Source organism: Vicinamibacterales bacterium, assembly GCA_036504215.1.
In the GTDB taxonomy this organism is placed as follows: domain Bacteria; phylum Acidobacteriota; class Vicinamibacteria; order Vicinamibacterales; family Fen-181; genus FEN-299.
Window position 1 is genome coordinate 1 of record DASXVO010000060.1, and the last position, 42,878, is coordinate 42,878.

A 42,878-nucleotide genomic window follows, 5' to 3' on the forward strand; every position below is an offset into this window, starting at 1 on the left:
CGCCTGTCGCGAGGACGGGCGAGACGCCCGTCCCACTCGGCATGAGCGTGCCACTCGGCATGAGCGTGCCACTCGGCATGCCCGTGCCCCTCGGCATGCCCGTGCCCCTCGGCATGCCCGTGCCCCTCGGCATGAGCGTGCCACTCGGCATGCCCGTGCCCCTCGGGACGCCCGGCGTCTGTGATATTCTTCGCCCGCCCCTCTCGCCCCTCGTGTATGCCAGGTTCCGCCTGACTGCGTGCGTCTCGCCTTTCTTCCAGGAGGCTTGGTCATGATTCGCTCGCTCCGCCCGTCGCTGCTGTTGTTTCTCGTCGCGTGCCTGATGGCCTTGATGGCGATGCCGCTCGTCGCGCAGCCGGCCAAGTCACCGAAGGCGCAGGCGCCCGTGCTCCTGACCTCGTGCGGACAGAGCCCGGGGCCGGTGAAGGTCAAGGCGTTCCTGCAGCGCCTGCAGATCGACTACGACATGAAGGACACGGCCACGGTGGCCGACCTGGGCGCCAAGCCTTACAAGACCCTCATCATCGTGACCGGCAGCAGCCTGAAGGGGATGGGCGGCGCCGGCGTGTCCATCGACGATGAGCTGAAGCGGACGACGGCGCTGATTGCCGAAGCGAAGAAGCGCGGTCTGACGATCATCGGGGCGCACGTCGAGGGGATGGAGCGGCGCGCGAAGAATGCGGCGCCCGGTGACAATTCCGACGAGATGTCGATCGACGCGGTGTGTCCGAAGTCGGCGTTCCTGATCGTCCGCAAGGACGGTGACGAGGACGGCCGCTTCACGGCGCTGTCGAAGAAGACCAACGTGCCGGTGATCTTCTTCGAGAAGAACCTCGAGCTCAGTGACGTCCTGAAGAACGTCTTCGGCAAGTAGGGAGCGTCGCCGTGAGCATGTTCACGCAGGCCGGCATCGTCCTGGCCACCATGGTGGCCGTCTATGTCGTCGTGCGCGCCTTCCGCGTGTCCACGGAACTGGCGATGTTCGGCGCCGCCCTCGGCGGCGCCACGGTCGCCGGCTTCGGGTTTCCCGCCCGTCACGTGGCCGAAGGCGCCGCCACCTATCTCGACATCAACCTGATCTTCGTGACGGCCACGCTCTTCATGAACCTCCTGAAGGAGTCCGGAGGCGTGGCGTTCGTCGTCAGGGCGATCCTGAAGGGGTTCCACCGCAGCCGCGCGCTGCTGCTTGTGTTGCTGACGATCCTGCTGCTGGTGCCCGGTGCGCTGACCGGCGCGGGCAGCGTCACGGTCCTGGTCGCCGGATCGCTCGTCGCCGTCGTGCTGCACTACATGGGAATTCCGAAGCACAAGGCGGCGGCGATCATCTTTCTCAACGCGGGTCTGAGCGCGGCGGCGCCGCCGGTCAGCCTCTGGGCGATGATGACGGCCGCCGGCGTCAACATGCCCTACGTCGGCTTCTTCTGGCCGTTGATGCTGCCGTGTCTGATCGCGGCCCTGCTCACGAGCTTCATTCTCGGCTGGAGGAGCGAGGGGGCGACGGACGTCACCAAGGCGCTCGAGGAATTGCCAGAGCCGCCCCCCGGCATGGCGTGGTGGCGGGTGCTGTTGCCCTTTGTCGTCTTCGCAGGGCTCGTCTGGATGGCGCGGCAGTGGCCGTTCTCCACGCCGATTCTCGGCCTGCCGCTGATGTTCGCGGCAGCCGCGCTGACGTCGTACCTGCTGTCGCCGGTGCGCCTCCAGTTCTTCAAGATCTCGCGGGACACCGTGGAGCAACTGCTCCCGCTGCTCGGCACGCTGACGTGCGCCGGGATCCTCGTCGAGGTCATGACGCTCACCGGGGCCCGCGGACTGCTCGCCGTCACGGCAGTCACGCTGCCGATCTGGGTGGTCTACGCCACGCTCTTCCTGGTGCTGCCGGTCTCGGAATCGGTGCTGATGTGGGGCGCCGCGCCGGTCATCGGCGTGCCGCTGGTGTTGCTGTTCAACAACCGCGGCCTCGATCCGATCGTCGCGCTGGCTGGCATGAGCATCATCTGGCCGCTCGGCGATGCGCTGCCGCCGACGGCCATCATCGGGCGCCTGACGGTTGACGTGGTGGGTCACAAAGGCTCGTACGGCCAGTTCCTGCGCGCCTGCCTCGTACCGGCGCTGATCATCATCGTCATGGGAACGCTGATGGTGATCTATTCGAAGAAGCTGTCGTTCCTGACGGGGTTGTAGCGCAGGGGACAGGCGGATAGGGCGGATAGACGGGAAGGCTGCAGGCTGCAAGCGATAGGGTGTTCTCCATGCCCATTGTCACCATCTTCTACTACGTGCTCGTCGCCTTCATCTCGGCGATTCTGGTCGTCAACCTGCTGAAGTCACGGAAGTGGGAGCGCGACGTGCTCTACGTGCTCGTGCTGATTCCCTTCCTGCTCCGGCTGCTCCGCCTGAAGTGAGGTGACATCATGACCGGTCGCCTCCTGGCGCAGAAGACCATCATCCTCGGCCTTGGCATCGTGCTGCTCGCCACGTCGGGCGCCAGCTTCTACAAGAGCCGCCGGCTTCCGGAGCCGGTGGTTCTCGGTCCGGGCATCACGGACGTCAAGCGCCTCGCCGATTACTTCGAACCCCTGCGATCCACGGAGAACGACTGCAACATCTACGTGCTCGACAGTCATCAACCCGGTGCGACGATGATGATCTTCGGCGGGTCGCATCCGGAGGAGCCGGCGGGCCGGCTTGCGGCGTGGCTGCTGGCCGAGAACGCCGTGGTCCAGAAGGGCCGCCTGATCGTCGTGCTCAGCACGAATCGCAGCGCGACGACGTCGACGCGGCTCGGTGGCGCCTATCCGCCCGATTTCTCGATCAAGACCAGCTGGGGCGAGCGGACGTTCCGCATGGGGGACCGCTGGACCAATCCGCTGGACCAGTGGCCGGACCCCGAGGTGTTCTTCCACTACCCGAGCGGGCAGCAGCTTGCCTACGTCGATGTTCGGAACGTCAACCGCACGTGGCCCGGCCGGCCCGACGGCACGCTCACCGAGCAGACGTCGTACGCCTTCATGCAGGTGATCGCACGCGAGAAGGTGGACATCGCGATCGACCTCCACGAAGCCGAGCTGCAGTATCCCGTGATCAGCACGATCGTCACGCACCAGCGCGGACAGGACATGGCGACGATGGTGGCGATGACGCTCACCGACATGGAAGGCTTCAAGATCGGCACCGAGTTCTCGCCGAAGAACCTCCACGGGCTCTCGCACCGCGAAATCGGCGATTTTTCGCCGGCCGTGTCGCTGCTCTTCGAAGCGCCCGAGCCGTTCCTCGACGCGACGCGCGGCATCACCAGCCGCGAGCAGTTGCTGACGGGGAAGGATGAATTCGTCGTGAAGGCGGGGCAGCACGGCCTGTTGTTCGAGAAGATCGACGAGAAGGGCTGGCCGATCGGCGTCCGGGTCGGCCGCCACACCTCGTCGATTGCACAGGTCGCGGAGACGTGGACCGAGGATCACCGCGACAGGCCCCTCGTGCTGAGCGGCGTCCCGCGCTACAAGGACCTCATCGACCATGGCGTCGGGTTCTACCTGCACGATCCAAGGAAGGCCACGAAGGTCGTGTACGAATAGGTGAAGAGAGCTATGAGACCGAGAACAATCCTGATTCCGACATTCGTGCTGTTGTGTTCGACACTCGTGATGACCGCGGGACGGCAGGCGCCGCCACAGTCGAAGGCGATGGGCAGTTCACTGGCGAAGATCTGCCTGCGGCCCGAGTTGCTGCCGGCGGACGCCGATGTCGCCGATCTCTGCGATCACTGCACGTCCGTGCCCGTCGGCAAGGACGCGTCGGCGGACGGCGGCACGCTGACGACGCACTCGTGCGACGGCCACTACGAATTCCAGATCCACATCGTCGCCGGCAAGAAGTCCCCGAAAGGGACGATGCGCCCGGTGATGAAGGGAGGCGGCTACGGGCAGGATCGCCCGCAGGCCGTCAAAGTCGGTGAGATTCCAGAGGTCGAGCAGACCTTCACCCGCTACGACGCCTCGTACTCGTTCATGAACGAGAAGCAGGTCGGCATCGGCGAGACGACGATCGGCGGGCGCCGCGAGCTCTTCAACGACGAGGGGTGGTTCGACATCATGGAACTCGAGCGCGTCGCGCTCGAGCGTGCGTCCACCGCGCGCGAAGCGATCACGATCATGGGCGAGCTCGCCGAGAAGTACGGCTACGGCGACGGCGGCGAGTGCCTTACGGTGATCGATCCGAAGGAAGCGTGGCAGTTCGAGATTTTCGGCGCGGGTGCCGTCGAGAAGGGCGCCGTGTGGGCCGCGAAGCGGATCCCGGACGGCGAGGTCGGCGTCAGCGCGAATCACTCGCGCATCTCGACGCTCGACCTGAAGGATCCGAACTACAACCTGGCTTCGGCGAGCGTCCTCAAGGTGGCCGAGGATCTCGGCTTCTGGAAGAAGGGCGAGCCCTTCTCCTACCGCAAGGCCTACGGCGGCACGCCGACGCTCGGCAGCACGCGGCGCGAGTGGCGGGTGTTCAACATCCTGGCGCCGTCGGTGAAGCTCGACCCGTGGGACCTGGACCTGCCGTTCTCGGTGAAGCCCGACAAGAAGGTGACGCCCCAGGACCTGATGCGGATTCACCGCGACTCGTATGAAGGCACCGAGTTCGACATGACCAAGGGGCCGGCCGCTGGACCGTTCGGCAACCCCAACCGCTTCGGCACCGGCGCTCGGCCGCCCGAGGGCTACATGGGCTGGGAGCGGTCGATCTCGATCTTCCGCTGCTCGTACGCCACGGTGATCCAGTCGCGCGGCCACCTGCCGGCGTGGATTGGCGGTCTCGTGTGGTTCGCCGAGGACGATCCGAAGACCTCGGTCTACATGCCCCTCTACGCGGGCGCGACGAAGCTGCCCGAGTCGGTGCAGATCGGCACGCGCGCGGCGATCGATCGCAAGGCGGCGTGGTGGGCGTTCGACTTCGTGAGCAACTGGGCGAACCTTCGCTGGAACGCGATGCACAAGGACATCCGCGCCAGGGGCGACGCCATCGAGAAGGGGTTCTTCGACCAGCAGGCAGACGTCGAGAAGAAGGCGCTCGAGCTGTATCAACAGGACCCGGCCAGGGCTCGCGAGTATCTCACCGACTACACCAACACGATGGTGCAGAAGACCGTCGAGGAATGGTGGAAGTTCTCGGACTTCATGATCGCGAAGTACAACGACGGCTACATCAACGAGAACGGCCACGAGAACTCGGTCGGGTACCCGAAGGACTGGCTCGACATGGTCGGGTTCGGAAAGACCAGGATTCTGAAGGCGGGCGAGAAGCAGCAATAGCCAGAGGTCAAGTTCCCGGCCGCTCCGGCCGATATCACGTAGTGACATCTCAGGCCTGAGGTGTCCATGCGCGGCGGAGGCGAGAGTGGTCGGGAACAGGCAGAAGGCGGTAGGTTGGAACGCGAGAGGCCGGGCCGCCCGGACGCGGCGACGGGGCCTGTTCGCGATGGGCGTCTGGCTCGTCCTCACCGCCACCGTCCGCCCCGCCGCCGCGCTCGACCCGCGGATCGGCCTCACGCAGTTTCATACCCTCACCTGGCAGATCGAGAACGGACTCCCACAGAACAGCGTCCAGGCGGTGCTGCAGAGCCGCAGCGGCTACCTCTGGCTCGGCACGCAGGCAGGCCTGGCCCGGTTCGACGGCGTCCGCTTCGTCGTCTTCGACCGATCGAACACGCCCGCGTTCCAGCGCGAGAACGTGCGCGCGCTCGCCGAGGACCGCGACGGTGCGATCTGGATCGGGACCGACTCGGGTGTCCTTCGCTACCGGAATGAACGGTTCACTCGACTCGGCACGGCCGACGGGCTGCCGAACGAGCAGGTGCGCTCGCTGCTCGTCGACCATCGGGGCGTGCTCTGGGCCGGGACGCTGTCGGGTGTGTGCCAGATCCGCAACGGGAAGGTCGACGTCAGTGCGGCGGCGTCCGGATCGCCCAACCAGGCGACGCTCCGCATCGACGAATCGCGCGACGGCACGGTCTGGTTCGCGACGGCAAACGGTCTCTATCTCTACCGCCAGGATCACTTCGAACGGCTCGGCCTGGCCGACGGGCTGCCGGACCTCGTGGTGTTCGACGTGCACCAGGACCGCGACGGCGTGGTGTGGATCGGCACCAGCCGCGGCCTCGCGCGGATGGCCGGCGACCGACGTATTGCCCTCTCGCCGTTGCCGGTGGACGACTCGGTCCACACAATCTGGGAAGACCGCGAAGGCACGCTCTGGCTCGGCCTCGAACGCCGGGGCATTGCGCGCGTGCAGAAGGGGCGATTCGAAATTTGCGGCAAGGCACAGGGGCTGGCCGGGAACTACGCCGTGGACTTCCTGGAAGACCGCCACGGCAACATGTGGGTCGGCCTGTTCGACGCCGGTCTCGTCTGCCTGCGCCAGACGCCGTTCTCGGGTTTCGGCGTCCGCGAGGGACTGCCGAGCGACGATGTGCAGACCATCCTGCAATCGAGCGACGGGACGGTGTGGATTGGCAGCAACGGCGGGGGCTTGTCGGCCACTGCCAACGGGCAGGTCCGGACGTTCACCGCGAAGCAGGGCCTGGCCGACGACATCATCATGGCGCTCGGCGAGGACCGCGACGGCACGCTGTGGGTCGGGACGCCGCTCGGGCTGAGCCGCATCCGGCGCGGCCGGATCGAGACCCTACCCGACCCTGACCACGTCCTGCAGGGCGGCGTCCGAGCCGTGGCGATCTCCGCTGAGGGCGCGCTCTGGATCGGGACGAACGCCGGTGGGCTCTGTGCATTGAGCGGAGGGCGGCTCCAGGCCGTGCGGTTGGCCGGCGATCCGGTCTCGCCGGGTATCCAGGCTCTGCTGCTCGCCCGAAACGGCGTCCTGTGGGTCGGCGGGTCGCGTGGCCTGACACGGATCCAGGACGGAAGGGCGAAGACGTTCACGACGGCTGACGGCCTCGGCGACAATTTCGTCCTGTCGCTCTTCGAAGACGAGAAGGGCGCAATCTGGGCTGGCACCTTCGGTGGCGGCTTGAACCGGGTGAAGGACGGCATCAGAACCATCGCCGTTCGTGAGGGACTGTACGACGCCGCGGTCTTCACCATCCTCGACGACGGAGCCGGCAACTTCTGGATGTCGTGCAACAAGGGCATCTACAAAGTCGCGAAGGCCGACCTCGACGCGGTGGCAGATGGCCGCCGTGGACACCTCGACTCCATCGGGTACGGTGTGGCCGACGGGCTTCGTGGGGCCGAGGGCAACGGCGGGTCACAGCCGTGCGCGTGGCGGATGCGCGACGGCCACCTGTGGTTCGCCGGGATTCGCGGTGCGGTCATCGTGGACCCGAAACCGATGGTGGTCGCGCCGCCGCCGCCGCTGCTGGAGCAGGTGTCCTACGATCGACGGGTGGTGGATCCGACCAACGGCATGGTGTTGCCGCCGGGATCCGGGCAGTTGGAATTCCAGTACACGGCGCTCGATTTCAGGGCGCCTCAAGGCGTGCAGTTCCGCTACCGGCTGGAGGGATTCGACTCCGAGTGGGTGGATGCCGGCACCCGGCGCACGGCGTTCTACACGAACGTGCCGCCCGGCTCGTACGCCTTCCACGTGTCGGCGCGGAACAAGGACGGGAGCTGGAATCCCCGCGCGGCAACCCTGGCCTTCCGGTTGCGCCCGCACTACTACCAGGCCGCCTGGTTCTACGTGCTCTGCATCATCGTCGCGCTGCTGGGCGCGACGGGGATCTACGGCCTGCGGGTGCGGGGCATGAAGGCGCGCCAGCGGCGGCTCGCACACCTGGTGGACAAGCGCACCCACGCACTGCGCGTCGAGATCGAAGGGCGGCGCCAGACGCAGATCCGCCTCGAGGAAGAGATCGCCGAGCGGAGGCAGGTCCAGGAGGAATTGGCCAGGGCCATGGCGCGCGCGGAGGCGGCCAACCAGGCCAAAGGCACGTTCCTCGCCAACATGAGCCACGAGATCAGGACACCGATGAACGGCATTCTCGGCATGACCGAACTGCTGCTCGACACGCCGATGTCGGCCGACCAGCGCGACCAGCTCGACATGGTCCGTGGATCCGCGCAGTCGCTCCTGACGGTCATCAACGACGTCCTGGACTTCTCGAAGATCGACGCGGGCCGACTCGAGCTCGAGTCGCTCGCCTTCGGCCTGCGCGACCTGATCGACGACACGATGAGGTCGTTCGACGTGCTCGCCTCCGACCGAGGGCTGGATCTGACGTGGGCGGTGGACGAATCGGTGCCTGACACGGTGATCGGCGATCCCGGACGCATCCGCCAGGTGTTGAACAACCTGCTGGGAAACGCCATCAAGTTCACGGAGATCGGCAGCGTCGCGCTGCGCGTGTCGGACCTCGCCCGGCATCCACACGAGGTGACCCTCCGCCTGTCGGTCCGTGACACCGGTATCGGCATTCCCGCCGACAAGCTGACGGAGGTCTTCGAGCCGTTCACCCAGGCCGACGAATCGACCACTCGTCGGTACGGCGGGACCGGCCTGGGACTGACGATCACCGCGAGACTCGTGCGGTTGATGGGTGGTGAGATCTTCGTGGAAAGCCTGGCGGGCAAGGGCAGCACCTTCTCCTTCACGGTCCGGCTGGGCCTCGTGCTGGCGCCGTCGGCGCAGGAGGTGGCGCCGATCGCCGTGCCGCCGCCCCCCAGTACCGTCGTCGCGCCGGAACCGCTGCGCGTGCTGGTGGCCGAGGACAACCTGGTCAATCAGCGTCTCATCGGGCGCCTGTTGCAGAAGTGGGGCCACGAGGTCACGATCGTCTCGACGGGAGAGCTGGCGGTCGAGGCGGTGGGGCGCCAACAGTACGACCTCGTGCTGATGGACGTGCAGATGCCGGGGATGGACGGGTTCGAGGCGACCCGGATCATCCGGTCGCAGGAAACGCCCTCGGGAAGACACCTGCCCATCGTCGCCATCACGGCCCACGCCATGAAGGGCGACCGGGAACGCTGTCTGGCCGCCGGCATGGATGGCTACCTGTCGAAACCCATTGAATCAACCCAGTTGCGCCGCGTACTCGACCAGTCGATTCACGGCCGGCCGAGCACAATCGCCTGAACAACTCCCGGAGGCCCATCGTGATCCATCGCTGGTCCCGTGCTCTGCTCGCCCTCTGTCTCGCCGCCGCCGCCACGCCCGGCACCGCTCAGCAGAACCCGCCGTCGTTCCACGCGCGGATCGACCGCGCGTCGAGCGACGTGATGACGAAGGTCATCGCGTGGCGTCGCGATTTCCATCAGCATCCCGAACTCGGAAACCGGGAGGTGCGGACGGGAAAGGTGGTTGCCGACCATCTCAGGAGCCTGGGGCTCGACGTCCGCGCCAACATCGCCCGCACCGGTGTCGTTGGCGTGTTGCGGGGCGGCAAGCCAGGTCCCGTCGTGGCGCTTCGCTCCGACATGGACGCACTGCCGGTCACCGAGGAGTGTGAGCTGCCGTTCAAGTCCAAGGTCCGCACCGAGTACAACGGGCGCGAGGTGGGCGTGATGCACGCCTGCGGCCACGACGCGCACATGGCGATGCTGATGGGAGCCGCCGAGGTGTTGGCGGCGATGAAGGCCGACCTCCCCGGCACGGTCGTCTTCGTCTTTCAGCCCGCCGAGGAGGGCGCGCCGAGCGGCGAGGACGGCGGGGCGACGGTGATGATCAAGGAGGGCGCGCTCGACCAGCCGAAAGTCGATGCGATCTTCGCCCTGCACGTCTTTCCCTACCCGACCGGATCGATCGTCTTCCGGCCTCGCGGCCTGATGGCGTCCAGCGACACGGTGCGCATCGAGGTGCGCGGACGCCAGACGCACGGCGCGCTGCCATGGGCCGGTGCCGACCCGATCGTCGCCGCTTCGCAGATCGTCCTGGGGCTTCAGACCATCATCAGCCGCCAGACCAACCTGACGACCGCGCCCGCGGTCATCACGATCGGCATCATGCAGGCCGGCAATCGCGCCAACATCATCCCGGACGAGGCGAGGCTCGAGGGCACGGTGCGCACGTTCGACCCGGCCATGCGGACCAAGATCCTCGATGACATCCGGCGAACCGCCACCGGCATCGCGCAGGCGGCCGGAACCACGGCGGAGGTTCAGTTCGTCGACGGGAACCCGTCCGTTTACAACGACCCCGCGTTGACCGAGCGGATGACTCCGTCGCTCAAGCGGGTCGTCACCGGTGAGTTCGACCCGAACAGTGCCGTGACGACGACGTCCGAGGACTTCGCGGAGTACCTGCAGAAGGTGCCGGGCATGATGTTCTTCCTGGGCGTCTCGCCGAACGGAACCGACCCGTCGAAAGTCGAGCCGAACCACTCGCCGCGATTCTTCGTGGACGAGGGCGCTCTCGTCACCGGCGTCCGGGCGCTGGCGAGCGTTGCGGTCGACTACCTGAGCGGACGGTCTCGTTCCGGTGTCACTCCTGTCGAAGGGCGGTCAGCGGATCGACGCTGAGCGCCCGGCGCGCGGGGACGTAGCAGGCCACGGCTGCCACCACCACGAGCAGCGCCGGGACGCCGAGGAAGACGACCGGGTCGGTGGGCGAGATGCCGAACAGCATGAAGGCAATGAGCCGGCCCGCGACCACCGACACGGCGAGGCCGAGCCCGACGCCGATGCCCGACAGCACGAATCCCTGTCGCATGACGAGTCGCAAGATGTCCTGCGGTGATGCGCCAATGGCGACGCGGATTCCGACTTCCTGCGTCCGGCGGCTCACCGAGTACGCCATCACGCCATAGAGACCGAGCGCGGCGATGATGCCGGCCAGGAGTCCAGCCGGGCCCGCCACCGTCGCTGACAGCCGGGGACCCAACATCGACCGTTCCATGAACTGGTCCATGGTCTTCGTGTCGAAGATCGGCATGTTCGGATCGATCGATTGCACCTCGCGCCGCACCGCGGCCAGCGTCGTGTGCAGGTCACCGCGATAGTGGACGACCATGGACACGCGCGGGCGCGGCCGCTGGTCGTACGGCACGAACAGATAGGGCGTCGGCCTTTCGGCGAGTTGGCGGTACTTCCCGTCGGCCGCCACACCGACCACCTGCATGAACGGGCCGTTCGGGATGTCGTACTGCACCCGCTTGCCAATCGGGTTCTGGCCCGGCCAGAACTGCCGGGCGAACTGTTCGTTGACGATGGCCACCGGGAGCGACGACGCCGTGTCGTGCTCGGTGAATGCCCGGCCCTGCCGAAGCGGCGTTCCCATCGTCCTGAAGTACTCGCTATCGACGGTGGACGCCAACGTCTGCTCCTTGCTGTTGCCCTTGCGGCCCGTACGGCCTTCGACGATGACGTCGCCTCCGGAACTGCTGAAGTCGAGCGGCACCCATCGCGCGATCGTCGCCGCCTGGATGCTGGGCAGATGGCGCACCCGGGCCAGCAGCACCCTGTAGAACTGCCTCGCGCGTTCATCGTCGTACCCGAGGAGGCTCGGGCTGAAGGACATGATCACGCGGTTGTCCGTGCGGAAGCCGGGGTCGATGGTCCTGGCACCGCCGATGCTGCGGGCGCACAGTCCCGCCACGATGAGGAGCACGAGCGACGCGGCCACCTGCCCGACTACGAGTACGTTGGCCAGCGTGAAGCGCCGGTGGGACGGGTCGTGCGCCGCGCTCGACTTGAGCGCAGGGACGAGGTCGCCGCGCGAGACGCGCAACGCCGGCAGCAGGCCGAATGCGATGCCCGCCAGCAGTGAGATGCCGAGCGTGAACAGCACGACCCGGGCGTCCGTCTGGAAGTCGAAGACAATCGGGATGTCGGTCGGCACCTGGATCGAGCCGACGTACTGCGCTGCCATCGATCCGGCGAGCAGGCCGACGCCGCCGGCCAGCAGCGCAAGCAGCACCGATTCGACGAGCAACTGACGCACGATCTGCCCGCGGCTGGCTCCAAGCGCGGCCCGCATCGCGATCTCCTTGCGTCGCGTCGACGACCGTGCGAGCAGCAGGTTCGCGACGTTCGCGCAGGCGATGAGCAGCACCAGGGCGGTCAGGCTCATGAAGATCCACGCCAGGCGGTTGGAGTCGCCGGCGATCTCCACCTCGGGGCGCGTGTCCAGCTCGCGGAAGACATGCGCCGTGACATCGCGATTGCTCTGCGGGTATGCAGTCGCGAGTCTGCCGGCAATCGTTCGGACTGCGGCCTGGGCCTGTTCGACCGTGCCGCCGGGGCGCAACCGGCCGATCATCCGGAACTCGCGGTTGTCGCGCGAAGCCAGCGCCACGTCGTAGCCGGTGGCCAGCCTCGGCATCATCGAGATCGGCACCCACAGGTCCGACCCGAAGTAGACGGAGTACACGCCGTGAAACTCGGGTGCCGCCACCCCGACCACCGTGAACGGCTGGCCGCTCAGCACGACCGACCGGCCCACGATGCCGGGGTCGGCCTGGTAACGTCGCTGCCAGATCCGATGGCTCAGCACGACGACCGGATCGCGCCCCATCGACGCGGCCTCTTCGGGCCGGATGCCTCGGCCGAGCGCGAGACGCGGCCGCACGACCTGGAAGAAGTTGCCGCTCACTGCCTCCCCGTAGATGCGGCTCGCGTCCTGGCCGATCTGGCCCACGGCGCATTCGACCAGTCCGTAGGACGCCAGGCCGTCGAACGTCTTCTCCGCCGCGTAGTCCTGGTACTCGACGTACGGGAATGCGTCGTAGTAGGGACCGTTGCTGGTTCTGCTGTAGATCGACACCAGCCGATCCGGCGCCTCGACCGGGAGTGGTCGCCAGAGCAGGCTGTTGAACATCGAGAAGAGCGCGCTGTTTGCGCCGATGCCGAGGCCGAGCGACAGCGCAGCCACGACCGTGAACAGCGGGTTCCTCGCGAGAAGACGAATTCCCTGGCGGATGTCCCGGTAGATAGCGCCCACAGTGCACCTCGGCTTTGAGGAGGTTGATCACTCCGGAAGAGATCTACGCGAAAGCCGTGCCCGACTTCGATGTTCAGCTAACATACTTACCAGAAAACACTTGCGGCCGTGCGTGGACCGCTGGCCGGGTGGCCAACTGTTCGGCCGCGCTCGGATCAGTTCGGAAACGGACAGTCGGGCAGCCTCGCCGCAACGAACGCTCGATCGATTTCGTCTAACTCGAACATGCGAGACCTGTCGTTTGCCGTCCGGTCCCTCTGGAAAGACAAGGCGTTCAGCGTCGCGACGTTCCTGACGCTGGCGCTCTGCATCGGGGCCAACACGGCCCTGTTCGGCATCGTCCACTCGGTGCTGTTGAAACCGCTGCCGGTGCCGCAGCCGGACCGGCTCGTCTTCCTCCACAACAGCTACCCCAGGGCTGGCGCCGAACGCGGGAGCAGCGGGGTCCCTGACTATTTCGACCGCGTCGTCAAGATGACCACGCTCGACTCCCTCGCGCTCTACAACACACGCAACCGCGCGACCGGCGAGAGCGGCCGGCCCGAACGGGTGCTGGTCATGGGCGTGACTCCGTCGTACTTCCGTGTCGCCCGCGTCCAGGCCGAGCGCGGCCGCACGTTCACCGAGCAAGAAGGGGAACTCGGCCACGAAGACCGCGTGATCCTCAGCCACGCCTATTGGCAGGAGCGCTACGCCGGCGACCCGGGCGTCGTCGGGCGGCAATTGCGCCTCGACGGCCGACCCTACACCATCGTCGGCGTGATGGGGAAGGAGTTCCTGTTCATGGAGCCCGACGCGCGGCTCTGGATACCCCTCGCCTTCACGGCGGAGCAGAAGTCCGACGACAATCGCCACAACAACAGCTGGGACAGCGTCGGCCGGTTGCGTGACGGGGCGACGATTGCGCAAGCGCAGGCGCAGGTTGACCTGATCAACGCCGGTGACATGGACCGCTTTCCGGCGATGAAGGAACTGCTGGTGAACGCGGGCTTCCGCACGATCGTGCTGCCGCTGCAGGACGACCTCGTCCGCAACGTCAAGAGCCGGCTGTACCTGTTATGGGGCGGCACGCTGCTGGTCCTGCTGATCGGGTGCGTGAACGTCGTCAACCTGGCGTTGGTGCGGTCTCACGCGCGGCTGCGCGACCTGGTCACGCGGCTCGCGCTCGGCGCCGGCCGCTTCGCGATCGTCAGGCACTTGCTGACAGAGAGCATCCTGCTCACGTTCGTGAGCGGACTGGCCGGCCTGATGCTCGGGTGGGGCAGCCTCCGCCTGCTCGGTCGTCTCGACCTGGAGCGGATTCCCCGCGGCGCCGAGATTGGCCTCGACCTCGTGACGGTGACTGTCACGATGGGACTGGCCGTGCTGCTCGGCGCGGTGATTGGCGCCTTCCCCATCGCGAACACCTTCGGCGTCAATCTCAGCTCGGTGTTTCACGAAGGGGGCCGGACGGGCACCGCTGGACGCGGACCGCGGCTGCTTCGGCGGGCGCTCGTCGTCACGCAGGTGGCAGTGGCGTTCGTGCTGCTGATCGGCACCGGCCTGCTGGCCGCCAGCTTCCGCCAGATCCTGGCGATTGACCCGGGCTTCGATCCCAGACAGGTGCTGACGGCAAGCGTGAGGCTCCCGGTCGAGCGGTACAAAGGCGATCCGGAACTCCGCGCGTTTGCCGATGAAGCCGTGCGGCGCGTGCGCGCCATCCCTGGCGTGACCCACGCCGGCATCACGAGTTCGATCCCGCTCGGCGACAATCACAGCGACAGCGTGATCCTGGCCGAGGGATACCAGATGAAACCGGGCGAGTCGATCCTCTCGCCGACTCGCGTCGAGGCGAGCGCCGGTTACTTCGAGGCGATGCGCATCCCGCTCCAGCACGGACGCTATTTCGACGGTCGCGACGGGGCCGGGTCACAGCACGTGATCATCGTGGATACGCGGCTGGCGCGGCGGTTCTGGCCGAACCAGAATCCCGTCGGCCGTCGGATGTATCGGCCAAGCGTCGCTGAAGATCTGCTCGCCGCCACCGCGAAGACAGACTGGCTGACCGTGGTTGGCGTCGTCGGCGAGGTGAAACAGGACGCGCTCGTCGCGGCGAAGGCGCCGGTTGGTGCGTACTACCTTCCGGCCACGCAGGAGACGATCCGGGCGGTGACCTTCGCCGTCCGCGGCGCCGGCGATGTCAAGGCGTTGTCATCCCCGCTCAGGAAGACCATCGCGGGGCTCGACCCCGAACTCCCGGTCTTCTCGATCAGGACGATGGAGCAGGTGACCGACGACTCGCTGGTGACGCGCCGCTGGCCGGTGTTCCTGTCGATGGGGTTCGGCGTCGTGGCGCTGCTGCTCTCGGCAGTCGGCATCTACGGCGTACTCGCGTACCTCGTCACCCAGCGCACGAAGGAGATCGGGATCCGGATGGCGCTCGGCGGCACGCCGCGAACCGTCGTCGACCTCGTGTTGAGGGAAGGGGTGGCCCTGTTGCTGGTCGGATTTGCGACCGGCGCGATCGGGCTGGTGGCGCTGCGGCGGGCGCTCGAGACGCAGCTGTACGGCATACAGGCCAGCGATCCTGGCGTGCTGGCGATCGCCACGCTCGTGCTTGGCTCGGTGGCGATGCTGGCGTGTGCGATCCCCGCGCGCCGCGCCACGCGCATCAACCCGGTGCTCGCGCTGAACAGGGACTGACCTGCCTCCCTCTCACCTTCCCCGGTACGGGACGCCGTTCGTGATCCAGTCGGCGGCCGGCTCGCCCTTCAGGTAGTGGTCGAAGTACTGCTTCATCTTGATCGAGTAGTCGAGCTTGTTCGGGTACTTCTTCAGGTGATGCGGCTCTCCCCGATACTGCAGGAAGATGCAGTCCTTGCCGAGGCGGCGAAGCGCCAGGTAGAGCTCGATCCCCTGGTACCACGGCACCGCACCGTCTTCGTCGCCGTGCTCGATGAGCAGCGGTGTCTTGACGCGATCCGCATAGAACAGCGCCGAGTTCTCGAGGAACAGGTCTCGCTTCTCCCAGAGCGTGCCGCCGATCCGGCTCTGGGTCTTCTCGTACTGGAACAATCGTGCCTGCCCGGACTCCCAGCGGATCCCGCCGTACGCGCTCGTCATGTTCGCGACGGGGGCGCCTGTGACTGCAGCCGCGAACATGTCCGTCTGCGTCACGACGTAGGCCGTGCCGTAGCCGCCCCACGAGTGGCCGTGCAGGCCGAGCGCCTTGGGGTCCGCGACGCCCATGTCGACCAGCCTCTGCACGGCCGGCACCAGACACCTGAGCATCGATTGTCCCGGGTGACCCACGGTGAAGACGATGTCGGGCAGGAAGACCGCGTAGCCGGCGCCCGCGTAGACCGAGAAGGACGGACGGTGATTCACGACCGGTTCGTTGAACTCGTAGAGCCGCTGTGACTGCCGCTCGTAGAAGTACGTGATGACCGGGTAGCGCGTGCCAGGTTTGTAGTTGGCCGGCTTGATCAGCACACCCTGGAGCGCAACGCCGTCCAGGCTCTTGTAGTCGACGAGTTCTGCCGTGCCCCACGCAAAGTCGGCGAGTTGCGGGTTGGCAGCGGACACCTTGCGCGGCTGCTTGAACGTCGAGTCCGTCGCCCACACGTCCGGGAACTCACCGAAGTCCTCGCGCGTGTAGAGCAGCACGTCGGCATTCCTGGCCTTCGCAACGAACTTGAACGACTTCTTTTCGTCGAGGCGAACATCCACGCCCGGCTTGGCGATCGAGGCGGCGTAGAAGCCCCAGTTCTTCTCCTTGTTGTGATAGGCCGTCAGGAGGAGGGGTTCGCGGCTCGAGAACGACTTCGACTCGGCGTCGAGCGTCACCACTCGGAACGTGACCTCGCGAGCCCGGCCCTGCCTGCCCGTGATGTTGACGGTTGGCCCGCCGGCCGTCGGGATTTGCCAGATGTCGTATCGGTCGTACACCAGGAAGCTCGCTCCCTGATCCACCCAGCCGCCGAATCCGTACGATGGCGGCGCGTCGGGGGTGTCGTGCTCCTCGTCCACGAGCGTGACGCCGAGGTCGATCGCCACGTCCTTCGACGTGCCGGCTGGCGTGGTGCAATCGACGAGGTGCCACTGCCTGTCGCCGAAGTACGCGAACCACTTTCCATCGGGTGACATCGAGGCCTGATCGCGCAGCGCCTTCACCGCCAGTCGCCGTGCGCCGGTGTCCAGATCGACGATGAAGAGATCGCGACGGCGCTCGTCCCAGGTCGTCTGCTTGAGATAGGGGACGTCGGAGGTGCCGAGCGCGACGCGCGGGTTGTCCGGGATCGCCACGTCCGGCATCTCGATGTTGGCGAGCGGCACGATCTTGCCCGTGTCCACGTGCAGAACGGCGCGGTAGGTGCGGTCCTTCTCGCGCTCCCACATCAGCTTCTGCTGCGGGATGATGCGGGGGTCGTTCCAGTGCCACACGTCGCCCTCGACCTTGGCGAGAAGGGCGTCGGTGTCGTACGGGTCGGGCGTGCCGTCCGGCTTGTCGGTCTTCGTCGACTGGTTCGCGGCCGGGTCCTGAGGCTTGAAGCCGAAGAATAGGTGCGCGCGGTCCTTGCTCCACGCCAGGTCGTTCTTCAACGGCAGTATCCAGCCGGCGGGTGCCTGTTCGCTCGACGCCACCTGGCGGCTCTGGCGCGTCGTCGCGTCGAACACCATCAGTGTGGCCGACGCCGCAGGCTTCTCGACGCCGGTAAGGAATGCGAGTAGCGCGCCGTCCTTCGACCACGTGAGCATGTCGTACCGGCCGTTGTCGGCCTGGACGATCGCCGCCGGGGCGGCCGTCGCGTCCGTCAGCGGCCGCACGAACACGCCGTTGCCCTTGCCTTCGTCGGCCGAGACGACGTAGGCGAGGAACTTCGACGCGGGATCGAACGCGAACGAGGCGACCTTCGGGATCTCCATCTCGGCACCGGTCGCCAGGTCACGCAGTTTCAGCGTGCCACCGGGCTTTCGGGCATCGTCCTTCCGGGCGTTTGTCGGCGGCGCGGGTTTCGCGGCCTCGCCGCCAGCGGGCTTCGCCGGTTCGGAGGGCGACAGCAGGTACGCCAGCCACTTCGAGTCGTCCGAGAGGGCGAACTTGTCCACGCTCTCGACGGTCGTGACGACTGACGCTGCCGACACGTCCACGAGCGCCATACCGGGCTTCGGCTTGTCCTTGCCGGCCTTCTCGCTGGCCGCGAACGATGGCTTCACGACCAGCGCGACCCATCGGCCGTTCTTCGAGATGACGGGCGATCCGCCGAGCGGCACCTTCACCACCTTGCCGCCCGCGAGCGCCTGCACGATCGCCTCCCCATCGCCGCGATCGGGCTGCAGCCCATAGGCCAGCACCTTGCCATCGTCGGAGATGACGGGTTTCTCGATCGCCCTGAACTTCATCAGATCTTGAAACGTGATGGTCTTCGTGCCCGGCGCCGCCGCCGCCAGCGCGGCGACCAGCACGAGCCAGAGCCCACCGAGCGGGATGACGCCCTTTCGTGCACGAGTTCGAATCGACGGCATATGGATGTCCTTCTGAACGAGGAATGTAGCCGGTGGGGCGGGGACCGTGGTCGGCGGGAATGATACCAGAGGACCGGGCCCCGCAGCGATCTCCGTGGCGACGCGGCGCCGGCCGGCCGGACGCCCTTCCCGGCTGCCGAATTGGCAGCCGGGGAGGGCTCAGGGGACTGAAGCTTCCGTGGCCTCCTGCCTAGATCCCGAGTTTCTTGACCTGCTCCTGGATTCCCGCCAGTTCCTTCTTCAGTTCATCGAGGTAGTCGAACGTGCTCCGCCCAACCTTCTGATCGGCGCTGCCGGCCATCCTCGCGATGCTGGAGAGTTGATCGATGAGCATCGGCTGCGGATACGGGCCGGACGCCGTGACGAGCCTCGCGCGGAGGGCCTCGAGCGCGTCCGATTGGCCGGCCTTTGGCGCCCGCTCGATCGCGCGATTCAGCCGCTCAGCCGTCGCCCGCGCATCCACGACCGCCGCCTGCACTCGGCGCAGCAGATCGAGCTGTTCCTGCAGATCCGCCAGTGTCACGCCGTCGGCCGCCACACGCGGATCGAGCTTCACCACGAGCGGCTTGGTCTCGACGAGATCGCCGATCGTCAGTCGCACCTGGTAGGCGCCGGGCACGACGATCGGTGCGCCGCCGCCGCGGCCCCCGCCGGCCACGCCGTCGTAGCGCAGATCCCACACGAAACGGTGAAGCCCAGCCGTCTTCATGAGACGGACGGCCACCGCGCCGCCGCGCCGCGGCGTGTCCTCGTCCGCGGGCGCCTCACCGCGGGCGTTGGAGGGCCCGGCACGCAGGGGCGCGTCACTGGTGAACGTCCGCACGACCCTTCCGTCGGCCTCGAGGACGTCGATCTTCACCGGGCCCGCCGGTTCGGTGGCGAGGAAGTAGTCGACGATCGCGCCGGGCGGCGGATACTGCGGCTGATCCGGCCGACTGCCCATCGGGCTGTAGCGCGTTCGCCACGCGGGGCGAAGATCGATGAGGCCGCTCTTCCACGCCGACGCCGCGAGCTTCGCCTGCGCGGCCGCGGCCGCCTGGTGGATCGGTGTGACGTTGTCCAGGATCCAGAACGATCGCCCCATCGTGGACAGCACGAGATCCTGCTGGTGCACCCGAATGTCGGTGACCGGCGTGATGGGCAGGTTCTGCTGGAACGTCTGCCAGTGCGCGCCGTTGTCGAACGAGATGAACAGGCCGAACTCGGTGCCCGCGTAGAGCAGGCCCTCACGGCCCGGATCCTCGCGGACGACGCGCGTCGGGTAGTCTCCGGGAATCCCGTTCCTGCCGTCGGTCAGGCGGGTCCAGGTGGCGCCATAGTCATCGGTCCGGTAGAGATACGGCTGCCAGTCGTTCAGCAGGTATCGGTAGACCGCGACGTACGCCGAACCTTTCCGATGCGGTGAGACCTCGATGTTCTGCACGCGCCCGCCCGGTGCGAGCCCCTTGGGCGTCACGTTCGTCCAGGTCTTGCCGTTGTCGCGCGTCACGTGCACCGGGCCGTCGTTCGATCCGGCCCAGATGACGCCCTTCTCGATCGTGGACTCGCGAATCGCGTAGAGCGTGGAATACATCTCCTCGCCCGTGATGTCCCGTGTGATCGGCTCGCCCGACACGCCCTGCTTGTCGGCTTCGTGCGCCGTCAGATCCGGGCTGATGACTTCCCACGTCGCGCCCTCGTCGCGCGTCCGATGAACGAACTGCGATCCGTAGTAGATCACCTTCGGGTCGAAGGGCGACAGCTCCATCGGCGACACGCGCTGGAACCGGAACTTCAGATCGCGCGCGGGATGGCCGTACCGGTTCTGCGGGTGGACCCACCGCTGCTGTTCCTGGCCGACCGTCATGTTCATCCGCGAGAACTCGCCCTTGCACGAGCCGTAGACGATTGTCGGGTCATCGATCTTCGGCATGATCGGGCCCGTTTCGCAGCCCGGTCCCTGGGTCCACGTCTGGACCGCCTGGTCGACCCCGAGGCCCGTCGCCGGCAGGCTCGGCACGATGACCGTGGTGTTGTCCTGCTGGGCGCCGTAGAGCCGATACGGGTACTGGTTGTCGAGCGCCACCTGGTAGATTTCGGCCGTCGCCTGGTTGTACTGCGTTGACCAGGTTCGACCGCCATCGAGCGTGACATTCGCGCCGCCGTCGTTCGACTGGATGAACACCTCGGGGCGATCAGGGTTGATCCACATCCCGTGGTTGTCGCCGTGCGGCGTCGGCAGGGCGCGCCACGTCTGCCCGCCGTCGCTCGACTTCCAGAAGGACAGGTTGTTCACGTAGACCACGTTCTCGTCCTTCGGATCGACGTCGATGTACGTGTAGTAGAACGGTCGCGCCACCAGGCCCGCCTGCGTGCCGACCCGCCGCCACGTCGCCCCCGCATCGTCCGACCGGTACACGCCGGCCTCGGGTTCGGGCGCCTCGAGAATCGCGTAGACGCGCGAGGGGTTCGACGGCGCGAGGTCGATGCCGACCTTGCCAATCAGCTTCTGCGGGAGACCGTTGGCCAGGTGCGTCCACGTGGTGCCGCCGTCTGTCGTCTTGTAGATGCCCCCCTCGCTGGCCGATCCGCCGCTGACAATCGTCCACGGCCGACGTTCACCGCGCCACGCGCCCGCGTAGATCTCGTCGGGATTCGACGGGTTCATCGCCAGCGAGACGACCCCGGTGCGATCGTTGATGAACAGCGCCTTCTTCCAGGTCTTGCCTCCGTCGCCCGTGCGGAAGACCCCGCGCTCGGGGTTCGGCCCGAACGCCTGGCCGAGGGCCGCGACATACGCGATGTTCGGGTCCTTCGGATGCACTTTGATCGCGCCAATCTGCCCGACCTCCTTCAGGCCCGCGAACACCCAGGTCTTGCCCGCGTCCGGCGACCGGTACACGCCCTTGCCGAGGATTACGTTGCTGCGGATCGCGGCACTACCCGTGCCGACGTACACGACGTTCGGGTCGGACGGGGCGACGTCGATGGCGCCGATCGAGCCGGTGGAGAAGAAGCCGTCCGACACGTTGATCCACGTCTGGCCGCGATCGGTCGTCTTCCACACGCCGCCGCCCGTCGCGCCCATGTAGAACGTCGACGGCTGCTGGCGCACGCCAGCCACTGCCGTCACCCGGCCACCGCGGTGCGGACCAACCGAGCGGTAGCGCAGTTCCTTGAAGAGCGCAGGGTCGATGAGGACGTTGGGATCGGACTGAGCCTGCACCGGAGGCCGCAGGGCGCTACTGACCAGCAAGGCGAGGCCGGCGAGTGCAAGGCCGCCGACGATCCATCGAAAGCGGCGAGAGGAACGGGCGCGCATCATCATGACAGTGACCTCGGGGGGACTGGATCGCGTGGAGTATAGCTGGGGTGCCCGGTCTCGGCGTAATAGCGGGTCTCGACCCGCGATCGGCCAGGGACGCATAATGGGGAGGTGACTCATTCCTGCCGCCTGGTTGTCGCGTCTGCCCTTGCCTTGGTCCTGGCCAGTGGAGTGGCCGGGGCCCGCGTCGTTGCGCAGGACGCTTCCGCCGCCCAGCCGTTTGGCGAGTGGCTCGCCGACCTGCGCAAGGAGGCGCTGGCCAAGGGGATCAGCGTGGCGACGGTTGACCAGGCGCTGACCGGGATCGAGCCGCAGCCGGCTGTCGTGCAGCGGGACCGGACCCAGGCCGAGCGGACGTTGTCCATCGACGACTATTTGAAGCGCCGCATCGACAGGAAGACGGTGAAGACCGCGCGCGAGATGGCGAAGCGCCACGCTGGCGTCCTGTCGAAGGTCTCCGCAACCTACGGCGTGTCGCCGGGCATCATCGTCGCCATCTGGGGACTCGAGTCGAACTTCGGACGGTTCAGCGGCGTGCGTCCGACGATCGCGTCGCTCGCGACGCTCGCGTACGACAACCGCCGGGCCACGATGTTTCGAAACGAGCTGATCGATGCGCTCCGCATTCTCGATCGCGGCGATATCGACGCGGCGCGGATGAAGGGCTCGTGGGCCGGCGCCATGGGCCAGCCGCAGTTCATGCCGTCGAGTTATCTCAAGTACGCGGAGGATTTCGACCGCGACGGCAAGCGCGACATCTGGTCGTCGGAGGCGGACGTCTTCGCGTCGATTGGCAACTACCTGAAGCAGAGCGGCTGGAACGCGAAAGCGGCGTGGGGTCGCGCCGTCAGGTTGCCGAAGGACGCCTCTGCCAGGCTCGGGGCGGCCGCGCCGCTGCGGCAGCAGGGCTGCGAAGCGGCCCGGCAGATGAGCGAAGCGCTGCCGCTGTCCCGCTGGCGCGCGCTCGGCGTCAGGCCGATCGGCCGGGGCGCGCTGCCGAGGGCGGAGATGCTGGCATCGCTCGTCCGCGCCGGGTCGCGCAGTTACCTGGTGTTCGACAACTACGGCGCGCTGCTGCAGTACAACTGCGCTCACGCCTATGCCCTGGCCGTGGCCCTGCTCTCGGAGAAGATCGGCCCCATCCCGGCCACCGGCCACAAGTAGCGCCCACGACTGTCGGCAGAGCGTCCTCTGCGGCTCTCTCGCGGAATCGACCCCCGGCCTCGCGGTCCGCCGCCTTGCCGCCTGCCCGCCGTTCCGCCTTCGTCACCCGACGCCGTAGAACGTCTCGATCGGGACATCCACCCGCTCGCGGACGATTGCCGCGAGCGCGTCCAGTTCCTCGTCGGTCAATGGTCGCACCCACCGTTCAGCAGGTGTGCGGGCAATGGTGTAGATCTGCAGCCCTTTCAATTGCGCACCGGCCCTTCGGAGTTCGATCACGCGGTTGCAATAGGCGACCACCTCCTGGACGGACGGCACTGCGTCATGGACGCGCATCCAGAGCGATTGGATGACCACGGGCCGAATGCGCGCGGCATCGAGGATGCCCTCGAGCACCTGCTGCAACGTCACGTTCGGGCGATCGATCAGCGTGAAGTGCTCCTCGGTACCCGCATCGAGCTTCGCCCAGATCTCACCGTTGTTGGCGTCGAGCACGACCAGCGCGTCGCGGACGGCCGGGCGTGCGAGATAGGCGGCGTCGGTGATGAGCACGATCTTCGTGCCGTCGAGGTCGAACCTCCGCCTCGCGGCTGCCGCAATCTCGACCGCCGCCTTGAGGTGCGGACACGTCGTCGGTTCGCCGTCTCCCGAGAACGCGATGTCGCGCACGACGCGTGAATCCGGCGCGATCGCGGTGAACGGCGGCGCGTCGTAGAGGGATCCGTCCGCCGCAGCCGCCAGCACGGTGTGCAGTTCGGTCGCCAGGCGATCGAGATCCACCTTCCTGACACGCGGCGGGACGTGCCGGTCGACCTGGCAGTAGACGCAATCGAAATTGCACTCCTTGCCAGGGTTGAGATTGATGCCCACCGACACGCCGTGGCTCCGGCGCGAGACGACCGCGTAAACGAAGAGGTTGTCGGCCCAGCGTCGCTCGTGGCGCTGATAGGCCGCGCGTAGCGCAGGCGAGATCTCGGACATGAGAAGATCATAAAGGAAAAGATCGTCCCGGCTACTTGACGATCGTCGCTTTCACCTCGACCGTCTGCTTCCGTTCGACGTTGTCCACGAAGTCACTCGACTGCGCGACGATCATCGGCTTTCCCGACTCGAGATTGAGGTAGAGTCGCTGAGAGAACGTCGGGAACGAGGGGACCTTCATGGCCTCGGAGGTCTTTTCGTCGACGGCGCTGAATTCCACGCTCAGCGATTCCAGGCTGATGTGGCCGCCTACGATCCGCGCGCGGTTCACGTCCACGTTGAGACCAACCGACCGGTAGTTGTAGGAGGTCATCGGTCCAACCGATGGGGCGGGAGGCGCCACGTTCTCCCCCCTGACGGTCTCGGCCCTCGGCGTCGGCGAGAACGTCGTCGTCGGCACGGCGAGGTTGACGCCGGCCCGCAGGCTGCTGCCATTGCCCGCGGCGACCATCAACAGCGCGCTACGCTTGACCGGTTGGGCGTTGCCCACCTGGTAGCTGATCGTGACCTCGACACGGACGTTGTCCGCCGAGTCCGCCAAGGGCATCGCGACGCGTTCCTGGATCGCTTCGGGCGGCCGCGGGGTGGGCGCCGCCGCGGGTGGCGTCGCCGGTTTGGCCTGCGCTCTCGGGACGACTTGCGGCTCTGGTCCCTGAGCCCACGCCGGGCCAGCGGTTGCCAGAACTCCAAGCCACAGGACGACGAGACCGAACGTGGTGAGTTTTCGCGCGTTCATCGACGATTTCCTCCACTCTGGTTGGGACCCGACGGGTCCCGTGTTGGTTCACCGGCTGGCACTGCGCTGACCGGCATGGCAAGGTCCGAAACGGGCGGCGCCGGCACGACCGGCACGAACGTAATCGGGCGCGGTGGTGGCATGGGCAGTATCGGGTCGCCGAGATCGCCGGCTGGCGCGCCCGGAAGGCACGGCCCCGCCGGTTCGTTGCCGAACAGGGACACGAAGTCATCCACCAGGATGCCGCCAGCCAAAGAAGCCGCCAGGACAGGCCGCTCAGGTCCTTCGGGGAACGCGCGCTGACGCCCGCGTCGTGCCGCCAGGCCCGCCGCTGGGGCGCCAGCGTCTGTCGGAGCGGTCTTCTTCGCGACGGTCGGCTCCACCGCTCTGGCGGCCATATCGCCGGGCAGGGGCTTCCCGACCTCGCGGGCCATTCGGCCTGCCGGTCTCGATTGCAGTGCCTCGATGTGCCGGTTTGCGTGCTGCCAGCTGGCCACGATGCCAAAGAGGATGACGAGGGTGCCGACGAGGGCCATCGCGGCCGGGCGGAGCAGGACCGCGAACGGCTGTCCCCACGGGCCGGCGGATCCGCGATCGCCGCCATCGAGCCGCGCGAGCACCGACAAGCGCAGATCAACCGGCGGCGTGTCGCCCATCGTCCGCAGGGCGGCGTCAATCACGCCATCGAGCGGGTCCGGTGACGCCTGCCCCGGTGACGCCTGGTCCGGCTGTCGATCCTCGCTCATGACCTCATCCCCAGGCTGACCAGCTTCTGCTTCAACAGCCGTCTGCCTTCCATCGCCCGCCACTTCGCGGTTCCCGTCGGCACACCGAGGATGTGCGCGATCTCGTCGAAGGTGTGCTCGCCCCCGGCCGACAGGAGCAACGGGTCGCGGTACCTGGCCGGAAGCGTCCGCACGAGGCGCCGGACCGTGCGTCGCGACTCCTCGGCGATGAGCGACTCCTCGTGCGTCGGATGGTGTGACGCGGGTTCCGGTCGGTTCCCGTCGTCGCTGCTGACGAAGCGCCGCAGCCACTCGCCGACCGTGCGCCGCCGATCCATGGCGCGGTTCCAGGTGATCGTCAGCAGCCAGGTCTTGAAGCTGGCCTCACCGCGGAAGCTGTCGAGCTTTCGGAAGGCCAGCACCAGGGCATCCTGCGCGACTTCCTCCGCATCTTCCCGGCATCGAAGCGCGGCCAGCGCGGCACGGAATACGGCCTGCTGATAGCGCTCGACCAGTTCGCCGAACGCCGCACGGTCGCCGCCCCGAGCCAGCTCGATGAGCTCAGCATCGCTCACACTCGACATAGACCCGGAGGAGGAGTCCACGGTTGGAGATTATAGGCGCGGGCCCGCCTGGCGGGGCGACTGGAGGCTGAGTGGCACGGGCGTCTCGCCCGTGCGCCTGGCGGGGGGACTGAAGGCTGAGTGGTACGGGCGTCTCGCCCGTGCGGCTGGCGGGGGGACTGAAGGCTGAGTGGTACGGGCGTCTCGCCCGTGCGCTTGGCGGCGCTGGACGCCGCACAGCCGCGCACGGTACACTGAACGGGTCACCGAGCGGGGGTGGGTCGCACCGCGGCCCGGATCCTGTGCAATGCCAGCCTGTGAACCGCGTCAGGGCCGGAAGGCAGCAGCGCTAAGCAGTGTCTTGCATGTGCCGCAGGGCCATCCGGGTCGCGGTGGGATCCGCCGCCGCTCGCGTCGTCTGGATCTCTAATCCCGAGCCCAGCCCGCCCTCGCGCGTCGCGCTTCGGCGGGTCCGCCGTAGCGCGCCATGAGTGGGGCGGCGGGCGAAGGCGGAAGCCCTTTCATTCCATGTCCTACCAGGTCCTGGCCCGCAAATGGCGCCCGCAGCGGTTCGACGACGTCGTCGGACAGGGGGGCGTGACGCGCACGCTGCAGAATGCGATCGGTAGCGGGCGCATCGCGCAGGCCTTCGTCTTCGCGGGTCCGCGGGGCGTCGGCAAGACGACGACCGCCCGCATCCTGGCGCGAGCGCTGAACTGCCAGGCCGGGCCGACTGCCCAGCCGTGTGGGACGTGCGACGCGTGCGTGGAGATTGCCGCCGGGCGCGACATGGACGTCCTCGAGATCGACGCCGCCACGCACACGCAGGTGGACAAGGTCCGCGAGGTCATCATCTCCGGCCTGTCGATCCCGCCGGTGCGCGACCGCTACAAGATCTTCATCATCGACGAGGTCCACCAGCTTTCCGGTCATTCGTTCAACGCGCTCCTGAAGTCGATCGAGGAACCGCCGCCGCACGTCGTCTTCATGATGGCGACGACCGAGCTGCAGAAGATCCCCGAGACGATCACGTCGCGGTCGCAGGTGCACGAATTCCGGACGATCTCCGAGCGGGCGATTGTCGCGCAGTTGCAGAAGATCGCGGCCGCCGAGAAGCTGGACGTGGCGCCCGACGCGATGGCGCTGGTGGCGCGCGCCGCCGACGGCAGCATGCGCGACGCGCTCACGGCGTTCGACCAGGTGCTGGCGTTCGCGGGCGAGACGGTCACGGCACTCGACGTGTCGACCGTGCTCGGCCTGGTCGGCCGGGACCTGCTGCTGGACATCGTGACGGCGGTGGCGGACGAGCAGGCACCCGCCGCCTTCGAGTTGGCCGGGCGCGCGATCGAGAATGGCTTCGACCTTCGCCTGCTCTGCCGTGAGCTGTCGCGGCTCGTGCGCGACCTGATGCTCGTCTCGGTCGATCAGAAGCGGCTCGACGATGTGGAGGTGGTGCCGGCAGGTGAGCGCGAGCGGATTGCGGCGCTGGTGAAGCGGTTCTCGCGCGAAGACCTGCTCCGCTCGTTCGACCTGGTGGCGCGGGCGGAAGCCGACCTGCGCGCGGCCGCCGAACCGCGCTATCACCTGGAGATGGCGCTGCTGAAGTGGATCCACCTGCGCAAGCTCGCGCCGCTGGCGGATCTGATCGAGCAACTGCAGCAGGGCGGCGGGCTGCCTGGTGGCGGCGGGCGATCGAGCGCGTCCGGAGGCGGCGCGCGGACGGCAGGACCGCAGGCGCCCGTTCGACGGATCGCTCCGGCCCCGTCCCCCGCGCCGGCCGCAGCGCCTCCTCGTCCGGCCGTCGTTCCGCCTGCCGCTCAGCCTCCGGCGGCTCAGGCCCCGAGACCGGCGCCGGCCGCGCGGCCGGCGGCGAAGCGGCCCGAACCGCCGCCGATCGACACCTTCGACGAGGAGTCGGACGAGGAATCGTCCGTGCCCGACGAGCCCGCTGCGGCCGCGGGCGCCGACGTGAAAGATGCGTTCCTCGCCGAGGTGAAGCGCACGAAGGTCGGGTTCTTTCGCATGACCGTCGCGCAGGCGCATCGCATCGAGGTCGAGGGCGACCGTCTCGTCTTCTCGTTCTCGCCGGCGCACCGGCTGCTGAAGGACCAGCTCGAGCAGAACCGCACGTGGCTCGAGCCGCTGGCGGCGCGCGTGGCGGGCCGCCGCATGCACGTGGTCGGCGTGATGACCGAGGCGCCTTCGCCGCAGGCGTCGGGTGACCGGTCGTCCGGCAGGGCCGGCGCCGCCGGCGCGCCACCGGGGCCGAGCGAGGCGCTCAAGGCCGAAGTCGCCGCGGATCCGGACATGAAGACGTTGCTCGAGTTGATCCCGCTCGAGATCAAGGACATCGAGAAGATCTAGGGCTTATGAACATCCAGAACATGATGAAGCAGGCCCAGCAGATGCAGGATCGCCTGCAGAAGCAGATGGCCGAACTGCGCGTGGAAGCGACCGCCGGCGGGGGCATGGTGACGGTGGAGATGAGCGGCAACAAGCAACTGCTGTCGCTCAAGATCGACCCCGAGGTCGTGTCGAAAGAGGACGTCGAGATGCTGCAGGACCTGATCGTCGCGGCGATCAACGACGCGCAGCGCAAGGTCGAGGACGCCCTGCAGCAGCAACTCGGCGGCATGATGGGCGGGATGAAGATTCCCGGGATGTTCTGACGCCGATGCCCCAGCCTGAACCCGTGACCCGTCTGATCGAGGAACTCCAGCGCCTGCCCGGCATCGGCCGCAAGAGCGCGCAGCGTCTCGCGTTTCACGTCCTTCGCACGCCGCGCGAGGATGCCGAGCGGCTGTGCGAGGCCGTCCGTGACGTCAAGGACCGCGTGACGTACTGCTCGATCTGCAACAACATCACCGACGTCGATCCGTGCGCGTACTGCAGCGACGAGGGGCGCGACCGGCGGCTCATCTGCGTGGTCGAGGAGCCGCAGAACGTCATGGCAATCGAGAAGACGCGCGACTTCAAGGGCGGCTACCACGTCCTGATGGGCGCGATCTCCCCGCTCCAGGGGATCGGCCCCGACGAGTTGAAGATCAAAGGCCTGCTCGCACGCGTCGAAGGCGGGCACGTGGAGGAGGTCATCCTGGCCACGAACCCGAACGTCGAGGGGGAGGCGACCGCGATCTATCTCGCGCGGCTCCTCAAGCCGCTCGGGGTTCGCGTGACGCGCATCGCGATGGGCGTTCCCGTCGGCAGCGACCTCGAATACGCGGACGAAGTCACGATGCACAAGGCCATGGAAGGACGCCGGGAGGTCTGACAGGCGTATGCTGCCTCACGCGTATCAACTGCCCGCCGGTCTCCTGCTGATCCTGGCGGGGCTCCTGGCCTGCGTGGCGGGCTACCGTCTCTTCCGCGCGGTCCTCACCATCTACGGCCTCGTCATCGGTGCGTTGTTCGCGAGCACGCTCGTCGCGCCGGGCAACGTCACGGGCATGCTCATCGCGCTCGCCGTGGGCGGCGTCGTGGGCGCGCTGATCCTCTACGCCGGCTACTTCGCGGGCGTGGTGCTCGTCGGCGCGGGCTTCGGCGCGATGGCGGCGCACGCCGTCTGGACGCAGTGGGGTCGCGACCCCGGGGTCATCGTCATTCTCTTCTTCGCGGTTGCCGGGGGCGTCATGGCGTTTGCGTGGCAGCGCTACGCCGTGATATTCGCCACCGCATTTGTCGGGGCGCAGACTGCCGTTGCCGGTTTCGTCGCGCTCGTCGCGCACCGCGCGAATCGGCCGACCGGGATGGACGAGGTCTGGACCGGGCACCTGGGGACGCCGTTGATTGCACGTCAGTGGACTTTTCTCGCCTGGATCGCCCTCGGCATCGTGGGCGCGCTCGTCCAGCTCAGGTCCGGCTCGCCGCGGAGATCCGGCGGGCGACGGTAGCGCGGGCCACCCGGTCACCGCGTGGCGACGGGCCACCGCGCCCAGGTCGCGACCGAGCGGCGACGGGCGACTCGCCATCGCCGAGTGGCCTCGGCGAGACAAGCCGTGCCTGACATGGGTGGCAGTGGGCGCACGTCGGATTTGTGAGAGGACATCAGGCGGCCTCAGCCGCTTGCGCGTGGCGGCCGGCCGGCGCTACAATAACTTCTTCCCGGGCCAGCGCGCCCGCGCACCTGCCAGTGTTCCTCAGTAGCTCAATGGTAGAGCACCCGGCTGTTAACCGGGGGGTTGTAGGTTCGAGTCCTACCTGAGGAGCCAATCCTTTCCGACACTCCGTCTCTCCGAATGTAGAATGGCGACGAAATCCCGCCGTAGCTCCGTCTGCGGAGCGAAGGCGGATGAGGAGCCGATCTTCCTCTACTGCCTTGCGACCTCAATCACCATGCGTCGACCTCAGCAGGATTCGGAGTGCACGTCCCAGGGGGTTGCCCGCCTTCGCTCGCCGAGTTGATCGCGCGGCGAGCTTTGGCGAGGCCTCGCCGTAGCGCCGCATGTCGTGGGTGCGCGGCGCGGAGGCGGGTAGGTTCGAGTCCTACCTGAGGAGCCACCTTCCATCCCGTAATATTCCTAGCGTTTCGCTCGATTCCAGCGTCCCGGCCTTGCCGCAATTACCCACAACCGGAGGGTCGGAACTTGCCGTTTGGGTTCTTCTTGGGTCTTTCCGGGACCAGAACCGAGGAACCGGGACGTACTATGCGCCGCCGGAACGGGAGTAGCGGAACGCCCAACGTCGGGGCCGAGCCTGCCCCTGCTGTTTGACGCCCCGAGATGGACGCCAGGGCCGATTCGACCGGTGCGGATACGCCTTCAAGCTGCAGCACTCCATTGATGGGTTAGAATGCCTCGCGTTTGATTGCTTCCCGACAAACCTCATCGGTTCGGACGGAAAATGACGATCTCGGAGACCGACGCCGCTTCCAGATCGCGCACGCTTGAAGCGCAGCTGCTGCCCGTTCACGCGGAGCTGGAGCCGATGCTGACCGGGACGCGAGCCGCCTTGGAAGGCGGACGGCTTGTGGTCATCGTCGGGTCCTGGCAAACAACACGCGCTGGGGTACTTCTCCCTTTTCACATCTACTTGGGTTGTGCCGGTCTACACCACCTATTGCCCCTTCATCCTCAGGTGGGCGTTGTCTGCTTTCGCCCCACCGACCTTAGGATTCTAGATCTTCCGCTCTACAACACGACCGCCACGCTCGATGTGCGGCGATCGGAGCGAGTTCGACGGGCAAGCCTCGCGCCGCGGAGTGCAGAGGTGCTGACGCCATCCGATTGGGAACAAGGGCTGAACAGGCGCCCCGGACGTTTTCGCGATCTCGCACTACCGGCTTCATCATTTGTGCAGGTTTCTTCGTGGACCGGCGCTTCATTCGGCCGGCGGCGCCGTCCGGTCTTCGGCAGGATAGCGCGGAGTGGACCTGAACCGTCCTGTCTGGTCCACGCTAGAGGCGAGATTACCCGGGAGGAGGAGGTAGAACTTTCAACAGTGGATTTCCTTCTGGTCGATATTCAGGGCTTGCGTGGTTCATCTCGGTTCGAAGCGGTTGCTCGCTTGTTAAACCGGCGTTCAACGGAGCGCCCGACGGTTTTGATGGCATCTGGACCGTGTGACTTGGTTTCCCTTGCCGAGGGCGGCACTTTGGACCAGGCACTATTCTGCCAAGTCGGACGTCCGCTGTCACCGATAGCCACGGAAATCCGCTTGGTGGGCAGAGACAGGCTTGAAGCAGAGCGCAAGTTCGAATTCGCGTTCGGCGGTCTCAAAGACGGCGATCCGACAGATGTCAAATTGCTTTCCCTGGCGAAATCAGCATGGTGGGCGTGCCGCCAGAGGTTTGCGGGAGCGGAACAGGAGAACGAACTGCGGAAGTTCGACGCTGCGTTCGTCGGACTCGAATCGGAGAATCCCACGAAGGCGAACATGCTGCGGTTGGGCAAAGAACTACTCGACCGTCATGCCAGAGACGAACAGCTCGAGACAGAGCGCAGAGGCCAGGTCATCGAGGCGACTGTCTCTGCCCACGGTGCGAGTGGAGTTCTGGTCCTTACTCGAAACTGGCAGCAGCCGACATCTTTCGCGCCGAACTGGAGAAGATCGGATGGAGCGCCGAGGACCTTCAGACTCTGGGCGTAAGCATCCGTCCTCCGACATCGAGCCGCGAGGAAGGCATCGACAGTGTCGTGACGACGGGCTTCTTCGGACCAGCAACGCTAGACAACGCCCTTGGTACGAGGGCCCGGAATCTCTGCTTCATTGTCGATCCTCTCGAAGCGAGGGCGATCTGGTTTGGACTTCGAAGACTCATCTCAATTCTCGACCGTATTGGAGCATCCGATAGCCAGCCAGTTCTCCGAACGGTGCAGGAAGCAATAGAACGCTACGTTCCCGCATTCGCGACCGACGTTACGATCGACTGGCGATTCGAATCAGCCGCTGCCGCTTCAGGATTCGTCAACCACCTGACGGACGCCGTCGAGAGCGGTTTCGTCGCCATCCTTCTGAGCGATGGGACACGACTAGACGTCCACGAGAACGCTCGCTTTGAGGTCCTCAATGCATCGGCGCGGAGGCTGAAGACCGTCTCAGCAAGAGAACTGAATCGCGGGGACGAGATAATCATCCTCGCTGATTCGCACGCGCTCTTTTCGGACCGCCTCCTGAACGTCCTCGACACGGGGCAGCTTGCCGCTGCTGCCGAAGCCCGTCGAACTTGGCTCGAAGTCGTCAGGGCTGTGTTCGACGCGCGGCGCCGGCGCGTCGCCGACATCGCGCGCACTATGCAGGAAGACGGTTTCGAGGTGAAAGCCTTCAACGTCCGCTCGTGGCTGAGGCGCGATCCCCAGAACACCCTAGTTCCTGACAGACTCGACAAGTTCCTCTCGTTCGCGAGAGCACTCGGCGTTTCGTTGCCGGAAGAGGTTCTCCCCCAACTTTACGCGGAGATTTTGCGCCTCCGTCACGCTCACCGACGGTGTGGGCGCTATCTGGCTAGGGCTATCCGCGGGGCGTACTCCGGGCGCTTGGATGCTCCCACTTTGGCGAGGATTGAGCGGGACTGGGGAATGTCATGCCGCCAATTGATGGAAGCTGCCGAACAAGTAACGGTAGAGGACGTTTTGAAGTCAGGACCTGCTGATGTCACTCACTGACTCGGACTACAACACCTTCGCGAGCACGCTTGCAAATCGCATCTCCAACCGACTTCGAGGGCTCGACACCAGCGCTGCGAGGATCGTCAGCAACCGTCCTCAGGACCACGTCCTATCTGGATTCCTCACCCCTACTGGGCGCCCTCCCGCGACGGGGGAGACGCCTGAAGAGGTTCTGGCGGACGACCTACCTCGCGACAGCCCATACCAGCAAACGAACATCGGAGCGGAGTGGCTTGCTCCTGACAACGAGGCGTCAGGAGAACTCCTTGTCAGCGTGGCGGGTACCGTGTACGTCCGCCGTGTGCCGACATTTGAGGAGCAGAACGAGAGGGGTGTCTGGCGAACGGTTGTTGATCCAGTGCTTGGCCCCCGGCGTCTGACGGAGCTCGTGCCGGTCTGGACACGAGAATCGATTGGTCCTATAGAGAAGACAGTGCCGCTTCGGGAACTGGTGACGAAGGGACGCGCGCAGCTCGACCTGTCACCGGACCTTCAGCCGTTCCTCGACCTCATTGCGTTGTCGGGGCTCTTTTCTGGACGCCGACCGATTCGACTGCAACCGGAGCAAGTAGCAAGCGCGGACGCTTACACGCAGTTTCTTGCTCCTCAGAATGCGGACCGGATCGCACTCGCGTGGCGGCTGATGCTTGACGTTCGGCGGCTCCCATACCCCGCCCAGTCCGGGCTCGTACGTATCGCCGCGCGCATAGTGAATCAAACCGATGCGGTTCCAGGCGCCTCGTTGGACTATGTGGATCCAAATGTCTACGCGATCGCCTTTAGCGTGCGCATCCCACGTGCGGCTCATCGACCGACGTTGTTCCAGGAGCTTCCCGCAAGCTTCCGTTTCAATCGGGAAATGCCGGGGGTAGGCATTAACGGTCAAATCGACGCGAATGCCGCCGCGGATACGCTCACGTTGTCCGTGGAGACCGTTCCCATCAAGAGTGTGCCTCGACTCGAACCAAGAGAGATAGAGGGTGCCGAGCCGACGTTCAATTCCCTTGCCGAAGACGCTCCCGCGGTGCTCAGACAAATCCGAGACGAGATGTTGCGTTACGACCGACAGTCCTGGGCGACGAAGATTGCTCTACTGACAGGGCAAGAGCAAAGAGAGGCGGGCGAAGCGCGAGACCAATTCGCAAGGGAAGTCGAGAGGTTCAGTGCGGGGATAGCGCTCCTGGAAGACACCTCCTATCCACTGGTGCGGCGGGCATTTGAGTTAATGAACCTGGCAATGGATGCAGCCTCCAGGAAATTCACAGCCTGGCGGTTGTTTCAGATCGTGTTCATCGTCTCACAACTGTCCGAGCTCGCAGCCCGCGAGTACCCGGAACTCGCTACGACCGATGACGGCAGCGTGGAGGTGCTCTGGTTTGCTGCAGGCGGCGGGAAAACGGAAGCCTTCCTTGGTCTCATTTTGTGGCAAGCGTTCTTCGACCGCCTCCGCGGGAAACGCCTCGGTGTGACGGCATTCGTCAGATTCCCTCTGCGCCTCCTGACATTCCAGCAACTTCAACGCCTAAGCCGGTCACTGGCGAGTGCGGAGATCATCCGCGCCCGGGAAGGACTGGCTGGTGAGCGGTTCTCGATCGGTTACTTTGTCGGCAACAGCGTCACGCCAAATTCAATTTCTGACGACGATCATCGGCGCTTTCAATCGCAGGGGATAGATGCGAGGTTGCAACGCCTCTTTGCTTGCCCCTTTTGCTCAGCGAAGGTCAAAGTCCGGTATGAACCCTCCTTGCGGTTGATAGAGCATCGCTGTACGTCCCCGGATTGTCCGGGTGGCGCGGAGCGCCTCCCCGTCTACGTCGTCGACGCCGATCTCTACAGCCAGTTGCCGACGGTCATTGTGTCCACCGTGGATAAGCTCGCACAATTCGGGCAAAACCAGCGGTTCGCGAACCTGTTCGGGCGGATTGACGCGGTGTGCGGTTCGCACGGGGCAACATTTCGCGGCACCAATCGCCTGTGTGAAGCCGCCCGGCAGATCGCAGCGGGAGCCCGTCCGGAGAATTGCGGGCAATCGGAAGTGGACTATGGTCCATTCCACGATCCGGCACCCGCACTCCTTGTGCAGGACGAACTACACCTCCTGAGTGAAGAACTTGGGACATTTGACGCGCACTACGAGACTGCAGTCATGCGGCTTTCGCAGAGTCTGGGGGCAAAGCCGTGGAAGATCATCACGGCAACCGCGACGATCGAAGAATACAGGCAGCATGCGTGGCATCTCTATCTGAAGAAGGCGCGGCAGTTTCCAGGTCCCGGCCCCGAGGCGTACGATTCCTTCTACTACAGACAGAACCAGTCACGACTGGGGCGGATCTTCATCGGCGTCCTCGGCGTAGGACGCAAGCACACGCCGGCTGTCACGAAGGCTCTTACAACTGTTTACCTCGAGCTCCAGGCTGCGCGCGACCTGGCAGCGGTTGATCTGGCTCGGGCTACGACGACCTATACCGGACGGGAGATGTCGGAACAAGAATTCCGGACATTGGTCTTCCTCTACGAGATGGCACTGACATACGTCCTGACGAGAAAAGGTTCCGACCAGGTGGCAGAAGCCATCGAGTCCAGGGTGAAGAAGGAGATACAGGAAACTGCCCCTCGCCACGGCGAGCTGAAGACGGACATGTTCAACGGCGGTGTGGACGTGGCTGAGATGATTGCCGTGATGGAAGCAATTGCCAATGGAACTGGCGAGAACGATCCAGCAGAGCGCGTACGGGGACTCGTCACCACAAACATCATTGGGCATGGTGTTGACGTCGATCGATTCAACGTCATACTCTTTGCTGGCTTCACGCGCTTGGTGGCCGAGTACATCCAGGCTTCTGCCCGTGTCGGGCGTACGTATCCCGGCTTGTCTCTCCTGGTCGTCACTCCTCAGAGTGAACGGGACAGGAGCATCTTTGACCGATTTAGCAAGTTCCACGAATACCTCGATCGTCTGGTAGATCCCTCACCCGTAAACCGGTGGCCAGAACCGGCACTCTTTCGGACCGTTCCTGGCGTTCTCTGTGGCTATTTGATGGGCGTCGCGGCGGCGATGGTTGGGGCACAGATGCCCACGGTAGAGAGCGTTCAAGATCGTATAGGGCAAAGGGGAGCCGAGGCACTGAACGAGGACGCGGTCGTAGAGTGGATGCTTCGAGCCTATGGTGCGGACTTAGCACCGACCCGTCAGTACGGAGATCGCGTTTCCATTCGTTCGAAGAACGCGTTTAGCGCGGTGGTCAACACGCCGCGAACCGCGGGGCGACCGCAACCTCTCAATACGTACCTCAAGGCGATGCGCAGTCTGCGTGACGTTGACGATCCTGCCTCTGTTAACGTGAGCGATGACGAGGACGTTAGGATTCTGCGGGTGCTCATGAATGGCTAGACCAAGAAACACCGCAACCTCGGGAAATCGCGGCGAGGAGAGTCGGCAGCCCTCGATTCCTCCCATGCAACGGGGCGTCTCGCAACTGCTGTTCAATTATCTTCCCGGAAGGACCGTCGACTGGGAGGACGGGCTAGCAATTGTGCAACTAGGAGAGGTCCGGCTTTCAACCGGATGGGAACCAGACAGAATGGGCGCGGTTCTCTCCGAAGTATCGACCCTTCTCGACCGATGGCGATCGCGAGGCGGAACGGTCGATCGGCGGTTTCCGCCTCCCGGAGAAGCGGCGCGCTTCACAATCGGTGCTCCTGAGGCGATAGACGCCCACGTTCTTCGAACCGTACTTCTGTGCGGTGCGTGCTCGCGCTTGGTCTTCGTCAAACCTAGTTCGTTTAGAGGTGAGAACGGGCGTCGCTGTCCGTCGTGCAACGCATTGCGACTTAGGCAATTACCCCAGGTATTTGTCCACGGCTGCGGGGAACTAGTCCCCGTAGACGAATGGCTGCCCGCGACGAAGAAGAACCCAGACGGGTCCATCGAGGCGGTAAAGCGTCCTCTTCGGTGCCCTCGCTGCGGCACGGACGGGCAGCTATTCCTTCCGTCGCGGTCGGAACGTGTAAAGGACATGACCGTCGTCTGCCGGCGATGCAATACGGTCGTTGTTGAACGATTCACGGCACGGTGTCACCGATGTCTGAAGAACATCCTTAGGACAGGTCGTGACGTCGGAAGCGAGCCCGAAGCAGCAGGAGCAGGCGAGAAGGCAGACACACTGGTGACACGGATCGCCATGCGCATGACCCGGTACAGCGCCAGCGACTCGTATTATGCCCAATCGCTCACGGTGCTCCGCCTGGACCGACCCGCGGTCACAACCGAGCGCGATCAAGAGGTCGAGACGCTCGCTCAGATACTGCCGCCCAACCGGCGTCCCTCGGCTGCGGTAGGAGGGAGCGAGGGTCTGATGTCCCTCGTCAGGCGACTTCGAGACGCAGAAGTGGCTGGCGATACAGAGCGCACCGCACAGATCAGAAGGCTCATTGCGGAGGCGGCGCTAGGGAATCAGACCCCAACGCGACCTGTCGCGAGCGCTTCGGCTTCATGGACCGTCGCTGACCCGGACATTGAACGAGGCATTTCAGAAAGCCTTGCCTTTCGTCAAAACGTGACCTCGCGCCTGGCAAGGACCGTTGCGTCTGAGGCGGGCGGCGCCGGTGCCGCGCTGCTCGCGGACACTGACGAGCTGTGCCGACGACTGGGGATAGCAGAGGTTCGGTTGGTTGAGGACTTACCGGTCATTACAGCGACGTTCGGGTACACCAGGCGGTCATTCGAACCAACGTACGAGGAGCTGGGCTCAAAAGAACTGCCCACCGAGCTTAGACCGTTCCCATCGCTTGATGAGCGAGCGGCGCGGCGAATTCTACTGCCAGAGGCGACTGGAACGGTGCCGATTCTGGCACGAGAGTCAGAACACGAAGGCGTGTTCTTGTCTCTCGATCATGACCGCGTCATCAAATGGCTGGCCGCGAACGGCGTGAACCTCGGTGCCGAGGAAGGGACACCGCCGATCGCAAGAGTCCTTCGGGCTTTGGAACCCGTCGATCGCTACTCCGACCGGATTTGGGACTGCCCGACTCGTCGATTTGTCTTCGGCGTGGTCCATACGCTGTCTCACGTGGCAATGCGGGCGGCGAGCCGGTTTGCGGGAGTTGAGCGGACGTCGATTAGCGAGTACATCTTCCTACCCTTGATGGGCACGGTCATCTTCGACAACTCCAGCACCTTCCGGCTAGGCGGAATGGAGAGCATGGTAAAGTACCAGCTCCCCGCCTTCCTCTCCTGTCTTTCAAGAGAGGCTCTCGACTGCCTCTACGATCCCGACTGTCTTGATCACAGAGGCGCCTGTCACGGCTGCATTCACTCCCCGGAAATCTCCTGTCGCGTCTTCAACCACGGCTTGTCGAGGTCGTTCCTGTTCGGAGGTCACGCGCCCTGGGCAGACGTCGCGTCCGACCAACGGATTGTTGGCTACTGGCAGGTATGAGCATGGAGAGATCCGCCTACGTCGCAGCCGCGCGAGTGGTCCCTTGGTTGGTGGCAGACATCGAGGCGTCACTGGGGCGCTGCAGTGACGGCGATCTGATCGACGAGCGGTTTTTGCAGGATTCCGCCTCGACCAGACTGCCGTCTGACGAACAAGTCGCTCTAGTGACACGAGGGCTGAAGGCGGTCGGCGTATTGCGTGAGTCAACACGGGGCGTCGAGTTCCAGAAGACCGGAATGCAGGACACCGCCGGGTATCGCCAGGGAGTTCGTGACACCGTAGCGGCTGGCGAGCGTGAACGGTCTTGCCGCGACGACATCTCACTGTGTGCCGCCGTTCCCAATCGGGCGCCCGACAACATTAGGGAATGCGCGACGATCGAGGCGTCAGACCTTAGATCCGGCATCGTGGGCTTGATCTCTGCTACTAACAGGCGGCTGGTCTTGGCGTCGCCGTTCTGGGACGCAGACACAGCGGCGGACATTGCGGACATCGTAAGACGACGAATTGAGTGCGGTGTAACGGTTGATGTGCTTTCCCGGGGAGACAGCAGTAACGGTGTCTATAGACTCCGGAAAGCAATTGGCAACACATCCGCGCTCCGCATCTTCAGGTGGTACGAGAATCAGGGCGCCGGACAAGGTGTAACGACCTTCCATTTCAAGGCAGTTGTCGCCGACGACGGACACCGCGCGTACTTGGGTAGCGCCAATCTGACTCGCGGTGGCTTGCGCGCCACGATGGAGTTAGGACTCATCGTCAAGGGTGACATCGGACGCAGAGTTGCACGAATTGTCGATAGCGTGCTCGCTGCGTCCGAGCGCTATGAGCCAAACGAGTGATGATGCTTCCGGTTCAACGAAAGGAAAGGGACGCGCCTCCGTCCTGCAAGGTGTACACGCCGCGTCCACTCGCTGACGCGATTGTGCGTGCGCTGGGCGACACACCGAGCGACGAATGGCTCGAGCCCAGCGTCGGCGGATGCGTATTCCTGCAGTCGCTAGCGGCATTCGGCGTTCCGCGCGCCAGAATTCGCGCGTTGGATCTTGATCCGCTCCGTCACGGTTTCGATCGCTTGGCGCGCACTCTGCGTGGGCGCGACTTTCTCGAGTGGAGCTGTTCGACGGTAGAGCGCTTCTCGAAGGTGCTCGCAAATCCGCCGTACATTGCGCTCAATCGGGTAGACGCGGATGTGCGAAAGGCAGCACTGAAGATTCAGTTACCGTCTGGAAGCAAGGTTCCGCTGCGGGCGAATTGTTGGCTAGCCTTTCTGAGTGCCAGCACAAATCTCCTTCGTCCGTCCGGCAGCCTGGGCTTCGTACTGCCAGCCGCTTGGTTGTATGCGGACTACGCCGCCTCCTTGCGACAGGAGATCGCCACTTTGTTTGCGGACGTCGAGGTGCACCACAGCCGCAGACCCCTGTTTTCGTCCGTGCAAGAAGGGTCCGTGGTGCTTCTGGCGAGAGGTCTGCGGGCGAATGCATCTCCTGTCGCTGGGCACTTCCGCCAGTGCCACTACGAGACGAGTGAGGAACTGATCCGTGGACTCGAACGCAGTGGCGAACGCACGGTGCGACCATCGGGAGCGGAAGCGGAGGCTATGGCACCTGCCGAGAACGCACGTGCGAAGCAGGAACTGCGAGTTCTAGGTCTGACTAAGGTAGTGGACGACCGGGCAGAGCGGGTCCGGGACGTGATGACGATCCGGCTCGGGGCAGTGACGGGTGATGCTTCGTACTTCTTGTTGACCGAGAACGAGCGAGAGGCAAGGGAGATTCCCAAGGGAGCTCTTGTGCCTGTCGTCTGCCGAGCGCACCACCTAACGAGCGGCAAGGTGAGCGAAGAGGACTGGAACCTGTTGCGGGACGCCGGCGAAAAGGCCTGGTTGTTTCGTCCGACGACGAGCGATAGTCACCTACCGGCGGTTAAGGCGTATCTGGGTTTGCGCCGGAACAACGGCGGATGCAACAGGAGTGCGTACAAGGTCCGATCTAGAGAACCTTGGTACCAGACGCCCATGCCAGATGTGGTAGACGCGTTCATTAGCGGGATGTCCAGCTGGGGACCGTGGCTGGTGTTTCGTGAGATGCCGGGGCTCTCCGCCACGAATACTCTGTACGTCGTGCGCTTCGCTGGGGCATTCTCAATGGACGAAAGAGCGGCGTGGGCAATGTGGCTTTTGACGACCGATGCACGCAGGCTGCTGGCCGAGCGTGGCAGGCGCTACGCAGACGGTTTGGTGAAGTTCGAACCGGGCGATGTCGCTAACATGCCGATCCGCAGGCCGTCTCAGACTCATGGCGCCTACGCGGCCTACCAGCGCGCCGTTCGACTCCTGACGGCCGGAGAGGGACTCCGTTCGCAGGCGATAGCCGACGAGTGGTTTTGCTGAGCGTTACATAAGGTAGTGACTTCAACAGATCCGCTTGCTGTCATAAGGCCACACTGGCGCTGACCCGCTGTAGTCGGCGGGTGAGCAGCTCCGTCAACCCGTTTGTCTCGGATTGACATGACCAGCAAAGACCCGCTTCTGACGCGCTTTGCCGCCGAGCATTCAATCGATGTGCGCAGTCTGCCGGACGCCGAACGGGACGAATTACATTGGGTGCGGCGATGTGCCGAAGCAGTCGATAGAGGCTACGCCGCTCTCTCCGAACAGACTATTGTCTCGGACCCGGCGGTAGGGGTGCTGTGGCATCTTCTCGCTCGGTGCCAAGAAATGGCGGAAGGCGCTATTGTGACTTTCGCGGCGGCGTCGGGTGCGGCAGCAGAGGTGCTGTCTCGCGCGGTTGTCGAGAGAGCCTTGGCGATTCAGTTCATTATCATGAGCCCTCGGGCGCGGCTAGCAGCGTATCTGCGCCACCACGTTGACGATGTCGATCGTCAGATAGCGCAGTGGAGGACTCTAGCGTCGTCGCTGCCAGACGAGGAGCGGCGCGTACACGTCGAGGCGTGCAACTACCGGGCAGTGGCGAATCGAACCATGCGTTCGCTTGTGGACCGCCTTGAGAATGAATTGGTTGGGAAGAATCGTCGTGAGAAGTGGCCTTCGCGTATTGCCGAACGATTCGAAGGGCTGCACGACCGCGTCATGTATCGAACGATGTACGCTCGGCTTTGCTCCGAGACGCACTTCGACGCTGAAGAGACGCTTCGCTACATCGTTGGCAAGTTGGAGGGTTAAGGTGGACCCCAAAGTCTAGACAAAGATCTGGGCCGAGATAGTTAAGATCTTGCCGTCCCTTAACAGGCGCGGAGGCCTCGCCAGAGGCCGCAGCGCCCCTCCGTGAACGTCAGGCAACCTTCGCCCCGGCGTACACCACCGCTGGCGTCCGGTAGGCGAGCGACTGGTGGGGGCGTTCGTCGTTATAGAACCGAAAGTAACGCCCCAGCTGGCGTCGCGCCTCAGGCACCGACCCGTAGTCCTTCAGGTACACTTCTTCGTACTTCACCGAGCGCCACAGCCGCTCGACGAAGACGTTGTCGAGCGCGCGGCCGCGACCGTCCATGCTGACCCGCGCCCCGGCGGCTTCGATCCGTGTGGTGAACCCCGTCGCCGTGAATTGCGCGCCCTGGTCCGTGTTGAAGATCTCCGGCCGGCCCCGTGCGAGCGCCTCGTCGAGGGCGTCCAGGCAGAACTGGCCATCAATCGTCACCGACAGGTCCCACGCCAGCACGCACCGGCTGAACCAGTCGAGAATCGCGACCAGGAACACGAAGCCGTGCCGCAACCGCACGTACGTAATGTCGGTGCTCCACACCTGGTCGACGCGCGTGATCGGCACGTCGCGCAACAGGTACGGGTAGACCTTGTGCCCCGGATGGGGCTCACTGAGGCGCGGTTTCGGCCCGACCGCCTCCAACCCCAGCGCCCGCATCAAGCGCTGCACGTGCTTTCGATTCACGGCATGCCCCACGCGCTGCTGCAACGCCACCTGCATCCGCCGCGAGCCGTAGAACGGCGTCGCGGTGTACTGCTCGTCCAGCAGGCGCATCAACAGCAGGTCCGCCTCGCTCACCGCCACCGGCTGGTAGTAGAACGAGGACCGCGGCAGCTCCAGCAAGGCACACTGCTGCGCGACGCTCAGTCTCGGATGCTTCGGGTCGACGACGGCGCGTCGGTCAGCGGTCGACCAGGTCGTGTATTTTCTTCAACCAGTCCAGCTCCACCTTGAGCTGGCCAATCTCCTGATACAGGGCCGCCTTCAGCGCCTCGTGGTCCTCCACCTCGGTGTCGCGCCGCGTCGCGAACACCTCAGGCAGCGCGGCCACCGCCTGCTTCTTCCACTTGGCGATCTGAATCGGATGCACCTCGAACGTCGACGCCAACTCGCTCAACGTCCGGTCCCCGCGCAACGCCGCCACCGCCACTTTCGCCTTGAACTCCGCACTGTGCAGTCGTCGTTTGGCCATCGTCGGCACTCCCTCTTCCGGGCCGACGATCTTAACTTACGCGGCTGTCCAGTTTTCGGGGTCCACTATA

The 42,878-nt window shown here is 65.4% G+C and carries 28 protein-coding genes, 1 tRNA gene and 1 other RNA gene; 22 read left to right on the top strand and 8 right to left on the bottom strand.

Translation table 11 applies throughout. The annotated features are described in order from the left end of the window. Positions 1–271: 271 nt before the first annotated feature. The 7 genes from VGK32_18380 to VGK32_18410 all read left to right on the top strand — a co-directional run bounded on the left by VGK32_18380 (position 272) and on the right by VGK32_18410 (position 10,457). Entirely contained in the window at positions 272–874 is a 603-nt protein-coding gene (locus VGK32_18380; GenBank protein ID HEY3383736.1) for a DUF6305 family protein, read from the top strand. Between the two features lie 11 nt (positions 875–885). Beyond that, positions 886–2,181: a hypothetical protein gene (locus VGK32_18385; protein HEY3383737.1), complete on the top strand. Its 1,296-nt coding sequence runs from the start codon at positions 886–888 to the stop codon at positions 2,179–2,181. A gap of 68 nt (positions 2,182–2,249) precedes the next feature. Next, positions 2,250–2,402, top strand: a complete 153-nt coding sequence (locus tag VGK32_18390; GenBank protein ID HEY3383738.1) for a hypothetical protein — start codon at positions 2,250–2,252, stop codon at positions 2,400–2,402. A gap of 9 nt (positions 2,403–2,411) precedes the next feature. Then, positions 2,412–3,572, top strand: coding sequence for a hypothetical protein (locus VGK32_18395; protein ID HEY3383739.1), 1,161 nt, complete (start codon positions 2,412–2,414; stop codon positions 3,570–3,572). A gap of 12 nt (positions 3,573–3,584) precedes the next feature. After that, on the top strand, positions 3,585–5,297 hold the full coding sequence (locus VGK32_18400; GenBank protein HEY3383740.1) for a C69 family dipeptidase: 1,713 nt from the start codon (positions 3,585–3,587) through the stop codon (positions 5,295–5,297). A gap of 85 nt (positions 5,298–5,382) precedes the next feature. Next, on the top strand, positions 5,383–9,075 hold the full coding sequence (locus VGK32_18405; GenBank protein ID HEY3383741.1) for a two-component regulator propeller domain-containing protein: 3,693 nt from the start codon (positions 5,383–5,385) through the stop codon (positions 9,073–9,075). A 20-nt stretch (positions 9,076–9,095) separates the two neighbouring features. Next, positions 9,096–10,457, top strand: coding sequence for an amidohydrolase (locus tag VGK32_18410; GenBank protein HEY3383742.1), 1,362 nt, complete (start codon positions 9,096–9,098; stop codon positions 10,455–10,457). Here the strand turns inward: VGK32_18410 and VGK32_18415 are convergent. Next, complete coding sequence (locus tag VGK32_18415) at positions 10,420–12,876, bottom strand: ABC transporter permease (GenBank protein ID HEY3383743.1); 2,457 nt, start codon at positions 12,874–12,876, stop codon at positions 10,420–10,422. The two genes, VGK32_18410 and VGK32_18415, sit on opposite strands and share 38 nt — an antisense overlap. Positions 12,877–13,101: 225 nt before the next feature. Here VGK32_18415 and VGK32_18420 point away from each other — a divergent pair, with 225 nt between their 5' ends. Further along, positions 13,102–15,558 (top strand): ABC transporter permease, encoded by a 2,457-nt coding sequence (locus tag VGK32_18420; protein ID HEY3383744.1) that lies wholly within the window; start codon positions 13,102–13,104, stop codon positions 15,556–15,558. A gap of 12 nt (positions 15,559–15,570) precedes the next feature. On the opposite strand, the gene VGK32_18425 is transcribed toward VGK32_18420, so the two are convergent. Together VGK32_18425 and VGK32_18430 are read right to left on the bottom strand one after the other, a co-directional pair. Then, entirely contained in the window at positions 15,571–18,381 is a 2,811-nt protein-coding gene (locus VGK32_18425; GenBank protein HEY3383745.1) for a prolyl oligopeptidase family serine peptidase, read from the bottom strand. Between the two features lie 190 nt (positions 18,382–18,571). Next, a complete protein-coding gene (locus VGK32_18430) occupies positions 18,572–21,688 on the bottom strand; it encodes a hypothetical protein (GenBank protein HEY3383746.1) in 3,117 nt (1,038 codons plus the stop codon). 108 nt (positions 21,689–21,796) lie between these two features. Between VGK32_18430 and VGK32_18435 the strand changes: the two genes are divergently transcribed. Further along, positions 21,797–22,849: a lytic murein transglycosylase gene (locus tag VGK32_18435; protein HEY3383747.1), complete on the top strand. Its 1,053-nt coding sequence runs from the start codon at positions 21,797–21,799 to the stop codon at positions 22,847–22,849. A 102-nt stretch (positions 22,850–22,951) separates the two neighbouring features. On the opposite strand, the gene VGK32_18440 is transcribed toward VGK32_18435, so the two are convergent. Genes VGK32_18440 through VGK32_18455 form a run of 4 tightly spaced genes read right to left on the bottom strand, consistent with a single transcriptional unit; the run spans position 22,952 to position 25,866 of the window. Further along, positions 22,952–23,830: a hypothetical protein gene (locus VGK32_18440; protein HEY3383748.1), complete on the bottom strand. Its 879-nt coding sequence runs from the start codon at positions 23,828–23,830 to the stop codon at positions 22,952–22,954. A 31-nt stretch (positions 23,831–23,861) separates the two neighbouring features. Then, positions 23,862–24,566: a hypothetical protein gene (locus VGK32_18445; protein ID HEY3383749.1), complete on the bottom strand. Its 705-nt coding sequence runs from the start codon at positions 24,564–24,566 to the stop codon at positions 23,862–23,864. Continuing rightward, positions 24,563–25,312 carry a hypothetical protein gene (locus VGK32_18450; protein ID HEY3383750.1) on the bottom strand — a complete coding sequence of 250 codons (750 nt, stop codon included), beginning with the start codon at positions 25,310–25,312 and terminating at the stop codon, positions 24,563–24,565. Before VGK32_18450 ends, VGK32_18445 begins: the two co-directional genes overlap by 4 nt. Beyond that, positions 25,309–25,866 (bottom strand): RNA polymerase sigma factor, encoded by a 558-nt coding sequence (locus VGK32_18455; GenBank protein ID HEY3383751.1) that lies wholly within the window; start codon positions 25,864–25,866, stop codon positions 25,309–25,311. Before VGK32_18455 ends, VGK32_18450 begins: the two co-directional genes overlap by 4 nt. Before the next feature lie 279 nt (positions 25,867–26,145). Between VGK32_18455 and ffs the strand changes: the two genes are divergently transcribed. The 13 genes from ffs to VGK32_18520 all read left to right on the top strand — a co-directional run bounded on the left by ffs (position 26,146) and on the right by VGK32_18520 (position 41,579). Continuing rightward, positions 26,146–26,245: signal recognition particle sRNA small type (ffs, locus tag VGK32_18460), an RNA gene on the top strand. Between the two features lie 137 nt (positions 26,246–26,382). Further along, complete coding sequence (gene dnaX / locus VGK32_18465) at positions 26,383–28,218, top strand: DNA polymerase III subunit gamma/tau (GenBank protein ID HEY3383752.1); 1,836 nt, start codon at positions 26,383–26,385, stop codon at positions 28,216–28,218. A 5-nt stretch (positions 28,219–28,223) separates the two neighbouring features. Beyond that, positions 28,224–28,523: a YbaB/EbfC family nucleoid-associated protein gene (locus tag VGK32_18470; protein ID HEY3383753.1), complete on the top strand. Its 300-nt coding sequence runs from the start codon at positions 28,224–28,226 to the stop codon at positions 28,521–28,523. A 5-nt stretch (positions 28,524–28,528) separates the two neighbouring features. Beyond that, on the top strand, positions 28,529–29,125 hold the full coding sequence (gene recR, locus VGK32_18475; GenBank protein HEY3383754.1) for a recombination mediator RecR: 597 nt from the start codon (positions 28,529–28,531) through the stop codon (positions 29,123–29,125). Between the two features lie 7 nt (positions 29,126–29,132). Then, positions 29,133–29,744 carry a DUF4203 domain-containing protein gene (locus tag VGK32_18480; protein ID HEY3383755.1) on the top strand — a complete coding sequence of 204 codons (612 nt, stop codon included), beginning with the start codon at positions 29,133–29,135 and terminating at the stop codon, positions 29,742–29,744. A 243-nt stretch (positions 29,745–29,987) separates the two neighbouring features. Further along, positions 29,988–30,062 (top strand) — tRNA-Asn (locus VGK32_18485). A 1,228-nt stretch (positions 30,063–31,290) separates the two neighbouring features. After that, entirely contained in the window at positions 31,291–31,938 is a 648-nt protein-coding gene (locus VGK32_18490) for a hypothetical protein (GenBank protein HEY3383756.1), read from the top strand. Between the two features lie 47 nt (positions 31,939–31,985). Then, the gene (locus VGK32_18495) at positions 31,986–32,954 is read left to right on the top strand and encodes a hypothetical protein (GenBank protein ID HEY3383757.1); all 969 of its coding nucleotides are present in this window, start codon (positions 31,986–31,988) and stop codon (positions 32,952–32,954) included. After that, on the top strand, positions 32,941–36,348 hold the full coding sequence (locus VGK32_18500; GenBank protein HEY3383758.1) for a helicase-related protein: 3,408 nt from the start codon (positions 32,941–32,943) through the stop codon (positions 36,346–36,348). The genes VGK32_18495 and VGK32_18500 overlap by 14 nt, the downstream gene beginning before the upstream one ends. Positions 36,349–36,973: 625 nt before the next feature. Beyond that, positions 36,974–38,395, top strand: a complete 1,422-nt coding sequence (locus VGK32_18505; protein HEY3383759.1) for a hypothetical protein — start codon at positions 36,974–36,976, stop codon at positions 38,393–38,395. A 2-nt stretch (positions 38,396–38,397) separates the two neighbouring features. Then, positions 38,398–39,237 carry a phospholipase D-like domain-containing protein gene (locus VGK32_18510; GenBank protein HEY3383760.1) on the top strand — a complete coding sequence of 280 codons (840 nt, stop codon included), beginning with the start codon at positions 38,398–38,400 and terminating at the stop codon, positions 39,235–39,237. Positions 39,238–39,995: 758 nt separating this feature from the next. Further along, a complete protein-coding gene (locus tag VGK32_18515) occupies positions 39,996–40,787 on the top strand; it encodes a hypothetical protein (protein HEY3383761.1) in 792 nt (263 codons plus the stop codon). A 117-nt stretch (positions 40,788–40,904) separates the two neighbouring features. Beyond that, positions 40,905–41,579, top strand: a complete 675-nt coding sequence (locus tag VGK32_18520) for a DUF5677 domain-containing protein (protein HEY3383762.1) — start codon at positions 40,905–40,907, stop codon at positions 41,577–41,579. 109 nt (positions 41,580–41,688) lie between these two features. Here the strand turns inward: VGK32_18520 and VGK32_18525 are convergent. Then, positions 41,689–42,808 (bottom strand): IS3 family transposase gene (locus VGK32_18525; protein HEY3383763.1). Its coding sequence is split into 2 segments (ribosomal slippage): positions 41,689–42,544 and positions 42,543–42,808, totalling 1,122 coding nucleotides; the frame shifts between segments, so codons are not numbered across the junction. Positions 42,809–42,878: the final 70 nt, after the last annotated feature.

Bases quoted from the DNA above. Each gene is read 5' to 3' on its own strand.
- VGK32_18380 (HEY3383736.1), top strand. From the start codon at position 272: ATGATTCGCTCGCTCCGCCCGTCGCTGCTGTTGTTTCTCGTCGCGTGC.
- VGK32_18390 (HEY3383738.1), top strand. From the start codon at position 2,250: ATGCCCATTGTCACCATCTTCTACTACGTGCTCGTCGCCTTCATCTCG.
- VGK32_18395 (HEY3383739.1), top strand. From the start codon at position 2,412: ATGACCGGTCGCCTCCTGGCGCAGAAGACCATCATCCTCGGCCTTGGC.
- VGK32_18400 (HEY3383740.1), top strand. From the start codon at position 3,585: ATGAGACCGAGAACAATCCTGATTCCGACATTCGTGCTGTTGTGTTCG.
- VGK32_18420 (HEY3383744.1), top strand. From the start codon at position 13,102: ATGCGAGACCTGTCGTTTGCCGTCCGGTCCCTCTGGAAAGACAAGGCG.
- VGK32_18425 (HEY3383745.1), bottom strand. From the start codon at position 18,381: ATGCCGTCGATTCGAACTCGTGCACGAAAGGGCGTCATCCCGCTCGGT.
- VGK32_18430 (HEY3383746.1), bottom strand. From the start codon at position 21,688: ATGATGATGCGCGCCCGTTCCTCTCGCCGCTTTCGATGGATCGTCGGC.
- VGK32_18440 (HEY3383748.1), bottom strand. From the start codon at position 23,830: ATGTCCGAGATCTCGCCTGCGCTACGCGCGGCCTATCAGCGCCACGAG.
- VGK32_18445 (HEY3383749.1), bottom strand. From the start codon at position 24,566: ATGAACGCGCGAAAACTCACCACGTTCGGTCTCGTCGTCCTGTGGCTT.
- VGK32_18450 (HEY3383750.1), bottom strand. From the start codon at position 25,312: ATGAGCGAGGATCGACAGCCGGACCAGGCGTCACCGGGGCAGGCGTCA.
- dnaX (HEY3383752.1), top strand. From the start codon at position 26,383: ATGTCCTACCAGGTCCTGGCCCGCAAATGGCGCCCGCAGCGGTTCGAC.
- VGK32_18470 (HEY3383753.1), top strand. From the start codon at position 28,224: ATGAACATCCAGAACATGATGAAGCAGGCCCAGCAGATGCAGGATCGC.
- recR (HEY3383754.1), top strand. From the start codon at position 28,529: ATGCCCCAGCCTGAACCCGTGACCCGTCTGATCGAGGAACTCCAGCGC.
- VGK32_18480 (HEY3383755.1), top strand. From the start codon at position 29,133: ATGCTGCCTCACGCGTATCAACTGCCCGCCGGTCTCCTGCTGATCCTG.
- VGK32_18500 (HEY3383758.1), top strand. From the start codon at position 32,941: ATGTCACTCACTGACTCGGACTACAACACCTTCGCGAGCACGCTTGCA.
- VGK32_18505 (HEY3383759.1), top strand. From the start codon at position 36,974: ATGACCGTCGTCTGCCGGCGATGCAATACGGTCGTTGTTGAACGATTC.
- VGK32_18510 (HEY3383760.1), top strand. From the start codon at position 38,398: ATGGAGAGATCCGCCTACGTCGCAGCCGCGCGAGTGGTCCCTTGGTTG.
- VGK32_18515 (HEY3383761.1), top strand. From the start codon at position 39,996: ATGGCACCTGCCGAGAACGCACGTGCGAAGCAGGAACTGCGAGTTCTA.
- VGK32_18520 (HEY3383762.1), top strand. From the start codon at position 40,905: ATGACCAGCAAAGACCCGCTTCTGACGCGCTTTGCCGCCGAGCATTCA.